58 protein-coding genes and 3 tRNA genes (2 of these 61 only partly in view) are annotated in these 57,671 nt (G+C 28.0%); 39 read left to right on the top strand and 22 right to left on the bottom strand.

What is annotated here, in order from left to right; all coding sequences use genetic code 11:
• A protein-coding gene (gene trpE / locus PB7211_RS05600) for an anthranilate synthase component I (RefSeq protein ID WP_008545520.1) crosses the window boundary here: on the bottom strand, window positions 1-875 show its 5' portion. 586 nt of this gene lie to the left of the window's left edge; 875 of the gene's 1,461 nt are visible here — the first part of the coding sequence; the start codon lies at window positions 873-875; its stop codon lies off the left edge, out of view.
• A complete protein-coding gene (locus PB7211_RS05595) occupies window positions 872-2,293 on the bottom strand; it encodes a SurA N-terminal domain-containing protein (RefSeq protein WP_034399254.1) in 1,422 nt (473 codons plus the stop codon). Before PB7211_RS05595 ends, trpE begins: the two co-directional genes overlap by 4 nt.
• 54 nt (window positions 2,294-2,347) lie before the next feature.
• Between PB7211_RS05595 and tpiA the strand changes: the two genes are divergently transcribed.
• From tpiA to PB7211_RS05555, 8 genes are all read left to right on the top strand, one after another.
• Complete coding sequence (tpiA, locus tag PB7211_RS05590; protein ID WP_034399109.1) at window positions 2,348-3,085, top strand: triose-phosphate isomerase; 738 nt, start codon at window positions 2,348-2,350, stop codon at window positions 3,083-3,085.
• 5 nt (window positions 3,086-3,090) lie between these two features.
• The gene (secG, locus tag PB7211_RS05585; protein WP_034399106.1) at window positions 3,091-3,390 is read left to right on the top strand and encodes a preprotein translocase subunit SecG; all 300 of its coding nucleotides are present in this window, start codon (window positions 3,091-3,093) and stop codon (window positions 3,388-3,390) included.
• Window positions 3,391-3,434: 44 nt separating this feature from the next.
• The gene (locus PB7211_RS05580; RefSeq protein ID WP_008545557.1) at window positions 3,435-5,051 is read left to right on the top strand and encodes a CTP synthase; all 1,617 of its coding nucleotides are present in this window, start codon (window positions 3,435-3,437) and stop codon (window positions 5,049-5,051) included.
• Window positions 5,048-5,872, top strand: coding sequence for a 3-deoxy-8-phosphooctulonate synthase (gene kdsA, locus PB7211_RS05575; RefSeq protein ID WP_008544577.1), 825 nt, complete (start codon window positions 5,048-5,050; stop codon window positions 5,870-5,872). Before PB7211_RS05580 ends, kdsA begins: the two co-directional genes overlap by 4 nt.
• Window positions 5,872-7,128 carry a phosphopyruvate hydratase gene (gene eno, locus PB7211_RS05570; RefSeq protein ID WP_008544900.1) on the top strand — a complete coding sequence of 419 codons (1,257 nt, stop codon included), beginning with the start codon at window positions 5,872-5,874 and terminating at the stop codon, window positions 7,126-7,128. The genes kdsA and eno overlap by 1 nt, the downstream gene beginning before the upstream one ends.
• A gap of 74 nt (window positions 7,129-7,202) precedes the next feature.
• Window positions 7,203-7,430, top strand: coding sequence for an FtsB family cell division protein (locus PB7211_RS05565; protein WP_008544350.1), 228 nt, complete (start codon window positions 7,203-7,205; stop codon window positions 7,428-7,430).
• A complete protein-coding gene (lipA, locus tag PB7211_RS05560) occupies window positions 7,420-8,346 on the top strand; it encodes a lipoyl synthase (protein ID WP_008544625.1) in 927 nt (308 codons plus the stop codon). Before PB7211_RS05565 ends, lipA begins: the two co-directional genes overlap by 11 nt.
• Entirely contained in the window at window positions 8,346-8,783 is a 438-nt protein-coding gene (locus PB7211_RS05555) for a type II toxin-antitoxin system RatA family toxin (protein WP_008544610.1), read from the top strand. The genes lipA and PB7211_RS05555 overlap by 1 nt, the downstream gene beginning before the upstream one ends.
• Before the next feature lie 32 nt (window positions 8,784-8,815).
• On the opposite strand, the gene PB7211_RS05550 is transcribed toward PB7211_RS05555, so the two are convergent.
• Genes PB7211_RS05550 through ispF form a run of 3 tightly spaced genes read right to left on the bottom strand, consistent with a single transcriptional unit; the run spans window position 8,816 to window position 10,876 of the window.
• Entirely contained in the window at window positions 8,816-9,274 is a 459-nt protein-coding gene (locus tag PB7211_RS05550; RefSeq protein ID WP_008546132.1) for a CinA family protein, read from the bottom strand.
• On the bottom strand, window positions 9,274-9,777 hold the full coding sequence (locus PB7211_RS05545; protein ID WP_034399097.1) for a phosphatidylglycerophosphatase A family protein: 504 nt from the start codon (window positions 9,775-9,777) through the stop codon (window positions 9,274-9,276). The genes PB7211_RS05550 and PB7211_RS05545 overlap by 1 nt, the downstream gene beginning before the upstream one ends.
• The gene (gene ispF / locus PB7211_RS05540; protein ID WP_034399095.1) at window positions 9,770-10,876 is read right to left on the bottom strand and encodes a 2-C-methyl-D-erythritol 2,4-cyclodiphosphate synthase; all 1,107 of its coding nucleotides are present in this window, start codon (window positions 10,874-10,876) and stop codon (window positions 9,770-9,772) included. The genes PB7211_RS05545 and ispF overlap by 8 nt, the downstream gene beginning before the upstream one ends.
• Before the next feature lie 25 nt (window positions 10,877-10,901).
• Between ispF and PB7211_RS05535 the strand changes: the two genes are divergently transcribed.
• The 10 genes from PB7211_RS05535 to PB7211_RS05490 all read left to right on the top strand — a co-directional run bounded on the left by PB7211_RS05535 (window position 10,902) and on the right by PB7211_RS05490 (window position 22,124).
• A complete protein-coding gene (locus PB7211_RS05535) occupies window positions 10,902-12,683 on the top strand; it encodes a sensor histidine kinase (RefSeq protein WP_008544881.1) in 1,782 nt (593 codons plus the stop codon).
• Window positions 12,683-14,038, top strand: coding sequence for a sigma-54-dependent transcriptional regulator (locus PB7211_RS05530; RefSeq protein ID WP_008544003.1), 1,356 nt, complete (start codon window positions 12,683-12,685; stop codon window positions 14,036-14,038). Before PB7211_RS05535 ends, PB7211_RS05530 begins: the two co-directional genes overlap by 1 nt.
• Before the next feature lies 1 nt (window position 14,039).
• On the top strand, window positions 14,040-15,431 hold the full coding sequence (gene trkA / locus PB7211_RS05525; RefSeq protein ID WP_008545270.1) for a Trk system potassium transporter TrkA: 1,392 nt from the start codon (window positions 14,040-14,042) through the stop codon (window positions 15,429-15,431).
• A gap of 4 nt (window positions 15,432-15,435) precedes the next feature.
• Window positions 15,436-16,842 (top strand): TrkH family potassium uptake protein, encoded by a 1,407-nt coding sequence (locus tag PB7211_RS05520; RefSeq protein ID WP_008544903.1) that lies wholly within the window; start codon window positions 15,436-15,438, stop codon window positions 16,840-16,842.
• Between the two features lie 34 nt (window positions 16,843-16,876).
• Window positions 16,877-16,953 (top strand) — tRNA-Arg (locus tag PB7211_RS05515).
• A 177-nt stretch (window positions 16,954-17,130) separates the two neighbouring features.
• Window positions 17,131-18,171, top strand: a complete 1,041-nt coding sequence (locus tag PB7211_RS05510; protein WP_008545766.1) for an amino acid ABC transporter substrate-binding protein — start codon at window positions 17,131-17,133, stop codon at window positions 18,169-18,171.
• 72 nt (window positions 18,172-18,243) lie between these two features.
• On the top strand, window positions 18,244-19,389 hold the full coding sequence (locus PB7211_RS05505; protein ID WP_034399092.1) for an amino acid ABC transporter permease: 1,146 nt from the start codon (window positions 18,244-18,246) through the stop codon (window positions 19,387-19,389).
• The gene (locus tag PB7211_RS05500; RefSeq protein ID WP_008545683.1) at window positions 19,389-20,831 is read left to right on the top strand and encodes an amino acid ABC transporter permease; all 1,443 of its coding nucleotides are present in this window, start codon (window positions 19,389-19,391) and stop codon (window positions 20,829-20,831) included. The genes PB7211_RS05505 and PB7211_RS05500 overlap by 1 nt, the downstream gene beginning before the upstream one ends.
• Window positions 20,831-21,565 (top strand): amino acid ABC transporter ATP-binding protein, encoded by a 735-nt coding sequence (locus PB7211_RS05495; RefSeq protein WP_008544180.1) that lies wholly within the window; start codon window positions 20,831-20,833, stop codon window positions 21,563-21,565. The genes PB7211_RS05500 and PB7211_RS05495 overlap by 1 nt, the downstream gene beginning before the upstream one ends.
• 187 nt (window positions 21,566-21,752) lie before the next feature.
• Entirely contained in the window at window positions 21,753-22,124 is a 372-nt protein-coding gene (locus PB7211_RS05490; protein WP_008545713.1) for a helix-turn-helix domain-containing protein, read from the top strand.
• A 91-nt stretch (window positions 22,125-22,215) separates the two neighbouring features.
• On the opposite strand, the gene PB7211_RS05485 is transcribed toward PB7211_RS05490, so the two are convergent.
• Both PB7211_RS05485 and PB7211_RS05480 read right to left on the bottom strand, forming a co-directional pair.
• Window positions 22,216-22,291: transfer RNA gene (locus PB7211_RS05485), tRNA-Asn, on the bottom strand.
• 50 nt (window positions 22,292-22,341) lie between these two features.
• A tRNA-Cys gene (locus PB7211_RS05480) sits at window positions 22,342-22,415 on the bottom strand.
• 123 nt (window positions 22,416-22,538) lie between these two features.
• Here PB7211_RS05480 and PB7211_RS05475 point away from each other — a divergent pair.
• The 3 genes from PB7211_RS05475 to PB7211_RS05465 are packed head-to-tail and all read left to right on the top strand — an operon-like array spanning window position 22,539 to window position 28,089.
• The gene (locus PB7211_RS05475; protein ID WP_008545540.1) at window positions 22,539-25,166 is read left to right on the top strand and encodes a valine--tRNA ligase; all 2,628 of its coding nucleotides are present in this window, start codon (window positions 22,539-22,541) and stop codon (window positions 25,164-25,166) included.
• Window positions 25,166-26,884: a dihydroxy-acid dehydratase gene (gene ilvD, locus PB7211_RS05470; RefSeq protein WP_008544948.1), complete on the top strand. Its 1,719-nt coding sequence runs from the start codon at window positions 25,166-25,168 to the stop codon at window positions 26,882-26,884. Before PB7211_RS05475 ends, ilvD begins: the two co-directional genes overlap by 1 nt.
• Window positions 26,884-28,089 carry a sugar phosphate nucleotidyltransferase gene (locus PB7211_RS05465; RefSeq protein WP_008544304.1) on the top strand — a complete coding sequence of 402 codons (1,206 nt, stop codon included), beginning with the start codon at window positions 26,884-26,886 and terminating at the stop codon, window positions 28,087-28,089. The genes ilvD and PB7211_RS05465 overlap by 1 nt, the downstream gene beginning before the upstream one ends.
• 173 nt (window positions 28,090-28,262) lie before the next feature.
• Here PB7211_RS05465 and PB7211_RS05460 read toward each other — a convergent pair whose 3' ends face one another.
• Both PB7211_RS05460 and PB7211_RS05455 read right to left on the bottom strand, forming a co-directional pair.
• Window positions 28,263-28,472, bottom strand: a complete 210-nt coding sequence (locus PB7211_RS05460; protein ID WP_008545900.1) for a hypothetical protein — start codon at window positions 28,470-28,472, stop codon at window positions 28,263-28,265.
• Between the two features lie 69 nt (window positions 28,473-28,541).
• Entirely contained in the window at window positions 28,542-29,432 is an 891-nt protein-coding gene (locus PB7211_RS05455) for a diacylglycerol/lipid kinase family protein (RefSeq protein ID WP_008545197.1), read from the bottom strand.
• Window positions 29,433-29,516: 84 nt separating this feature from the next.
• Here PB7211_RS05455 and PB7211_RS05450 point away from each other — a divergent pair, with 84 nt between their 5' ends.
• Window positions 29,517-30,350: a UDP-2,3-diacylglucosamine diphosphatase gene (locus PB7211_RS05450; protein WP_008545437.1), complete on the top strand. Its 834-nt coding sequence runs from the start codon at window positions 29,517-29,519 to the stop codon at window positions 30,348-30,350.
• A 2-nt stretch (window positions 30,351-30,352) separates the two neighbouring features.
• Window positions 30,353-31,357, top strand: a complete 1,005-nt coding sequence (locus PB7211_RS05445; protein ID WP_008545403.1) for a glycosyltransferase family 4 protein — start codon at window positions 30,353-30,355, stop codon at window positions 31,355-31,357.
• Here the strand turns inward: PB7211_RS05445 and PB7211_RS05440 are convergent.
• Both PB7211_RS05440 and PB7211_RS05435 read right to left on the bottom strand, forming a co-directional pair.
• The gene (locus tag PB7211_RS05440) at window positions 31,350-32,087 is read right to left on the bottom strand and encodes a 1-acyl-sn-glycerol-3-phosphate acyltransferase (protein ID WP_008545920.1); all 738 of its coding nucleotides are present in this window, start codon (window positions 32,085-32,087) and stop codon (window positions 31,350-31,352) included. The two genes, PB7211_RS05445 and PB7211_RS05440, sit on opposite strands and share 8 nt — an antisense overlap.
• Window positions 32,087-32,914: a GNAT family N-acetyltransferase gene (locus tag PB7211_RS05435; protein ID WP_008544874.1), complete on the bottom strand. Its 828-nt coding sequence runs from the start codon at window positions 32,912-32,914 to the stop codon at window positions 32,087-32,089. The genes PB7211_RS05440 and PB7211_RS05435 overlap by 1 nt, the downstream gene beginning before the upstream one ends.
• Window positions 32,915-32,985: 71 nt before the next feature.
• On the opposite strand from PB7211_RS05435, the gene PB7211_RS05430 reads away from it, so the two are divergent.
• The 8 genes from PB7211_RS05430 to phoB all read left to right on the top strand — a co-directional run bounded on the left by PB7211_RS05430 (window position 32,986) and on the right by phoB (window position 40,865).
• Window positions 32,986-34,134: a sensor histidine kinase gene (locus PB7211_RS05430; protein WP_008545596.1), complete on the top strand. Its 1,149-nt coding sequence runs from the start codon at window positions 32,986-32,988 to the stop codon at window positions 34,132-34,134.
• A gap of 145 nt (window positions 34,135-34,279) precedes the next feature.
• Window positions 34,280-34,846 carry a hypothetical protein gene (locus PB7211_RS05425; RefSeq protein ID WP_008544140.1) on the top strand — a complete coding sequence of 189 codons (567 nt, stop codon included), beginning with the start codon at window positions 34,280-34,282 and terminating at the stop codon, window positions 34,844-34,846.
• Window positions 34,847-34,952: 106 nt separating this feature from the next.
• Window positions 34,953-35,987 carry a substrate-binding domain-containing protein gene (locus tag PB7211_RS05420; RefSeq protein WP_008545740.1) on the top strand — a complete coding sequence of 345 codons (1,035 nt, stop codon included), beginning with the start codon at window positions 34,953-34,955 and terminating at the stop codon, window positions 35,985-35,987.
• Between the two features lie 75 nt (window positions 35,988-36,062).
• Window positions 36,063-37,448, top strand: a complete 1,386-nt coding sequence (gene pstC, locus PB7211_RS05415) for a phosphate ABC transporter permease subunit PstC (protein ID WP_008545001.1) — start codon at window positions 36,063-36,065, stop codon at window positions 37,446-37,448.
• A complete protein-coding gene (gene pstA, locus PB7211_RS05410; protein ID WP_008544810.1) occupies window positions 37,441-38,712 on the top strand; it encodes a phosphate ABC transporter permease PstA in 1,272 nt (423 codons plus the stop codon). Before pstC ends, pstA begins: the two co-directional genes overlap by 8 nt.
• Before the next feature lie 3 nt (window positions 38,713-38,715).
• Window positions 38,716-39,471: a phosphate ABC transporter ATP-binding protein PstB gene (gene pstB / locus PB7211_RS05405; protein ID WP_008544584.1), complete on the top strand. Its 756-nt coding sequence runs from the start codon at window positions 38,716-38,718 to the stop codon at window positions 39,469-39,471.
• Complete coding sequence (gene phoU / locus PB7211_RS05400; protein WP_008544931.1) at window positions 39,471-40,178, top strand: phosphate signaling complex protein PhoU; 708 nt, start codon at window positions 39,471-39,473, stop codon at window positions 40,176-40,178. Before pstB ends, phoU begins: the two co-directional genes overlap by 1 nt.
• A gap of 3 nt (window positions 40,179-40,181) precedes the next feature.
• Window positions 40,182-40,865, top strand: coding sequence for a phosphate regulon transcriptional regulator PhoB (phoB, locus tag PB7211_RS05395; RefSeq protein WP_008545362.1), 684 nt, complete (start codon window positions 40,182-40,184; stop codon window positions 40,863-40,865).
• Here the strand turns inward: phoB and PB7211_RS05390 are convergent.
• The gene (locus PB7211_RS05390) at window positions 40,847-41,371 is read right to left on the bottom strand and encodes a SixA phosphatase family protein (protein ID WP_008544626.1); all 525 of its coding nucleotides are present in this window, start codon (window positions 41,369-41,371) and stop codon (window positions 40,847-40,849) included. The two genes, phoB and PB7211_RS05390, sit on opposite strands and share 19 nt — an antisense overlap.
• A 13-nt stretch (window positions 41,372-41,384) precedes the next feature.
• Here PB7211_RS05390 and PB7211_RS05385 point away from each other — a divergent pair, with 13 nt between their 5' ends.
• Complete coding sequence (locus tag PB7211_RS05385; protein WP_008544182.1) at window positions 41,385-43,544, top strand: RNA degradosome polyphosphate kinase; 2,160 nt, start codon at window positions 41,385-41,387, stop codon at window positions 43,542-43,544.
• Window positions 43,525-45,033, top strand: coding sequence for a Ppx/GppA family phosphatase (locus tag PB7211_RS05380; protein ID WP_008544368.1), 1,509 nt, complete (start codon window positions 43,525-43,527; stop codon window positions 45,031-45,033). The genes PB7211_RS05385 and PB7211_RS05380 overlap by 20 nt, the downstream gene beginning before the upstream one ends.
• Before the next feature lie 104 nt (window positions 45,034-45,137).
• On the opposite strand, the gene PB7211_RS05375 is transcribed toward PB7211_RS05380, so the two are convergent.
• Both PB7211_RS05375 and PB7211_RS05370 read right to left on the bottom strand, forming a co-directional pair.
• Window positions 45,138-45,638, bottom strand: coding sequence for an NUDIX hydrolase (locus PB7211_RS05375; protein ID WP_008544701.1), 501 nt, complete (start codon window positions 45,636-45,638; stop codon window positions 45,138-45,140).
• Between the two features lie 48 nt (window positions 45,639-45,686).
• Complete coding sequence (locus tag PB7211_RS05370) at window positions 45,687-46,238, bottom strand: tetratricopeptide repeat protein (RefSeq protein ID WP_008545340.1); 552 nt, start codon at window positions 46,236-46,238, stop codon at window positions 45,687-45,689.
• 140 nt (window positions 46,239-46,378) lie between these two features.
• Here PB7211_RS05370 and phnX point away from each other — a divergent pair, with 140 nt between their 5' ends.
• Window positions 46,379-47,176: a phosphonoacetaldehyde hydrolase gene (phnX, locus tag PB7211_RS05365; RefSeq protein WP_008545602.1), complete on the top strand. Its 798-nt coding sequence runs from the start codon at window positions 46,379-46,381 to the stop codon at window positions 47,174-47,176.
• Here the strand turns inward: phnX and PB7211_RS05360 are convergent.
• Window positions 47,166-47,825: an aquaporin gene (locus PB7211_RS05360; RefSeq protein WP_034399250.1), complete on the bottom strand. Its 660-nt coding sequence runs from the start codon at window positions 47,823-47,825 to the stop codon at window positions 47,166-47,168. The two genes, phnX and PB7211_RS05360, sit on opposite strands and share 11 nt — an antisense overlap.
• Window positions 47,815-48,270, bottom strand: coding sequence for an arsenate reductase ArsC (locus tag PB7211_RS05355; RefSeq protein WP_008544852.1), 456 nt, complete (start codon window positions 48,268-48,270; stop codon window positions 47,815-47,817). The genes PB7211_RS05360 and PB7211_RS05355 overlap by 11 nt, the downstream gene beginning before the upstream one ends.
• 98 nt (window positions 48,271-48,368) lie before the next feature.
• On the opposite strand from PB7211_RS05355, the gene PB7211_RS05350 reads away from it, so the two are divergent.
• Window positions 48,369-48,920 carry an HD domain-containing protein gene (locus tag PB7211_RS05350; RefSeq protein WP_008544746.1) on the top strand — a complete coding sequence of 184 codons (552 nt, stop codon included), beginning with the start codon at window positions 48,369-48,371 and terminating at the stop codon, window positions 48,918-48,920.
• Here the strand turns inward: PB7211_RS05350 and PB7211_RS05345 are convergent.
• Window positions 48,913-50,085 (bottom strand): MFS transporter, encoded by a 1,173-nt coding sequence (locus PB7211_RS05345; RefSeq protein ID WP_083780112.1) that lies wholly within the window; start codon window positions 50,083-50,085, stop codon window positions 48,913-48,915. The two genes, PB7211_RS05350 and PB7211_RS05345, sit on opposite strands and share 8 nt — an antisense overlap.
• Before the next feature lie 54 nt (window positions 50,086-50,139).
• On the opposite strand from PB7211_RS05345, the gene PB7211_RS05340 reads away from it, so the two are divergent.
• Window positions 50,140-50,562, top strand: coding sequence for a hypothetical protein (locus PB7211_RS05340; RefSeq protein ID WP_008545222.1), 423 nt, complete (start codon window positions 50,140-50,142; stop codon window positions 50,560-50,562).
• Window positions 50,563-50,635: 73 nt separating this feature from the next.
• Here PB7211_RS05340 and phnE (PB7211_RS05335) read toward each other — a convergent pair whose 3' ends face one another.
• The 5 genes from phnE (PB7211_RS05335) to PB7211_RS05315 all read right to left on the bottom strand — a co-directional run bounded on the left by phnE (PB7211_RS05335) (window position 50,636) and on the right by PB7211_RS05315 (window position 55,614).
• On the bottom strand, window positions 50,636-52,036 hold the full coding sequence (phnE, locus tag PB7211_RS05335) for a phosphonate ABC transporter, permease protein PhnE (RefSeq protein WP_008544992.1): 1,401 nt from the start codon (window positions 52,034-52,036) through the stop codon (window positions 50,636-50,638).
• Entirely contained in the window at window positions 52,033-52,887 is an 855-nt protein-coding gene (phnE, locus tag PB7211_RS05330) for a phosphonate ABC transporter, permease protein PhnE (protein ID WP_008544335.1), read from the bottom strand. Before phnE (PB7211_RS05330) ends, phnE (PB7211_RS05335) begins: the two co-directional genes overlap by 4 nt.
• A gap of 62 nt (window positions 52,888-52,949) precedes the next feature.
• Entirely contained in the window at window positions 52,950-53,900 is a 951-nt protein-coding gene (gene phnD / locus PB7211_RS05325) for a phosphate/phosphite/phosphonate ABC transporter substrate-binding protein (RefSeq protein ID WP_008545354.1), read from the bottom strand.
• A gap of 60 nt (window positions 53,901-53,960) precedes the next feature.
• Window positions 53,961-54,785, bottom strand: coding sequence for a phosphonate ABC transporter ATP-binding protein (gene phnC, locus PB7211_RS05320; RefSeq protein WP_008544853.1), 825 nt, complete (start codon window positions 54,783-54,785; stop codon window positions 53,961-53,963).
• A 118-nt stretch (window positions 54,786-54,903) separates the two neighbouring features.
• Complete coding sequence (locus tag PB7211_RS05315; RefSeq protein WP_008544217.1) at window positions 54,904-55,614, bottom strand: GntR family transcriptional regulator; 711 nt, start codon at window positions 55,612-55,614, stop codon at window positions 54,904-54,906.
• Between the two features lie 66 nt (window positions 55,615-55,680).
• Between PB7211_RS05315 and phnG the strand changes: the two genes are divergently transcribed.
• The 3 genes in view from phnG to PB7211_RS05300 are tightly spaced (at most 3 nt apart) and all read left to right on the top strand, a layout consistent with a single transcriptional unit that may run on beyond the window.
• On the top strand, window positions 55,681-56,124 hold the full coding sequence (gene phnG / locus PB7211_RS05310) for a phosphonate C-P lyase system protein PhnG (protein WP_008545948.1): 444 nt from the start codon (window positions 55,681-55,683) through the stop codon (window positions 56,122-56,124).
• A gap of 3 nt (window positions 56,125-56,127) precedes the next feature.
• Window positions 56,128-56,682, top strand: a complete 555-nt coding sequence (gene phnH / locus PB7211_RS05305) for a phosphonate C-P lyase system protein PhnH (protein ID WP_008545180.1) — start codon at window positions 56,128-56,130, stop codon at window positions 56,680-56,682.
• A gap of 1 nt (window position 56,683) precedes the next feature.
• Window positions 56,684-57,671: the 5' portion of a carbon-phosphorus lyase complex subunit PhnI gene (locus PB7211_RS05300; protein ID WP_008544285.1), read on the top strand. 92 nt of this gene lie beyond the right edge of the window; the window shows 988 of its 1,080 coding nt (coding positions 1-988); the start codon lies at window positions 56,684-56,686; its stop codon lies off the right edge, out of view.

Here is a 57,671-nt window from a genome sequence, read left to right as displayed (position 1 = left end):
TCTGGACTAGCTCCTATTATTTGAAAATCACTAAAATTAAAAAAAAACATAAAAGGGGAAGGATTAGTAAGTCTTAATTTTTTGTATATATCTAAAGGTTTTTTAGTTAGTTTTGCTTCAAATCTTTGACTTAATACTACTTGAAAAATATCTCCTAACTTAATGTACTCTTTGGCTTTATTCACCATTTTCAGAAATTTATTTTTTGATGTATTAGATTTTACTTTGATATCTTTCAAAACATTATTTTCTAATGTTTTCAAATTTCTAATTGAAGATTGAATATTTAGTTTAAATAGTTCAAATTTAATATCATCAAACTTTTTTTGATAATTGTTAATTTTTTCGTCACTAAAAATATTTATTATAAAAAAGATTTCTTTTTTCAAATTATCATGAATTATTAGTGTTCTTGGTCTCAACAATCTAACATCTGGTAGATTAAGATCATTTTTACATTTGTTAGGAATTTTTTCAATATACCTAATAGAGTCGTAAGAAAAATACCCTGATATTAATGAACATATATTTGGTAATTTTTTTGGAGTTTCAAATTTAAATTCTTCAATAATTTTCTCAATCAGTTTGTTAGGTTTTTCTCTTAATCTGATCTTTTTTTTATTTTTAATTAGATATGAATTATTATTATTAAACTCCCAAATTTTATCAGGGTTTTTACCAAATATAGTGTATCTACCCTTAATTTTACCTTTTTCAACAGACTCAAAAATAAAGCTATTTTTTTCAGTTAAAAAATTATCAATAAGATTAAAAACTTCATCATCATTTTGAACTTTTTTTGAACTGTATATGATTTGATTTTTTTTGCTTCTGTGTCGAAACTTAAAATCTTTGAAGCTTCGATTTATTATCATTTGAAATAGTTTTTAACTCTATTAATTGTTTTTTGATTTAACTGTACTTTATATTTGTCATTAAGTAACTGATCGTATGATTTTAGTATAGCCATTCTATTGTTAGTATACTGATTACTTATAAATTTTAGATAATTTTCATCAGTTTTGCTAAATGAATTTTTAGAAGATCCAGTTATTTTTACTAAATAAATCTTATTATCTTTGTCATTAACGAGAGTGAAAGAACTTTCAGGTAATGAATAAAGTATTTTAACTGAATTTCCTTCAAAAACATCATGATCATTAATTGAGTTAATCGTTAAGTATTGAGTATTATAGCTAGCCATTTCTTTAAACTTATTATCATTAAATTCTTTTTTTTGAATTTCTTCTAAGATGCTTCTATTAAAGTCAAACTTACTTTTTTGATAAACTAATTGTCGTATTTCTTCATTTATATTTTGATCTGTTAAATCTGGATCACGATCATATTTATTAGTGATTGTATATAACAAGAAATTATCTCCATTTTCAATTATATCTAGTTCAGATGATCTTTTAGAATAGATCATATCTTCATTTAATTTTTTTGTTGTTGAAGGAGCGTATTCTTTAATTTCTAAAACATTAGCATTAATATTTTCTATAATTGCTTCAAAAGTAACACCTTGAGATATTTTATTTTCAATTTTATCTATTTCATCAAAGAAATCTTGATTAAATTCCTCTAAGCCAATTAAAATCTGTGGATTTAATGTTACATATTTAAAATCAATAAATTCCCTTTTTAACAAATCTTTATTTTCTTTTAAAAAATTTTCTATTTCTGAATTAGTTAAATCTTCTTTATTTTTATATAAGTTTTCCATCGGAAAATATTCAAGACTTAAGGATTTATTTTCTTCTTCAAACTTTTTAACAAGTAAAAATTCTGGAGTAATAGTTCCAGCACCTATAAAATCAAAAAGATGTTTTTGAAGCTCTTTGTTTTTTAATTGCAACTCATACATTGGAGCTGACATATTATTTGTTAATAAAAATTTTTCATATTTTGTTCTTTGAAAAACATTATTTTCATCAAAAAAATTTTTATTTTCTTTTATCTTCTTTAAAACTGTTAATTCTGTAATTGATAAATCTAATTCTTCTATTTCCAAACTTATCAATGTAGTTGAAATAAGACCTGATAATAATTCTTCAATTATATTATTGTCTATATTTTCTCTAATAGCTTGTTGTGAAATTCTACTTTCATTAAGATAATTCATAAAATCTTGAGTAGTTACATTTTTTTTATTTATCTTTGCTATATTATTTTGATTATTGGTACTAAATCCGCCTCCAAAACCACCAAACCCAAATGCAATTATAATTACACCAATTAAGATTAATCCACCTAATTTTTTTCCACCAAAATTTTTCAAAGTTTTAAGCATTTTCATTAATTCATTGATATGTAAAAAACAAATCTATAGATTAAAAATTCAATTATGACAAATAAATATATGTATTTTATTGCAAATTGGAAAATGTTTGGAGATTTAAGAACTCTAAATTCACTTGATAAAGTCATAAAATTTTCAAAAATTAATAAAAGAAAATCTAAATTAATTTATTGTCCTCCAAATACACTTATTAGACCTATGTCAAAAAGATTGCAAAAAACGAAAATAGAAGTTGGCGCACAAAATTGTCATGTTAGTGATAGCTACGGTGCATTTACAGGAAGTGTGAATTCAAAAATGTTAAAAAATGTTGGGGCTAAATATATTATTTTGGGTCATTCCGAAAATAGACAAGAGGGTGAAAGCGATAAATTAATTAATTTAAAGATTAGAAGTGCAATTAAATCAGGATTAAAAATAATTTTTTGTATTGGTGAAACTTTGAAAGAAAAAAGGAATAAAAGAACAAATCAAGTTCTATCAAATCAAATTAATAAAGGACTTAAATCAATTAGAAATAAGTCTGATATAATTGTTGCCTATGAACCATTTTGGTCGATAGGAACTGGAATAATTCCAAAGTCTAAAGATCTAATTAAATCAGTAAATTTTATTAAAAATAAATTTGGTTCAAAACCTCCAAAAATTTTATATGGTGGTTCTGTAAATAACCAAAATATTTCACAATTAAAAAATATCAGTGGCATTGATGGTTTTTTGATTGGTGGAGCTTCACAAGATCCAAAAAAATTTATTGATATAATTAAAAAAACGTATAATTAACGCCCATGGAAAATATATTGCTCGTAATTAACATCGTACTTGCTCTGATTTTGGTTTCTTTAATTTTGTTACAAAAATCAGAAGGTGGTGCCTTAGGTATAGGCGTTTCACAAGAAAATTTTATGTTATCAAGATCTGCAGGTAGCTTCATGACTAAAGCTACAGCAATAGTTGCAACTTTATTTATAATTTGCAGTTTAGCATTGACTATTATTTCAAGAGCAGAATTAACACCAACTAGTTCAGTTTTAGATACTGTTGAAGAGAAGGCTGAAGATACGCCCTTAATTCCAGAAAATAATTAATTTATTCTTTTCTTTTCATTTTTTATTCGTTATAAGATAATTCCATGGCGCGATATATATTTGTCACCGGCGGCGTGGTTTCTTCCTTAGGCAAAGGTCTCTCTTCAGCATCGCTAGCATTTCTATTACAATCTAGAGGATATAAAATTAGATTAAGAAAATTGGATCCATATTTAAATGTTGATCCAGGTACCATGAGTCCATTTCAACATGGGGAAGTTTACGTAACAGATGACGGTGCAGAAACCGATTTAGATCTAGGTCATTATGAAAGATTTTCAGGGGTATCAGCTAAAAAATCAGATAATATAACAACTGGTAAAATTTATAACGATGTTCTTAAAAAAGAACGAAAGGGTGAATACTTAGGTAAAACAGTTCAGGTAATTCCTCATATTACAGATCGAATAAAACAATTTATTAAAAATGACTCTTCAAAAGAAGATTTTGTTATTTGTGAAATAGGGGGAATTGTAGGGGATATTGAAAGTTTACCATTTGTTGAAGCTATAAGACAATTTGCAAATGATGTGGGTAAAAAAAATGCATTATTTATACATCTTACATTAGTACCTTATTTAAAAGCTTCCGATGAAATTAAAACAAAACCAACTCAGCATTCTGTAAAAGAGTTAAGAAGTATAGGTATTCAACCTGATATAATAATTTGTAGATCTGAACGATCAATACCTTTAGAGCACAGAAAGAAAATTTCATTATTTTGTAATGTTGATATCAAAAATGTAATCGAGACTGTTGATGTAAGGACTATTTATGAAGCTCCGATGAGTTTTTTTAGAGAAAAATTAGATCTTCAAGTATTGAATTATTTTAAATTAAAATCAAAAAAATCAGCAAATTTAAACCCGTGGAAAAAAATTACTAAAATTATTTTACAAAATAAAAGACAAGTTAATATTGCTATTATTGGTAAATATGTTGAGCTCAAAGATGCGTATAAATCATTAGATGAAGCTTTAACTCATGGTGGAATTGAAAATAAAGTCAAAGTTAATTTAGTTAGAATAGATTCTGAAAAATTAAAAGTTTCAGAAATTAAGAAAAAACTTAAAAATATTTCAGGTATATTAATACCAGGTGGATTTGGTAAAAGAGGAACAGATGGAAAAATTGAAGCTATTAAACATTCAAGATTAAATAAAATTCCATTCCTAGGAATATGTTATGGCATGCAAATGGCAATTATTGAATTTGCAAGAAATCAATTGAATATCAAAAACGCAACTTCAAGTGAATTTGATAAGAAAGGATTACCATTAGTTGGGTTAATTAACGAATGGTCCAAAGATGGCAAAATGATTAAAGGTACCGATAAAGATCTTGGTGGGACGATGAGATTAGGTTCATATGATGCAAAACTTAAAGATAATTCTTTAATTAGAAAAATTTATAAGTCAAAAATTATTAAAGAAAGACATAGACACAGATATGAAGTGAACATTGCTTATAAAGATAAATTTGAAAAAAAAGGCATGATTTTCTCAGGTTTATCACCTGACAATAAATTACCTGAGATTATAGAGTTAAAAAACCATCCTTGGTTTATAGGAGTTCAGTTTCATCCTGAATTTAAATCTAGACCTTTATCGCCTCATCCTTTATTCTCTTCATTTATCAAGGCAGCAAAAAATCATAAATGAGTAGTATTAAAGTAAATTGTAGAAACATAGAAATTTCAAACGATAATAAAATTTGTATTATTGCGGGTCCGTGTCAGCTAGAAACGGAACAGCATGCCATGGACATGGCTGGTAAAATAAAGGAAATTACAAAAAAATTTAATTTAGGATTTATTTACAAAACTTCATTTGATAAAGCCAATAGAACTAGTTTAAAGGGTGAGCGAGGTGCAGGATTAGAAGCTTCATTACCAGTATTTGATAAAATTAAAAAAGAATTAGATGTTCCAATTTTAACAGACATTCATAACGCAGAACAATGTTCAATTTTAGCAAATCATGTTGATATATTACAGATCCCTGCATTTCTCTGCAGACAAACAGATTTATTAATTTCTGCTGCGAAAACTAATAAGATTATAAATGTAAAAAAAGGTCAGTTTCTTGCACCATGGGATATGGTTAATGTTACAAAAAAAATTTCAGACTCTGGAAATGAAAATATTTTAGTTACAGAAAGAGGTGCGAGTTTTGGCTATAACACTCTTGTATCTGACATGAGATCTTTACCGATAATGGCAAAAAATGGTTACCCAGTAATTTTTGATGCAACTCATTCGGTTCAACAACCAGGAGGACAAGGAGAGTCTTCAGGTGGCCAAAGAGAATTTGTTGAATATTTAGCAAGAGCTGCAGTTGCTGTTGGTGTTGCAGGAGTATTTATTGAAACACATCATGACCCAGATAACGCTCCATCCGATGGACCTAATATGGTTCCTTTAGATAAATTAGAAAACTTATTAAAACAATTAAATGATATCGATAATTTAATAAAAAAATAGTGAGCAAGATTTTAAAAGTAAAAGCACGTCAAGTATTTGATAGTAGAGGAAATCCAACAGTTGAAGCAGAAGTTTTTATAAAAAACAATAGTGCTTCTGCTATTTGTCCATCAGGTGCATCAACTGGTACATTTGAGGCGTTTGAAAAAAGAGATACAAATAATAAAAGATATCTTGGAAAAAGTGTTTTAACTGCTGTTAATTTAGTAAATACAAAAATTTCTAAAAAATTAAAAGGTCAAAGTATTCACAATCAAGAACGAATAGATACTTTATTAATTAATTTAGACGGAACTAGACAAAAAACAAATTTGGGTGCTAATGCGATGCTAGCTGTATCGATGGCAGTAAAAAAGCTTTCAGCAAAAGCAAAAAAACTACCCCTGTATAAAACTTTTTTTAAAAAAAATAATTACCAACTACCTTATCCTTTAATGAATATTATTAACGGTGGAGCACATGCTAACAATGGACTGAGAATACAAGAATTTATGATTAGACCTGATAAAGCAAAAAGTTTCACTGAAGCTATGAGAATATGTTTTTTAGTGATTAAAAGCCTAAGTAAATTAATTAAAGATAAAGGTTTATCAACATCTGTAGGTGATGAGGGTGGTTTTGCACCTATGATTAACAGTAATAGTCAAGCTCTAGATTTAATTGTATCGGCGATTAAAAAAGCAGGATTTAAAAATGGTAGGGATATTTCAATTTGTCTTGATGTGGCTGCTAACGAATTATTTAGAAATAAAAAGTATTCAATTCATTCAAAAAATTACGTATCAGTTGAAAAATCAATTAAAGAATACCTAAAAATTATTAAAAAATATAAGATTAAATCAATAGAAGATCCATTTGCTGAAGATGACTGGTTAGCATGGAATAAGTTGATGAAATCAACTAATAATGTTCAAATTGTTGGAGATGACTTGTATGTAACAAACCTTGAAAGACTTAAAAAAGGTTTTTTAAATATTTCATCTAATTCAATTTTAATAAAACTTAATCAAATTGGAACTGTGTCTGAAACATTAGATGTAATAAAATTTGCACAAACCATAGGTTATAAAACAATAATTTCTCATAGATCGGGTGAAAGTGAAGATACATTTATTGCAGATTTAGCAGTTGGAACAAATTCAAATCAAATAAAAACTGGGTCACTAGCTAGATCTGAAAGAGTTGCAAAATATAATCAATTACTTCGTATAGAGGAAGAACTTGGAAAAACTGCAAGGATGAATAAAATCAATTAATGCTGAGGTTAATAAAACGAAATTATTTTTTATTAATATCTATATTTCTGATTTTATATTTTGGTTTTAATCTAATGTCTGGTGAAAGAGGTTATTCTTCTTATATTAAAAAAAAGGAACTTTTGTCCGACTTGAAAAAAGAGGAACTAACCTTAATTAATAATATAAGTTATTTAGATCACAAAAACTCATTATTAAGCACAAATTTAGATCTTGATTACGTTGAAACTTTAATCAGAGAGAGGTTTTTGTTTGGCAAAAAAGAGGAGACAATTTATATAATAAAAGATAATGGCAAGTAAAATTAGACACCCAGAAAAAGTTAATAAACCAATTAATCCAATCAAAAAAAAACCAGATTGGATCAGGTCAAAACTTTCTAATAGTAAAGAATTTTTTTTAACAAAAACAGTAGTCAACCAAAACAATTTAGTTACTGTTTGTCAGGAAGCAAATTGTCCAAATATAACTGAGTGCTGGAGCAAAAGACATGCAACTTTTATGATCATGGGCGACACATGCACAAGAGCATGCGCATTTTGTGATGTAAAAACTGGTAAACCAGAAAGCCTAGATCCCTTTGAGCCTTACAAAATTTCAAATGCTGTAAATAAATTAAACTTAAAACATGTAGTTATAACATCAGTAGATCGTGATGACCTTGATGATGGTGGATCAAATCATTTTTTTGATGTAATTACTGCAACTCAAAAAAAAAATCCAAACACGACAATTGAAGTATTAACACCAGATTTTCTAAGAAAAGGAGATGCATATAAAAAAATCTTAGAAACTGATTTAGATGTTTTTAATCATAATATTGAAACAGTTCCTCGTCTTTATCTGAAGGTAAGACCTGGTGCTAGATATTTTGGTTCATTAGAGTTGTTAAAAAATGTTAAGAAAATTAATAAAAAAGTTTTTACTAAATCAGGTTTAATGGTTGGTCTTGGTGAAGAAAAAGATGAGTTAATACAGGTAATGGATGATTTAAGGTCTGCAGAGGTTGATTTTTTAACTATTGGTCAATATTTACAACCTTCATCAAAACATCATCCACTTAGCAGATATTATCATCCTGATGAATTTAAAGAATTAAAAAATATTGCAAATTCAAAAGGATTTCTTTTAGTTTCATCCTCACCCCTAACAAGATCATCTTACCACGCCGATGAAGATTTTGCTAAACTTCAACAGAACAGATTGAAAAATAATTAATGCCTAAAGCCTCAGTAACCAGGCAAATAGCTAGTGAGAAACAAAAGTTAATTGATTTTGTTTTAGATATTGAAAAATATCCTGAGTTCATTCCATTTTGTATAAACTCTAAAGTTTATGAAAAAAATGATAATGAGGATCAGATAACAATTATTGCAGATCTCACCATTGGTAAAAAACCTTTTGTAGATACATATAAAAGTGCTGTCAGATATGATAAAAGAAATGACTCTATTCATGTAACTAATATTGGTGGTCCTTTAAAACATCTTGAAAATAATTGGAAATTTATACAAATGGAAAATTATACTGAAGTTCAATTTGATGTTGATTTTGAGATAAAAAATAAGTTTTTAAATTTAATTATGGAAAAATCTTTCCAATATGGTTTAAATAAAATTGCAGATGCTTTTCAAAAAAGAGCTGAAAACTTATAATAATAATAAGCTTTATATCTAAATAATTTAAATTAAATTAACGATTTTATAATTTTCAAAGTTTTAGTAACTGTAGTTTTTTGAATAGCTTTTCTATTTTTTTCTTTAAAAAAATTTTTAGAAATAAAAATTTCATTATTATTTTTTACTCCAATATATACTAGCCCAACAGGTTTTAATTTAGTTCCACCATTTGGTCCTGCGATACCTGTAATGGAAACATTTATTTGAGCTTTAGAAATTTTTGCTAAATTTTTAACCATAGCTTGACAACATTGAGGGCTAACAGCACCATATTTCTGAATAATACTTTTGTTTACTTTTAAAACACTTATTTTTGCTTGATTTGAATAGGTAACGAGACCCAGACTAAATACTTTTGATGCTCCACTTATTGCAGTTATTTTTGAAGCAAGCATCCCGCCGGTGCAGGACTCAGCAAAAGCAATTTTTAATTTTTTTTTGGTAAGTATTTTTACAAGGTTTTTCATTATAAAATGTAACTTTTTAAAACCATGAAGCAAATTAATGATAAGACAACACAAAATCCAGCACAAACATCATCCATTATTACACCAAAACTGTTCTTATATTTTTTATCAAAATAACTAACTGGAAATGGTTTGACGATGTCAAAGTATCTAAATAATATAAAACAAACTCCATAAAATATTATTGCTTCATTAGGCTCTTTAACAGTTCCATGTGATACTTCGTAAAGGAATATAGGTATAGATTGTCCAATAAATTCATCAATAACTATTTCTCCTGGATCTTTGTTTTCAATATTTTTAGTATGATTTGTGACAGCAATGAACGAATATATAAAAATTATTAATATTCCTAAAAGTATAACGTTTGAATTTAAGTTCAAAATATGAAAGCAAATGTAAAGAATTAAAACTGTAGCTAAAGATGCAAATGTTCCTGGCATAAATTTTACTTTTCCAAGACCAAGCATAGTAACAAATAAGAAATTAAATGTTTTAATCATATTTACAAATAGAAATGATTACTTCACAAGCTATTGCTTTTTCTTTTCCAATTAAACCCAATTTTTCAACTGTTTTACCTTTTAAATTAATAAGATCTTTATTTAATTTTAACAAATTCGATAATGAACTTATTATTTTTTTCCTATATTTTGATACTTTGGGTTGTTCACAAATTAAATTTATATCGAGATTATTTATATAAAAATTACCTTTATCTAAAATTTCAAGAATGGGTTTAAGCATATTTGGTGATCTAATATTTTTAAATTTATTTTTATTATCTGGAAAAAGTGAACCTATATCTTTTTTTCTGATTGCACCTAGTATTGCATCTATTATTGCATGTAAAATAACATCACCATCTGAGTGACCTTTTAAACCTGAGTGGAAGGGTATTTTCATTCCACCTAAATAAAGTTTCTTTTTCTTAATCAATCTATGGATATCAAAACCGATACCAAAATAAGTTTTAATGTTTTTAATATCTTCTTTAAATGTAATTTTATCGTTAGTGATTTCACCTTTAATAAACTTAATATTTAAATTATTATCAATAAATAATGTAGCTTCATCTTGAATTTTGTTTTTTTGTTTAATTGATAATTCGTAGATATCTTTAAATTTAAACGCTTGAGGTGTTTGTGTTAAAAAAGAATTATCTCTTTTTAAATTAAACAATTGATTTTTAACTTTATATTTTATGGAGTCTTTAGAGTTAATTATAGGTATCGATGCCTTATTCTTTTGTAATGAATTAATAAGTTTTTTTAAAAGACCAATTGAGAAATTTGGTCTTGCAGCATCATGAATTAAAACATTATTTGGTTTATATTTCTTGATATAATTTAAACCTTTCAAAGATGAGTCTGATCTTTCTTTACCACCATTAATAATTATTACATTTTTTGGAAATTTATTTTTGATTTGTTTTTTATCATTTGTAACTAAAATAATTTTTTTAAACAGTTTAGAAGTTATAGCTTTATCAACTGAATGCTCAAAAAGTGCTTTATTTTTATAAGTAATAAATTGTTTTGGCTTAGTTGAATTAAATCTTTTGCTTTGTCCTGAGGCAAGTATTATAAAATAATTGTTCATCATTTGATGTGATTATTTATTTAAAATGTACGAATTTATCAAAAAAAATATATATTTAATATTTCTCTTTATTATCACACTTTCTATCGGTTTTTTAACCTTTTTAACTTTTATTGATAAAGGCTACGTAGAGTTATCTGATAATAATTTACAATTATTATTAATTTTAAATATTTTTTTACTTTTTTTACTTTTCGTATTCATTTTCTTAGAAATCAAAAAAGCAATTAAAAATGATATTGATAAAGACGGTCTCAATTCAAATAAAAAATATATTACTTATTTTGCATTATTCACTCTTACACCTTCACTATTAATATCAATATTTTCATTATTCTTATTTTCATTTGCACTCGAAAAATATTTTGACAAAAAAGTAACTACAGTTGTTAATAATTCTTATCAATTAGCAAGAGATTATGTTGAAGAGGTACGAAATAAAATCCAATCTGAAATTGTCCTTGTAGCTTTTGATGTAAATAAAAGTAAAAAATTTTTAAATGATAATGTGAATGAATATAAAAGATTTTTAAATACTCAAAAAATTATAAGAGGTGTAGATGAAATACACATTATTGATATTGATAAAAAAATATTATTTACAACACTTGAAGATGATGAACCTTATATAGCTCCAGTTGATAAAGCTTTAAATCTTGTTCTTGATGATGATCGCCCATTAAAGATTATAAATGCACTAGAAAATCGATCTGCTGCAATAATGCGTTTACAAAATTTTGAAGATAGATTTCTATACGTTGTTAAATATTTAGATAAAGATATTTCTCGTTATTTAATTGAGTCTCAAGAAGCTATTAATTTTTATTATACAGTAGAAGAAAAAAGTACTGGAATTAAAATATCATTTGCAATTATATATATAATTGTAGTTTCACTTTTATTGTTTATTTCTATTTCTATAGCAATACGTTTTTCTTCAAGATTTTTTAGATCAATTAATAATCTTATACTAGCATCTTCATCAATTGGTGAGGGTGATTTAAATACTAAAGTTCCTGAATTAAAAACTGATAAAGATTTAGAAATTTTAAATAAGAATTTTAACCAAATGATCGATAGATTAAAAAATCAGCAAGAAAAACTAATAATTAATGAGCGGCATGAAGCTTGGGGTAATTTAGCAAGAAAGTTAGCACATGAAATTAAAAATCCACTAACCCCAATTCAATTAACTATTGATAGATTAAAAAGTAAATACACATCTCAATTAAATAAAAATGATAACGAGAATTTTAAAGAAAATCTTAAGATTATAAATAATCAAATTAAACAAATTGAAAAACTAGTTAACGAATTCTCTGATTTTGCAAGAATGCCTAAGCCTATATTTCAAAATAATGATCTAATTTCTTTGATGAATGATAATATCAAATTACTTCAAGAATTAGATAACTCTATCAATATTAAGTTTATAAATTTTGATCAAAAAATATTATTTAATTGTGATAAGGAGCAATTGAGTAGGGTTTTTTTCAATTTAATAAAAAATTCTATAGAAAGCATTCATCAAAAGTCCGAAAAAGTGACTAATTTTGAGAAGAATATTGCTATTGAACTAAATGAAATTAATGAACATATAAACCTAACTATTGATGATACTGGAGTAGGATTCAACAATTTGGATACTGATATTAAAAATATTTTAAACCCTTACTTTACAACAAAACAAAAAGGTACTGGTCTTGGATTATCAATTGTAAATAAAATAATAAATGATCATAATGGTAATATTGAATTTGTATCAAAAAATGAAGGTGCAAAAATAAAAATTAAATTCTTAAAATAATGAATACAGAAATTCTAATAGTAGATGACAATACTGATATTCGAAATATCATTAATGAATTAATAATTGATGCTGGTTATAAAACTAGAATAGCTGCAAACTTTAATCAGGCATTAACTGAAATTGATAAAAAATTACCCGACGTTGCAATACTAGATGTTAAACTAGATAAGGGTGATAATGATGGTATTGAACTTTTATCTCACATCAAAACTAAAGATAAAGATGTGCCAGTTATAATGATTTCTGGACATGCAAATATGGAAATGGCTATTAAATCTTTACATTATGGAGCTTTTGAGTTTATCGAAAAGCCTTTTGATCAGGAAAGATTATTAAACTTTGTAAGTCGTGCAGTTGAAAATTTTAATTTAAGAAAACAAAATAAAGAATATGAAACTAAATTATTTTCATCATATGATTTAATTGGAGATAGTAAAAATACGACGAATATAATTGAACAAATTAAAAAGATATCTTTAACTCAGAGTAGAGTTTTTATAAATGGTCCCTCTGGATCCGGTAAAGAATTGATAGCAAGAAAAATTCATAAAAATTCATCAAGAAATAAAAATCCATTTGTAATATTAAATGGAGCTTTACTCGACTCAAATAAATATGAGCTTGAACTCTTTGGGGAAGAGAAAGAAAATGGATCAATTTCTTATGGTGCTCTTGAAAAAGCAAATAAAGGAACTCTTCTTATTGATCAGATTTCTGAAATCCCATTAGATATTCAGTCAAAAATTTTAAGAGTTTTAACTGATCAAAAATTTAAAAGAGTAAACGGTAGCAATGACATTACTGTTGATGTAAGATTAATTTGCTCTTCTAGCAAAGATCTAAAAAAAGAAATTCAAATTGGAAATTTTAGAGAAGATTTGTTCCATAGAATTAATGTTTTTGAAATTAATATAGAACCTTTAAGTCAAAGAATTTCTGATATCCCACTTTTAATAAAGTATTTCTCAAAAAAAATTGCTCAAAATTACAATATTAAAGAGTTAAATATAGATGATAATAATAGCTATATTCTAAATCATGATTGGAAAGGAAATGTTAGAGAGTTAAGAAATCTTATTGAAAGGATTGCAATTTTACAACCAGATACAAATGAAAAAATTTCTAATATTATTAAAGAGTCATTAAAAAATGATAATTTTAAAGATAATATTTCAGAAAATAGCCTATCTGTGCCATTAAAAGAGGCTAGAGAAAAGTTTGAAAAGGAGTATTTAACTATTCAACTTAAAAAATTTAAAGGGAATATTTCAAAAACAGCAAATTTTGTTGGTATGGAAAGAAGTGCTTTGCATAGAAAATTGAAAGGCTTGGGAATAAAAGAATTTAATTAAAATGAATATAATCATTTGTGGCGCTGGAAGAGTTGGATTCACTATTGCTAAACAGCTAAGTGATCAAGGACACTCTATTACTGTTATAGATCAATCAAGTGATGATATTCAAAAAATTGACGATTCATTAGATGTAAAAGCAATTGTTGGAAAAGCAACTTATCCATCTATTCTTGAAAAAGCAGATGCAACTGAAGCTGACATGATTATTGCAGTTACACGTAATGATGAAATAAATATGCTTATATGTCAAATAGCATTTTCTATTTTCAAGATACCAAAAAAAATTGCAAGAATAAGATCTCAAGACTATTTAAATCCAAAATTTACAAGGGTTTATAATAAAGAAAATTTACCAATTGATGTCATTATTTCTCCAGAACTTGAAATAGCAAATTCAATACAAAGAAAATTAGAGGCCCCAGGAGCATTAGATAGTGTTCCTTTTGCAGAAAATAAAATTAGATTATTGGAAATTCAAATTAATGAAAATTGCAAATTAATTAATTTTCAATTAAATGAACTTACAAAAAAATATCCTGAACTAGATGCTAATATAATAGGAATTATAAGAGGAGATAAATTTTTAATACCCAAAAAAAATGATGATATTCAACAAAATGACAAAATTTATGTAATTATTAATTCTGCACAAATGTCTCAAACTTTAGAAGCATTTGGTCATAATGAAAAGATATCTAAAAAAATCTTAATTGTTGGTGGTGGGAATATTGGATTTAATCTAGCTAAAAATCTAGAGGACACTTTAGATGCTGCAAGAGTTAAGATTGTTGAGAAAAGTAAAGATCGATCCGAATTTTTAGCAAATGAACTTAATAATACAATAATAATTAATGGTGATGGGTTGGACGAAGAAGTTTTACTAGAGGCAAATTTAGAAGAAGCAGAAACCGTTCTAGCACTAACTAATGATGATGAAGATAACTTGATGGTAAGTGTTCTTGTTGAAAAATTTGCGAAAGATGACAAGAAAACCGATGAAAAGAGAACAATGGCATTAATTAACAAACCTAATTACTCATTGTTACAAAGTTCACTTAAAATTGATGATTTAATTGATCCTAGAATGAATACAGTATCAAGCATTTTAAAACATATTCATAAAGGAACTATAGAAACCGCTTATACTATTCTTAATGGCGAGTATGAAGTAATTGAAGCTGAAGTAATTGAAACTTCAGAGTTAATAAATAAAGAATTAAAGAATTCTAATTTACCAGAAGAAATCAGAATAGGTGCTGTATTACGTGATCAAAAAGTAATTATACCAAGATCGAATTTTGTTTTTCAAAAAGATGATAAAGTGGTCTTTTTAGCTAAAAAAGAGTCAATTTCAGTAGTAGAGAACATATTTAGAATTAGCTCTATTTAATCAAATGTCTTTGTTTAGAGTAAAATATTTAAGTTTTTTTTTTGGATTAATTTCTATTTTTTCTTTTTTTAATATAATTTATTCATATTATTTTAACTTATATCTTAATTTAAATACGTATTACTTCAGTTTAATTCCATCAACATTAATAGCTTTCTTATTTTATAAATTAAAAACTAATGAAAGTAAGCCAACTATATTTGAAAAAATATTAACTGTTTTTTTAGGCTATATATTAATACCAATTATTTTATCACTACCTTTTTATTTTAGTATTTATAATTTAACATTTTTAAATTCATTATTTGAGTCTGTTTCAGGATTTACATCAACAGGATTTACAATATTTGATAATATTAAACAAATTGACCAAGGTTTGATTCTATGGAGATCTTCAATTCAATGGATTGGAGGATTATATTTTTTATTTTCTATTATTTTTTTAATAGATATTTATGATGATAGTTTAAAAAAATCTCTAACTAATTTCTTATCATTTAATAGTTCTGAAGTATTAAAACAAACAATTAAAATTTTTTTACTTTATTCAGCAATTACAGTATCAATTTTTATAATATTAAATATTTTTGGTATTAGGACTTTTAATTCATTAAATTTGGCAATGACAATCATTTCATCTGGTGGTTTTTTACCTGATAATCAATTATCAACAATTCTTATTAGTGATACTCAAATAATTATTTTTTCACTTTTGATGCTTGTTTCTTTTTTTAGTATTTTTTTTATCTATAATTTAGTTTTTTTAAGAAATAAAAATCTTAATTTTTTTTATGAAGATATTCATTTATTTTTATATTTTATATTAGTAGTTACAATTTTTTTTATTTTTTTTAGTTTTGATAGTAAATTTACTTATAGCTTCTTATCGTTAGTAAGTAGTATTTCAAATATTGGTATTTCTCTTAACATAGATCAACCAGAATTAAATTTTGTATATTTGATATTAGTTATTATAGGTGGATCTTTCTTTTCAACCAGTTCAGGATTAAGATTTTTAAAGATCTACTCATTAACCAAATATTCTTTCAATCAAATTTTATCTTTTAGTAAACCTAAAAACATTTTTATGAATAAATTAATGTTTTCTAAAATCAATTTTGATTTTAAAGAAATTAATAAATATTTTCTAACTATAATAATATTCATAATTTCACTATTTTTTCTCACTTCACTTTTAAGTATTAGTGATATTAATTTCGAGAGATCTTTTAAATTGGCAATTTTGACATTAATGAATACGGTTAATTCATATGCCTATGGAATAAGTGATTTTGATTTTTACAATCTACATTTTTTAACTAAATATTTTCTGATATTTTTCATGATAATAGGAAGGGTTGAACTTTTATCTTTATTGTTGATAGCAAAAAAATTTCTTTTTAAATATTAATTAAGTATTATATATGTATCAATAATTCATTATTGCGCCCTTAGCTCAGCTGGATAGAGCATCGGTTTTCTAAACCGAGGGTCGGAGGTTCGAATCCTCCAGGGCGCGCCATTACTTCATTTTTCACTGTAATTATTTAAATATTTATGCTTGACTAGAATTAGTCTAAATAAGCTTTTACTAATTAATTTTTCTTGAAGAGTATTTTCTTACATGCTTAAATTAAAAATATTCAAAATACGTTTTGAATTATTTGTTAACAAATAAAAATAACTAAAGGGAAGAATAATGTTTAAATACCTAAAACAATTAACTTCTTTAGTAGCTATGGTTGCTGTGTTGTTTACTTTTACAACAGAGACAATGGCTGCTAAAAAATCTAAGACACTTAAAAACACTCAGAAGAAGGGTTTTGTAAGATGTGGAGTATCTCAAGGTTTACCAGGATTTTCTAATGCTGATGCTGCAGGAAATTGGACTGGTGTTGACGTTGATGTATGTAGAGCTGTAGCTGCTGCAGTATTGGGTGATGCAAACAAAGTTAAGTTTACACCACTAAGTGCTAAAGAAAGATTTACTGCTTTAACTTCTAATGAGATTGATATCTTATCAAGAAACACAACTTGGACTCTTTCTAGGGATGCTGACATCGGACTTACTTTCGTAGGAGTAAATTTCTACGATGGTCAAGGTTTTATGGTTAGAAAAAATTCTGGATATTCATCTGTGAATGATTTCAAAAACGGCATTTCTGCATGTACAAACTTAGGAACAACGACTGAGCTTAATATGAGAGACTTCTTTAACTCAAAAGGAATTTCTTATGAGCCAGTAACTTTTGAAAAAGCTGACGAGGTTGTTGCTGCTTATGATGCTGGAAGATGTGATACATACACAACTGATAAATCTGGTTTAGCTGCTCAAAGAATTAAATTGAGTTCTCCAGATGATCACGTAGTTTTACCTGAAACTATTTCAAAAGAGCCATTAGGCCCTGTTGTTAGACAAGGTGATTCTGTATGGGAAGATATCGTAAGATGGTCTCTAAACGTAATGATCGAAGCTGAAGAGTATGGTGTTAATTCTGCTAATGCAGATTCAATGAAAACTTCAGATAATCCTGCTGTAAAAAGATTAGTAGGTGCTGAAGGTGAATTAGGAGCTGCTTTAGGTCTAGATAATGATTGGAGTTTAAGAATTATCAAGCAAGTTGGTAACTACGGTGAAAGCTATAAAAGAAATATTGCTGACACTGGAATTCTACCTGACAGAGGTCCAAATGAATTATGGACTAAAGGTGGAATACTTTATGTACCACCAGCAAGATAATTTATATCTTTAAATAAAACTTAAAAAGGGCTAGATTTTTCTAGCCCTTTTTTTTATAAGTCTTGAATTATTGTGAATATAAAAAAATTATTACCCCAATTACTTACACTTCTAGTTGTAATTCTAATATTTGGATTTTTTTCTTATAATGCTCAAGTAAATATGGAAAATAGAGGCATAACTTTTGGTTATGGTTTTTTATCGCAAGAATCCTCTTTTGATGTACAATTTTCATTAATTGAATTTGATGGTTCACATTCATATTTTAGAGCATATCTAGTTGGTTTATTAAATACTATTTTAGTTTCAGTTATAGGAATTATATTTGCAACTATAATTGGTATTGTTGTAGGAATTGCTAGATTATCAAATAATTATTTAATTGAAAGAACTGCTGCAGTTTACGTTGAATTTTTTAGAAATATACCTTTGTTGTTACAAATATTTTTTTGGTATTTTGCAGCATTAAGAGCACTTCCATTACCTCAAGATGCAGAACCTATGTTTGGAGTTTTTTTTCTTACTATAAAGGGTTTCTTTGTTCCTGCTTTTGTTTGGAATAACTTAGATATTTTTATTTATTCAGTAATTGCTGCATTAATTTCAATTATTTTCATTAGAATTTATGCAAGAAAAAAACAAGAAAAAGATGGTGTTCAAACACCAGTTTTATCAATTTCAATAGGATTATTGTTAATTTTACCTATTTTAAGTTTTTTATTTGGTGGTGTTGATACGTCTATTGAAGTTCCTGTTATAAAACAATTATCTCAATCTGGTTTCACTTATGAAGGTGGAATAAAATTACCACCTGAATTAATATCTCTAGCATTAGCTTTATCTTTATATACAGCTACTTTTATTGCTGAATGTGTTAGAGCAGGTGTTCAAGGAGTTAGTAAAGGTCAAAAAGAGGCAGCAGCCTCAATAGGACTAACCCCAAATCAAGTGTTAAAACTAGTTGTAATGCCACAAGCATTAAGAATAATAATACCTCCAACTACTAATCAGTATTTGAATTTAACAAAAAATTCATCCCTTGCAGCAGCGATCGCCTATCCAGATTTAGTTCTTGTATTTGCGGGTACTGCATTAATGCAGACAGGAAGAGCAATCGAAATTGTTTCGATTACAATGCTAACTTATTTATCGCTAAGTATATCAATTTCAATATTTATGAATTGGTATAATAAAAAAATAGCTATTAAAGAAAAATAATGAATAAACTAAATTTTTTACAACCAGATAAAAATAACATTTATACATATTTGTATACAGGAATAATTTTAGTTTCACTAAGTATCTTTATTGTTTTTTTGAACTCTTTTTTTAGTAGAGATTTAACTTCATTTTTACCTGGAACAATTAGTTTTCTTTTGCCATTAATCTTAGGCTTTGTGGGATTACATTTAATTAGAATTGAATATTCAGGTATAAAATTTTTAGATGTAGTTAATAAAAATATTAATACCAATAGTTTTAATGCTTTTTTATCATTATTAATTGTATTTGTTGTTATTAAATCACTTCCACCATTGTTAAGTTGGTTTATTTTAGATGCAAGTATTGCTGGAGACTCAAAAGACGTATGTACAGGTACTGGAGCTTGTTGGACCTATATTAAAATTTGGTTTAACAGATTTATGTATGGAATGTATCCTAATGCTGAACAGTGGCGTATCAACCTATCATTTATAGCTTTAGCTTTTCTCGGAACTATAGGTTTTTTTGCTACAGAAAAATTTAAAAAGTATTTAACACTTTATTATGTAGTCGTTTACCCTGTTATTGCTTTTTTCTTTATTTTCTTTTTTATATCTGGTGGTCCAATATTTTTTGATTTCTCATATGGAATTATTGCATCTGTTCTTTCAATTATAATAGGATTTTTTATTCCTCCAAAATTTAAAATGTACTATTTCATAATAGTTCCGATCACACTCTACATATTATTAAAATATGTATTTTTTTATGAAGAGCTTATAGAACTTGGTAAATTAGAGGCATTGGAGTGGGTAGAGACGGGTGCTTGGGGAGGCTTATCCTTAACTTTTATAGTCTCATTTTTTTGTTTGATTTTCTGTTTTCCTATAGGCTTATTTCTATCTCTTGGAAGAAGATCAGATTTTCCAATAATAAAATATATTTCAATAGGTATGATTGAATTTTGGAGAGGTGTTCCACTGATCACAGTATTGTTTATGTCCTCAGTAATGTTCCCAATGTTTTTACCTGAGGATATGTTTATTGATAAATTAGTAAGAGTAATTATTGCAATTTCACTATTTGAAGCTGCTTATGTGGCTGAAGTTATAAGAGGTGGTTTGCAAGCATTGCCTAGAGGCCAATATGATGCTGCAAAATCTTTGGGAATGGGTTATTGGAAAATGCATATTCTAGTAATTTTACCTCAAGCATTAAAACTTGTTATACCAGGCATTGCTAATACTTTTTTGGCTCTTGTAAAAGACACTCCTTTAATATTTGTAGTAGGACTTTTAGAAATAGTAGGAATGCTTAATCTTGCCAAAACTAATCCAGAGTGGCTAGGTTTTGCAATGGAAGGTTATGTGTTTGCTTCAGTGTTATTTTTTATTATTTGCTATGCAATGAGTAAATATAGTTATAATTTAGAACAAAAATATAAAACAGAAAGATAATGTCAGATAAAATAATACAGATTGCAGAAATGAATAAATGGTTTGGTGATTTCCAAGTTTTAAAAGATATTAACTTAGAAGTTGAAAAAAACAAAAAAATTGTAGTATGTGGCCCATCTGGTTCTGGTAAATCGACATTAATAAGATGTATAAACAGACTAGAGGAGCATCAAAAGGGTTCTATTATAGTTGATGGAAACGAATTAACGGAAGACACTAAAGATATAGAAAAAATAAGGGCTGAGGTTGGAATGGTATTTCAGCAATTTAATTTATTCCCACATCTTTCTATTTTAGATAATTGTACCTTAGCTCCAATTTGGGTAAAGAAAATGCCAAAAAAAGATGCTGAAGAATTAGCAATTCAACATCTAGAGAAGGTGCAAATTGCAGATCAAGCTAACAAATATCCCGGACAATTATCAGGTGGCCAACAACAGAGATGTGCTATTGCTAGAGCATTATGTATGGAACCAAAAATAATGTTATTTGACGAACCAACATCAGCGTTAGACCCTGAGATGATTAAAGAGGTCTTAGATGCAATGGTTAATTTAGCAAAAGCAGGAATGACAATGATAGTAGTAACACACGAGATGGGATTTGCTAAAGAAGTAGCTGACGAGGTTATATTTATGGATGAAGGAATGATAGTTGAAAGAGCAGAAACCAAAGAGTTCTTTGCTAATCCAAAGAGTGACAGAACCAAGCTATTTTTAAGTCAAATATTATAATTTTTTTAAAATTTCTGACCATATTATAAGGGTTTTTAGTAACCTAAATTGAGTTATTTTCTAAGAACTTATGCTTGACATGATTTGAGTTTTTATAATTTTTTTAAAAAATAAAAAATTTTTTTATTGCAGTAGCTATAATAAGTTTGTTCAATGAGCTTTTAAAATTTAATTAAGAGGGGTCTTAATGGAAGATAATTTCAATAAACACTTAGGTAATAAACTTAAGCTAAGAAGATTAGCACTTGGCTTAACTCAAACTAAAGTGGCAAAAGCAATTAACGTAACATTTCAACAAATTCAAAAGTACGAAAAAGGAACCAATGGAGTAAGTTCTATAAGATTACTTCAATTATCAAATTATTTAAAAGTTCCAATTAACTATTTCTTTGAAGATTTTTCAGAATACTTAATTAATTTAGAAAAATCTCAAGAAGGTCATATGAATGTTAATTATAATTTTTTAACAAAATTATATTCAGAACTTAACACAGATCAGAAATTAAAATTTAATAAATCTTTACAAATTTCTGGGGCAGGAATTTCAAAAGTAGGATAATTTTTATTTTTTAAGACCCAAAAAAATTAATTTTAGAACTTTTACTCTGACAAAAGTCAAAAAATAAAAAAATAATTTGTGAAAATTCTTTTGGCTCCTCGGGCAGGACTCGAACCTGCGACCAATTGATTAACAGTCAACTGCTCTACCAACTGAGCTACCGAGGAATGTAAAAATCTCAACTTACTTTTTTTTAGAACTAAAACAAGATTTTTTTTGGAGGCAACGCCCGGAATCGAACCGGGATACAAGGATTTGCAATCCTCTGCGTAACCATTCCGCCACGTTGCCATCTTGTTTTGACTAATAGCTTCAGATGCCTTTTTATATTAAATATTTCTGATTAGTCTATTAAATAACGATCTAAATTCATTATTGTTAATTTAGATTATTAAATTATAAACTTTAGCATACATGAGTAGCGATAAATATATACATTCTGATGTTGAAGATAAAATTTATTCTTATTGGGAAAAAAATGAACTTTTTAAACCTCAAAATAATTCAAAAAAGTTTTCGATTGTTATACCACCACCCAATGTAACTGGCAGTCTTCATATGGGACATGCTTTGAATAATTCTATTCAAGATCTATTGGTTAGATATCATCGAATGAATAATTATGAAACTCTATGGCAACCAGGTACTGATCATGCTGGTATCGCAACTCAAGCTTTAGTTGAAAGAAAACTTACAACAGAAAAGATAGATAAAAATGAAATTGGAAGAGAAAAATTTATTGAAAAGGTTTGGGAATGGAAAGAGCAATATGGCGACATTATTATCAATCAGTTAAAGAAACTTGGATGTTCTTGTGACTGGTCACGAAATGCTTTTACAATGGATGAGAACCTTTCAAAATCTGTTATTAAAGTTTTTGTAGATCTTTATAATAAAGACTTAATTTATAAGGATAAAAAACTTATAAATTGGGACACAGTATTAAAAACAGCAATTTCTGATCTTGAAGTAGATCAAAGAGAAGTTAACTCCAAAATTTACTATATTAGATATCCTATTGATGGAACTGATGAATTTATAACTATTGCAACAACCCGGCCTGAGACAATGTTGGGTGATACAGCTATTGCTGTTAACCCAAAAGATGAAAGATTCAAATCTTTTATTGGTAAAATTGTTACAATACCAATTGTTGGAAGAAAGATTAAAATTATAGAAGATGATTACGCAGATCCAGAGCAGGGAACTGGAGCTTTAAAGATCACACCAGCACATGATTTTAATGATTATGATGTTGGTCAGAGAAACAATCTTGAGATTATTAATATATTTACAGAAGCTGGAAAAATTAATGAAAACGCTCCAAAAGATTATATTGGATTAGATAGATTTGAGGCAAGAAAGAGAATTTTAAAAGAACTTAAAGAGAATGATTTTTTTGTTAAAGAAGAAAATATTAAAAATAAAGTTCCATATGGTGATAGATCAAATTCTATAATTGAACCTTTTTTAACAGAGCAATGGTTTGTGGATGCTGAAAAATTATCAGTTAAAGCAAAAGAAGTTGTTAATTCTAAAAAGACAAATTTCTTTCCTGAAAATTGGTCTAAAACATATTTTCAGTGGATGAACAATATAGAACCATGGTGTATTTCAAGACAGCTTTGGTGGGGTCATCAAATACCTGCTTGGTATGGTCCTGATAAGAAAATCTTTGTTGCTAACAATCAAGAAGAAGTAAAAGAACTTGCTAATAAACATTATGGTAAAGATGTTGAATTAATCAGAGATCCAGATGTTTTAGATACTTGGTTTTCATCTGGTCTTTGGCCTTTTGCAACATTAGGTTGGCCAGATAACAAAGATTATGTTGAAAAATTTTATCCAACTTCAGTTTTGGTTACAGGTTTTGATATTATATTTTTTTGGGTTGCTAGAATGATTATGTTTGGGACAGAATTTTTAAACAAAGAGCCTTTTAAAGATATTTATGTTCATGCTTTAGTAAGAGATGAAAAAGGTCAGAAAATGTCTAAATCTAAAGGAAATGTTATTGATCCTTTAGATCTAATAGAAAAATATAGCGCTGATGCATTAAGATTTACTCTTCTTTCAATGGCATCACCTGGTACTGATGTAAAACTTTCTGAAGATAGAGTTAAAGGATATAGAAATTTTCTAAACAAATTATGGAATGCTAATAATTTTTTAATCACAAATGAATGTGATTTTACTAATATTGATAAAATTTCAAATTTATCAATTAATATTAATAAATGGATTTATGCAGAATTAATTGATGCAAAATCAAAGATTGAAAAAAATTTAGAAGATTACAGATTTGATGAAGCTGCTAAAAATGCTTATCAGTTTGCATGGCATTCTTATTGTGATTGGTATTTAGAATTATCAAAAACTATACTTTTTTCAGATAATGAAGAGGCTAAATCAGAGGTAAAAAAGGTTTCAAGTTATATATTCAAGCAAATTTTAATTCTACTACACCCATTTATTCCTTTTGTTACTGAAGAAATTTGGCTCAAAAACAAATTTGATAATTCAAGTAAAGATTTTTTAATGTTCGCTAATTGGCCGACAGGTGAAATTAATAAGGATACTAGTACAGAACAAGTTGAAAATATCATAAGCATTATCTCAGAAATTAGATCTTTTAAGAACGAATTAAACGTAGGTCCTGGTTCATTTATAGACATGTCTATTAAAAGTATTAATGATAACCAAAAAAAATTCATCAATAACAATGAAATTATTCTAAAAAAATTAGGAAGAATAAATAATATTGTTAATGATGATATAGATAAACCAGCTGCAACAATGGTTGTCTCAGGTGATTTGTTTAAGATTTATTTTGATAAAGATGTTGATTTAAAACTTATTAAAGAAAATTTGACTAATAAACAAAATAGAATTCAAGAAGAAATGAATAAGATATCTCAAAGATTAAAAAACAAAAGTTTTGTAGATAGAGCCCCAAAAGAGATTGTTGAACAAGAAAAAACTAATTATAATAATTTAAAGAATGATATTGATAAAATATCAGTAACAATAAAAGGTATATAATGGCAAAATTTAACAAGAAGAAACTTCCAAGTAGACATACATCGTTAGGAGCAGATAGAGCTCCTCATAGATCGTTTTATTATGCAATGGGCGAAACTGAAAAAGATGTGGCAAAACCGTTTGTAGGTGTTGTATCAACTTGGAATGAAGCTGCTCCTTGTAATATTGCTCTTATGAGGCAGGCTCAATCTGTTAAAAAAGGAGTGAGAGCTAATGGAGGAACTCCAAGAGAATTTTGTACAATTACAGTAACAGATGGTATTGCAATGGGTCATGAAGGAATGAAATCTTCTTTAATTTCCAGAGAAGTGATCGCAGACTCTGCTGAACTCACTGTAAGAGGACACTGTTATGATGCTCTAGTCGGTATTGCTGGATGTGATAAATCATTACCAGGATTAATGATGTCTATGGTTAGATTAAACGTTCCAAGTGTTTTTATTTATGGAGGATCAATTCTTCCAGGGAGATATAAAGGTAAAGATGTAACTGTTGTTGATGTATTTGAAGCTGTAGGAAAGCATTCATCAGGTCAAATGTCTGCAGTTGAACTTAGAAAACTAGAATTAGTTGCTTGTCCAAGTGCTGGTGCTTGTGGTGGTCAATTTACAGCAAACACTATGGCATGTGTATCTGAAGCAATTGGTTTAGCACTTCCTTATTCTGCAGGAACACCAGCTCCTTATGAGGAAAGAGATAAATACGCAAAAGAAAGTGGTAAGACAGTTATGAACTTACTTCAAAAAGGAATTAAACCAAGAGACATTGTAACCAAAAAAGCATTAGAGAATGCTGCTACAATAGTTGCTGCAACTGGTGGATCTACTAATGCAGGATTACATTTGCCTGCTATTGCAAATGAAGCAGGAATTAAATTTGATTTAATGGATGTTGCTAAAATTTTTAAAAGAACTCCTTATCTTGCAGATTTAAAACCAGGTGGAAAATATGTTGCAAAAGATATGTGGTTAGCAGGTGGTGTGCCAATGCTTTTAAAAACTTTATATGAAGGTGGTTTTATTCATGGAGATTGCATGACTGTTACTGGTAAAACCATGAAAGAAAATTTAAAAAATATTAAATTTAATCCAAAACAAAAAGTGATGAGATCTTACAAAGATCCTTTATCACCTACAGGGGGAGTTGTTGGCTTAAAAGGTAATTTAGCTCCCGAAGGTGCAATTGTTAAAGTTGCAGGATTAAAAAAATTACAATTTACTGGTAAAGCAAGATGCTTTGATAATGAAGAAAGTGCAATGAAAGCAGTTCAAAGCAAAAAATATAATGATGGTGATGTGATCATAATTAGATATGAGGGTCCAGTAGGTGGTCCTGGTATGAGGGAAATGCTATCAACAACAGGTGCAATCTACGGACAGGGAAAAGGGGAGAAAGTAGCTCTTATTACAGATGGTAGGTTCTCTGGTGCTACAAGAGGCTTCTGTGTTGGTCACGTAGGCCCTGAGGCCGCTCTAGGGGGTCCTATAGGCCTATTACGTACTGGTGATATCATTGATATCGATGCCAAAAAAGGAACTATCGATGTAAGACTATCTAAAAAAGAATTGGCTTCAAGAAAGAGAAATTGGAAGGCTAGAAAATCAGACTTTGGATCTGGCACATTGTGGAAATATGCACAAACTGTTGGTCCAGCTTATTTAGGAGCACCAACTCATCCAGGTAAGAAAAAAGAAGTCAAGGATTATTCAGAAATTTAATGAAAATTCGTCCAGTAATTTTATGTGGAGGTGCTGGAACTCGACTTTGGCCTAATTCTAAAAATCATCAAGCAAAACAATTTATTGATTTTGGTAAATGGACTTTATTAGACAAAACTTTAGAAAGAACAAAAGCATCAATTTATGATGCACCGATTATAAGTACTAATAAAAAATATCTAAAACAAGTTCAACAACACCTTAAGAAAAATAAGATTAAAAATTATAAAATTGTTTTAGAACCTTTAAAAAGAAATACAGCACCAGCTATTTTAAGTACTGCTTTAATAAAAGATATTCCAAATGAACAACCACTAATGTTTTTTTCAGCAGATCATTTAATTGAAAAAATGAGTGTATTTAATAAAGCAATAAATAAAAATAAATCAAAATTAACGGATCAAAATATCTTTATCTTTGGTATTAAACCAACAGCACCCTCAAGTGAATATGGGTATTTTGTAACTAAAAAAGTTAAAGGAAACATAAATAAAGTAATTAAATTTATTGAAAAACCAAAAGAAGCTAAAGCTAGACAAGTAATTAAACAAAAAGGTTATTGGAATTCAGGAATGTTTTTCATTAGAAAAGACTCAATAATTAATAATTTTAAAAATCTTCAGCCAACAATTTATGGAAATTGTGTTAACGCAGTTAAAAAAGCTAAATTAAAATCTAATATTTATTATCTTAACAAAGCATCATTTATAAAAGCTACTGCAAAATCATTCGATTATGCAATTCTAGAAAAGACAAAACAAATCAATGCAATTAAATTAGATATCCCTTGGTCAGATCTTGGTAGTTGGAAAGAAATCTTAAAAATGTATGGAATGAACAAAAATAAATATATTAAGAAAAAGAATGTTTTTTATAGACCATGGGGCAGATACACTAACTTATTTGAAGGAAAAGAATTTTTAATTAAAGAATTAATTGTAAAACCAAAAGGTATTTTAAGTTTACAAAAGCATCATCATAGAGCTGAACATTGGTTGGTTACTCAAGGAAACCCAAAGATTACTCTAAATAAAGATAATTTTATTAAAAAACCTAATGAACATATTTTTATACCGCTAGGATCAATACATAGAATTCAAAATCCTGGGAAAAAACCTGTAAAAATTATGGAAGCTCAAATAGGATCAATTCTCAAGGAAACAGATATTGTTAGATATCAAGATGTTTATGGAAGAGTTCGTTAAATTAACTGAATTGTAATATTAGATAAATATTTTTGTAATTAAATTTACTTAAGAGTTGTTCACAAAATTTATATTTTAATAACCAATTATTCTTCTCTCAATTTTATAAATTTTGTTAATTAACTACTTTCTCTCTTTTCATAATTGAGAAGAGAGAAAGACAAATTTAGATATTAATTATTTACAGATGCTGGGCTTTCACTAGCTTTTTTCCTAGCTATTTTTTTTGCTTTTTTTTCAGCAACTTTTTTTTCTAAACTTGCAATTTTTATATTAATTTTAGATAATTTTTTTTCTTTTAAATTTATCTTATTTTTGAACTTATTAATTGATTTACTAATTTTTTGTTTCTTTTTTGCAAAGTTTTTAAGTTTTTTTTTCATCTCAACCTCCAATTGTATGAGTTTAATAATATATTATTGCAAAATATCAAAATTAAGTAAATGAAATATTTAAGCTGCTTTTAGGATATTAAATACTTGTTTTGAAGACGAAATAATTATTTTTTTGTGCTCACCAAAATTATCACCATCAATTTGTACAGGTATATTATTTCCCAAACCGTCAAATTTAATTTCATCTACATTTACAGTAATCACAGATTTAGATTTATTCAAATTTCCATATACAGCTATTAAATAAATATAATAAAGTAATTTATATCTTTTGAGATCCTTAAAAATATAGGTAGTAAATTTTTTATCAAATATATGTGTATCAGTAATTTTATGGTGCCCAGCATAGTATTTGCTATTTGAGCAAAGCACCCAATCAGCAAATATATCTTCTTTATCTATCGACACTTTAATTTTTTTATTATTCATTGATAAAAATTTTTGGAAACCTTTTATACCAAAAATAACTTTTCCTAGAATTTTCTTTAAATAAGAGTCAATCGAATTTACAATTTGAGCGTCCCATCCAATACCTGCCATTAAAATAAAATGCTTGTCATTAATTTTAACCAAACATGTTTTGTCATAATTATCTGAAGTAAGCGTATTAGCTATATGTTTTACATTTTTGGTCATACCTAATTCTGCTTGCAAAATATTAGCTGTACCAGCTGGAATATATCCAATTGCAAAATTTTCAGGGAGATTAAAATTATTTTTTATTAATTCATTAATTGCAAAAGAAACAGAACCATCTCCACCTGCAACTAACAATCTATCGTATTTATTTATCTCAAAGTTTTTTATAATTTCAGAGGCTTCAGACTCACTTGATGTTTCAAACAAATCAACTTTGTGGTGATTCGATATTTCTTCAAGTACTTTTTTGATAAATTTTGACTTTCTTCCACCTGCTGATTTCTTATTATATATTAGGCAAAATTTCATATTTAATAAAATTGTAACATAAAGATGTAGAATTAAAATTAATGATTCTAGTTATAATAGAATTGCTTATTTAAACAAGAAAATATGGAATCAAAAAAATCTTTAATAACTTACAAAAGTTTATTTATATCCGATGTCCATCTAGGCACTAAAGGGTGTCAAGCTGATAAATTGCTAGAGTTTTTTAAATTTTCAAGGTCAGAAAATTTATATCTTGTAGGAGATATTATTGATGTGTGGGCTATGCAGAAAACGTTTTATTGGCCTCAACCACACAATGACGTAATCCAAAAAATTTTAAGAAAAGCAAGACACGGTACTAAAGTATTTTATATAGTTGGAAATCACGACGAGGTTTTTAGAAAATTTATACCAATGCATTTTGGAGATATTAATATTGTTAACAGGGTTATTCACGAAACTCAGCTTGGAAAAAAATATCTTGTAGTCCATGGTGATGCTTGGGATGGTGTAATGAAATATGCAAAATGGTTATCTAAGTTAGGATCAATTGCATACGAACTATTACTTAGATTAAATATTGTTATAAATTTCTTCAGAAAATTAAGAGGAAAAAGTTACTGGTCTCTAGCAAAATTTTTAAAATATAAAGTTAAAAATGCAGTTAAATATATAGGTGAATATGAAAGAACAGTATCAGATTATGCAAAAAGAAAAAAATATGATGGTATAATTTGTGGACATATTCATCATGCGGAAGATCAAAATTTTGATGGAATTAATTATTTAAACTGTGGAGACTGGGTAGAGTCCTGCACTGCTTTAGCAGAGAAATATGATGGAACATTTGAAATTATTTATTGGGATAATGTTAGGAAAGAATTCGTAACAGATGATAAAGAGAAAAAGGAAATAATTAAAAAAGATAACGTAGAAGATTTAAAGCGAGCTTCTTAAGCGTGAAAATTTTAATCGTAACAGATGCATATTATCCACAAGTGAATGGTGTAGTTCGAACTCTCCATGAAACTGGTGAAATTCTTAAATCTCAAGGTCACACAATTGAATATATTACTCCTCAACAATTTCTTACTGTGCCTATGCCTAAATATAATGAAATTAGATTATCATTAAATGTTTGGCCACGTGTAAGTAATTTAATTAATTCAATTAAACCTGATGCAATACATATTGCAACAGAGGGACCTCTTGGTTTTATGGCAAGAAGGCATTGTATTAAAAAGGGCTTAAAGTTTACAACAAGTTTTCATACAAGATTTGATAAATACATTAAACTTTATATGCCTATCATTCCAGCAAAATGGTCAGAAAAATTTTTATGTAACTTCCACAATAAAGCTGAAAGAATTTTAGTAACAACAGAATCTATGCGAGAAGAGCTAATTGCATTAGGTGTTGATAATAATAAAATGGTTACATGGACTAGGGGAGGTAATCATGGTGCATTTAAAAATCCAGTTAAAAGAGATTTACCTTATAAAAGACCCATATGGATATACGTCGGTAGAGTTGCAGTTGAAAAAAATATTAAAGCATTTTTAGATCTAGATCTCGAAGGCACTAAAGTTATAATTGGAAAAGGTCCTAACTTAAATAAATTGAAAAAAAAATATCCAAATGATTATTTTTTAGGTGAAAAAACTAATGGAGAATTAGCATCTCATTTTGCATCATCAGACGTTTTTGTATTCCCTAGCAAAACCGATACTTTTGGTATTGTGGTTTTGGAGTCTTTAAGTTGTGGAACACCTGTTGCAGCTTATCCAGTTCCTGGTCCTAAAGATATATTAGGTGGTTCTAAAATAGATACATTAGATCAAGACCTTAAAACCTCCGCACTTAAGGCACTAAAAGTAAATCGAGAAGATTGTCTAGAATTTGCTAAAAAATATAGTTGGGAAGAAACAGCAAGGATATTTTATAACAATATATCACCTAATTAATATTTAATACAATTGATCTAAGTTTCCCAACTATTTGCCTGTTACTTAGTTTTTCTTTTTGAAGCAAAGTAATTCTTTTTCCAATACTTAGGTTAAATTTTTTATTTTTTTTATTAAAAAGCTCCCTAATAAATAAAACTTTTCTTAAATTATTGTTTATAAAACCCATTGTGTGAAAAAATAAACTATTCTTACCAAAAAAACGAACAGGAATAATATCTGCTTTTGTTTTGTTAATTATAGAGCCTATTAAAGGCTTCCATTCTCTTTCATTGGCCTCATTAAAAATTAATGAAGAAGTAGCAACTTCACCCGAAGGAAAAGTAATTAAAATTCCATTTGAATTTAAATGTTCAATTGCTTTTTTTTTAGTAATTATGTTTTTTTTAATATCTGCTGTAACTGTAGAAAATTTTATTGGTAACAAATATTCTCTTATTTGATCAATTTGTGATACCTCTTCATTAATTAAAATTTTATAATCTTTTCTGATATCACAAATTATAGAACAAATTATTAATCCATCTAATAATCCAAAAGGATGGTTAGCAACAACTATTGCCGAACCTGTTTTTGGAATATTGGTTATATGTTCTGCGTAGTAATCTATATTTAAGATATCTAATGTTTTTTTCCAAAAATTCGATGACTTTTTTAAATCTTCATAATTATTTTTATACAAAGATTTGATTTCATCGACTTTGGATATTTTATTAATAATTTTTTCCATTAGTCTATAATTTTATTAACATAATCTTTGTTAATTTCTTCAATAGGTAAAAAAACAAATACATCGGTTGTTTTAAACTTTTTGTCAACAACTGCACCTTCTCCAATTGATGCATTAAATTTTAAATAAGCTTTAATTAGGGTTGGCAGCTTTGAAACCAATTTAAGATTTATGTCAATTTGTTTTTTATAATCAACTTTGACTTTATAATTTGCTAATGCATTTACTTTAATATTATCTGACATTTTGTGGTTATTATTTAGATAAATTAATTGATCCTCAATCTTATTAATATTGGTGTCTAAAAAACTAGCTGTACCAAATAAAGCATCTATATTATTTTTATTAATATACCGATATATTTCATTCCACATTAATTTTAGCACATTTTTGTTTCTAAATTTTTGAGATATACATGACCGACTTAATTCAAGCATGTTGTTATAAATTTTTGAATTTAATAGATTGTCTAGATTAAATTCATCGCAACTGTAAAAACCTGATTTTTTTTCTGCTACAGATTGTTTTAGTAAACGATAGGTGCCAATTACTTTAGTTTTTGAAAATTTATTTTTTCTAAATTTAACAATTATATGATCTGCATAATTATCAAATTTATCAGAATCCCTCCTAAAATTTCCAATATTTAATATAGGATTGTGTATCCTTTCTGAAAAAAAAACTTTGTATCTAAGTTTTTGAGCAAGTTTGATCTCACTTCTGCTTTCAGCTAGCTTAACATCAAAAACAGGTTTAAAAAAATCATGAGTATTAATATTAAACTTTTTAGTAATATTATTTTTTCTTAATATATTGTTTATTGTCATGAAACTTTGATAAAAGATTCACATGTATTTAAAGTTAAAAAATTATTTCAAATTTGTTACATTAAAATAGTATGGATTTTATTATTTATTTTCTGTTAATTATAATAATCGTACTATTTTACCTCTTAATTAAAAAAAATATTAAACCAATAAATACTGCTCCCACTATCAATAAAACAAACAAAGACGATTTAGGTAAACGTGTAATAATTGAGGAATTGGAAGATCAATTTTTTGCTTTAGATAAATATAATTTAATCAAATATTTAAACAAAAGTGCAAAACAACGTTTTGGTGAAAATTTAATTGATAAAAATATATCAAGTGTAATAAGAGATACAAAATTATTAGAAACAATTGATGAAGCTATTAAAGATCAGGTAACAAAATATGTGAATGTTGAAATTAATTTACCATCATATCAATTGTACAAAATTTATATTATTCCTGGTCCTACTCATTTATTTCCAGAGACAGATTCTGTTGTTTTATTTCTTAAAGATTTTACAGAAATAACTAAAGCACAAAAATTAAAAACTGATTTTGTTGCTAATGTTAGTCACGAGCTAAGAACTCCTTTGGTTTCAATTAAAGGTTCTTTAGAAACTATTCTAGGACCAGCCTCAGATGATAAAGTTGCACAAAAAAAGTTTATGAAGATTATGTCTGATCAGGTTTTTAGAATGGAAAACCTTATTAATGATTTATTGATTTTAAGTAGAATAGAATTAGAGGAACATATTAAGCCAAATAAAATTGTGAACTTAAATGATATTTTTACAAATATTAAGAGCAACTTTGAATTAATTCTAAAAAAAAAGAAAATTAATTTACATATTGAGCTTATGGAACCAACTTTAGTGTTTGGTGATTATGATAAATTGTTAACTGTTTTTTCAAATTTAATAGATAATGCAATTAAATACTCTAATGATGGAAAAAATATTTATGTCAAAAGTCAAAATAGTGAAGGTAAATTAATTGAAAAAAATATGTTAATTAATATTAAAGATGAAGGCATAGGTATTCCTCAAGATTTAATTTCAAGGATAACTGAAAGATTTTTTAGGGTTGACACAGAAAAAAGTAAAAAAGTTGGTGGTACAGGATTAGGTTTAGCTATAATGAAACATATAATTGCTCAACATAGGGGAGATTATGAGATTCTAAGTAAAATTAATGATGGCACTGAAATTAAAATTTATCTTCCAACAAAATAACTAATTAAAAAAGTTGTTTAAAATTAACCTTTATTGACCAAATATTTAACAAATCTTTTATTGAATAAAACTACAGTTTATTTAAATTTTTATTATGGTTAAGATATTAAATTACATTTCCATTATTATATTTTCTTTGATGTCGATGATTACTAAAAGTATATCATCAGATATTTCCACAATTTTAAGAAATCAGCAATTAACTGTATTTGATATTGGTATTTTTAGATTACAAGAGGATATGAAATCAACGATACCACAAGTTCAAAAGCATTTTCCTGATAAAGAAATTGAAATTTCTGATGTTTATACTGATGTGGTTTCATCACTTTGGAGAAATACAATTGATTTAATTGTGTCTGTACCAATGAGCGAAACATTAACAAAAACAAACTATTTTTCAGATATGTACAGATGTAAGAATATTTTTTTTTCTGTAAGAGATCATCTTTTAAGAAATCAAAACGAGAGCAATTATAATTTTTCAAGAGCCTCGTCTTATGTAGTTTCAACATTTTCTACACCAACAAGTTGGCCTTCTTGGAAATATGAACAAAAAAAAATCAAAGAATTAGTTTCCATGATACAACTAGAAGTGACTTTAAGACCATCTAACGAACTCGCCTTTAGAGAAGGTGTTAGTCCAATACATTGTAAAGGTAGTTTAGCTGACGAATTTGACGCCATTGTTGTCACTAAAAATTTCAACTAAAAAGTTAGGTTTTTAACAAAACTGTAACATATTTGTAATATTAATATCCACATTCAAATCTAATAACCGACTCGTTGATTAAATTTAATTACGAAAGGAAATATCAATGAAAAAACTAACTATTATCCTTGCTTCGTTTTTAGTGCTAACATTAAGCACTGTTACATCGCAAGCAAGAGATCAAATTACAATCGTTGGTTCTTCAACTGTATTCCCATATGCAACAGTAGTTGCTGAAAGATTCGGTAAAAAAGGATTTAAAACTCCTATCATCGAGTCAACTGGAACAGGTGGTGGAGCTAAATTATTTTGCGCAGGTGTAGGTGAAGCTCACCCAGATATCACTAACGCTTCAAGAGCTATGAAAGATAAAGAAAAAGCTCTTTGTGCAAAAAATGGTATTACTGATATTGTAGAAATTATTATTGGTAATGACGGTATAACATTAGCTTACAGTTTAGATGCAGAGCCAGTTAACTTTACAAAAGAACATTTATATTTAGCACTTGCTAAACATACAGTTGTTGATGGTAAATTAGTTGATAACATTTACAAAAACTGGAATGAGATCGATTCAAGCTTACCAAATAAGCCAATTAAAGTAATGATTCCTCCAGGAACTTCTGGAACAAGAGATGCTTGGAACTCTTTAGTAATGAAAAAAGGTATGACTAAAGAAGCAAAGGCTCTTTACAAAGCTGGTTATGCAGCAGGAAACAAAAAATATAAAAAACCTCAAAAACTATACAGAGAAGACGGTTTAGCAATTGAAGTTGGAGAAAATGATAGCTTAATCATTCAAAAACTTGTTGAAGACAAAGATATGTTTGGTTTCTTTGGTTTCAGTTACTACTTAGCGGCAAAAGATAAACTACAAGCAGCTAGTATTGATGGTGGACAACCTTCATTAGAATCTATTCAAGATTATAGCTATGCAGTAGCAAGACCTTTATTCTTCTATGTGAAAAAAGCTCACGTAGGTGTAATTCCAGGTTTACATGAATTTGTAAAAGAATTTACAAAAACTGGAACAATTGGAAAAAGAGGTTACTTAGCTGACATTGGTTTAGTACCATTGGATAAAGCAATGTACAGAACTACAAGAGATAACGCTATGGATCTTGTAGCAATGAGCGAGTAATTTTGATTTGTTAACAAATTTAAAAAGGCCCTTTTATTAGGGCCTTTTTTTTAATACAAGATTAAATCTACATAAATGAACTCGATAATTTTTTTAACAATTGTTCTCTTAGCATTATCGAGTTATTTTTTTGGTCGTAAAAAAGCATTAGCTATAAGATCTACAAATACAAGACTTACAGCGTTACCGAGATTTTATGGTTATTATTTAGCAATATGGTGTGCAGCTCCTGCATTTATTATTTTTGCTTTGTGGTCTATTTTTGAACCAACCGTAGTAAAATATATAGTTTTACAATCTTTTAGTGATCAAGGATTATTAGAAGGAGAATTAAATCTTATATTTGAAAAAGCTAAGTCACTTTCAAGAGGACAATTTAGTGGTGAAATAACTACAGCATTACAGGTAGCAGCAGACAAGTATGCATCTTTAAGAAGCACAGCCTCAGCCTCTAAAGCAGTAATTGTGTTATGTTTGGTGATTTCTTCGATTGCATATGCTTATAATAAATTATCTAAAAATTCACGAACAAGAGAACCTGTAGAAATTTTTTTACAATGGCTATTTTTCTTTGCATCATTAGGTGCAATTTTAACCACTGTTGGAATTGTTTTTTCACTTTTATTTCAGACAATTGAATTTTTTAAAATTATTCCATTTTTTGATTATTTATTTGGAATGCATTGGTATCCAGCAAAAGCATTTGTTAGAGACTCGAGTGAAGCTTTAGATCCATCAATGTATAGTGATACATTTGGTGCGGTACCAGTTTTTGCTGGTACTTTTTTTATAGCATTTATTGCCATGTGTGTTGCAATACCTATAGGATTATTAAGCGGAATTTATCTTGCTGAGTATGCTTCAAATAAATTTAGACAATTTGCAAAACCAATTATTGAAATATTAGCAGGGATACCAACGGTAGTTTATGGTTTTTTTGCAGCTTTAACAGTTGGACCATTTTTAAAAGATATTGGTAATGCCGTTGGATTAGATGTATCTGCAGAAAGTGCACTTGCAGCTGGAGCTGTAATGGGAGTGATGATCATACCATTTGTGTCAAGTCTGAGTGATGATGTAATTAATAGTGTGCCTCAAAGTTTAAGAGATGGCAGTTATGCAATGGGTGCAACAAAATCTGAAACTATCAAAAGAGTAATTTTTCCTGCAGCATTACCGGGTATAGTTGGTGCAATTCTTTTAGCAGTATCAAGAGCGATAGGTGAAACCATGATTGTTGTTATGGCATCAGGTTTGGCTGCAAACTTAACTTTAAACCCTTTAGAATCCACATCAACTATAACTGCACAAATTGTTGTTATACTAATTGGAGATCAACAATTTGAAGATCCTAAAACACAAGCGGCTTTTGCATTAGGACTTACATTATTCGTTGTTACATTAATTTTAAATGTAATAGCTTTATCAGTTGTTAAAAAATATAGAGAAAAATATGATTAATAGAGAAGAATTTCTAAACAAAAGATACAAATCAGAAAAGCGATTTCAATTTTACGGTAAATCAGCAATAGTTTTGGCTTTATTGTTTTTAGCTATATTTCTGTTTAAAATTTTTTCTACTGGCTATACAGCATTTCAAAAAACTTGGATAACTATACCTATAAATTACGATCCTGAATTCATGTATTTAGATGCAGATCAAAAACCCTCAATTCAAGATCTTGAAGACTCTGAGTACTTTGATGTCGGTATTGAAAGTTTTGCTGCATTAGATCAAAACGCTAATGAAGATCAAATTACAGATATCAAAAGAATGTTTGCTTTTATATTTGAAGAAGAAATAAAATATCACATTCTTTCAAATCCAGATGATTTTGGAAAAATAGTTGAAGTTAAGTTGACAGCATCTGATGATTTGGATCAAGTCTTTAAGGGAAATTATCCAAGAGAATTACCGGAGGAACGAAGAAGAGTTACTGATTATCAATTAAAAATTTTTGATAAATTAAGTGCTGAAGGTAAAGTTAAAAGTAATTTTAATTTTAGCTTTTTTACCAATGCAGACTCAAGAGAAGCGGAATTGGCTGGTATAGCAAGTTCATTTATGGGTTCATTGTTTAGTATATTAGTTTGCTTAGCTGTATCATTTCCAGTGGCCCTTTTAGCAGCAATTTATTTAGAAGAATTTGCACCTAAAAATAGGCTTACAGATTTTATTGAAGTTAATATTAATAATTTAGCAGCAGTACCATCAATAGTATTTGGATTACTTGGTCTTGGCGTATTACTTGCGGTATTTGGTTTACCAAGATCCACGCCTTTGGTTGGTGGAATAACGTTGTCCTTAATGACCTTACCGACGATCATTATTGCGGCTAGAGCATCATTGAAAGCTGTACCACCAAGTATAAGAGAAGCCGCCCTTGCAATGGGCGCTAGCCGAATGCAAACAACTCTTCACCATACAGTTCCATTATCTTTACCAGGCACATTATCTGGAACAATAATTGGTCTTGCTCAAGCTTTAGGTGAAACTGCACCTTTGATTTTAATTGGAATGGTTGCATTTGTTAATACTATTCCAGGCTCTCCCATGGATCCAGCTGCCTCTTTACCAGTTCAAATTTATATTTGGGCTGAAAGTGCTGAAAGAGGTTTTGTTGAAAAAGTATCAGCTTGTATAATGGTCTTGTTGATATTTTTAGTATTAATGAACTTAGTAGCACAAATGGTACGACATAAATTTGAAAAGAAATGGAACTAAAATATGAATAAAATAGAAGCAAAAAATGTAAATGTTTTTTATGGAGAAAAACAAGCTCTCTTTGATATCAATATGGATATTCAAGAAAAACAAGTGACAGCTTTAATTGGTCCATCTGGTTGCGGTAAATCTACTTTTTTAAGATGTTTAAATAGAATGAACGACGTTATTGATATCTGCAAAGTTGAAGGAGAAATCAAAATAAACGATTACAATATCAATCAAAAAGCTACTGATGTTGTTAGATTGAGAGAAAAAATTGGAATGGTTTTTCAAAAACCTAATCCATTTCCTAAAACTTTATATGAAAATATTTCTTATGGACCTGAAATCCATGGTATGGCTCAGTCAAAGGATGAGCTTGATCAAATCGTAGAAGATAGTTTAAAAAAGGCAGCTCTTTGGAACGAAGTTAAAGATCGACTTAATGAACCTGGAACAGGTTTATCAGGTGGTCAGCAACAAAGACTATGTATAGCTAGAGCTATTTCAGTAAAACCTGAGGTAATTTTAATGGATGAACCATGTTCAGCATTAGACCCTATTGCAACAGCACAAATAGAGGAATTAATTGATGAATTGAAAAAAGAACATACCATTGTTATTGTAACTCACTCAATGTCACAAGCGGCACGTGTATCACAACAAACAGGGTTTTTTCACTTAGGTAAATTGATTGAGGTTGGTTCTACTGATAAGATATTTAAGAATCCTGACCAAAAACAAACTCAGGATTATATAACAGGGAGGTTTGGATAATGACTGAAGCACCGCACACAGTTAAGTCTTACGAAGAAGAACTTAAAAATTTAAACAGCAATATAATTAAAATGGGTGGATTTTGTGAAGAGGCTCTAGGTAAAGCTATTCAAGCTATTACTACAAGAAATAGTGATAATGCCGAGAGTGTTATTCAAGAGGATGAAAAAATTGATAAATTTGAAACATTGATAGAACAACAAGTAGTAAATCTAATCGCCTTAAGACAACCAATGGCGATAGACCTTCGTGAAACAGTTACTGCCTTAAAAATTTCTTCTGACCTTGAGAGGATAGGAGACCTAGCAAAAAATATTTCTAAGAGAACTCTTTTATTAAATGAAAATTTGCCAAAAAATCTAGTTGATTCGCTTATTAGAGTATCAACAAATGTTCAAAAACAACTAAAAGCAGTTCTAGATTCATATTTAGAAAGATCAGCTGCTGTGGCAATAAATGTTTGGGAAAGTGATGAGCAAATTGATGATCTAACTAACTTATGTATGAATGAAGTAATTAGTTATTTAAAAGATAACGAAAAAAATTTAGAAGACGGCACCCATTTACTTTTTGTAACTAAAAATATTGAAAGAATTGGTGATCATACTACCAATGTTGCAGAACAAGTTTATTTTTTAGTTACTGGTGAATATTTAGAAGGCGATCGTCCAAAAGGAACAGAGTCAATAGTAACAGGAGAAAAGTAATAAATGTCAGCTCATGTTTTTATAGCTGAAGATGAAACCTCTATAGTTACTCTTTTAAAATATAACTTAGAAAAAGAAGGTCATAAAGTTAGCTTCTGTGAAAATGGAGAGGAAGCGCTCAAACAAATTAAAGACAAGCAACCTGATCTAATTTTAATGGACTGGATGCTTCCAGACTTATCAGGTGTTGATATATGTAAAAATTTAAAAAAAGATAAAAAGTTTAATGACATCCCAATAATAATGCTTACAGCAAAAGGTGAAGAGGAAGATAAATTAAAAGCATTCGATACAGGTGCGGATGATTATGTAACCAAACCATTTAGTCAAAAAGAATTGAATGCAAGAATAAAATCACTTCTTAGAAGATCAAAACCACAGTCCTCAGTTGATGTTGTAGAGTTTACAGATTTAAAAATAGATAGAATTACTAAACGTGTATACAGAAATAATACTGAAATTTCATTAGGACCTACAGAATTTAAACTACTTGATTTTTTTATTAAAAATCCAAAAAGAGTTTATTCGCGTGAGCAGCTCCTGAATAATGTTTGGGGAGAAAATATTTATGTAGAGTCAAGAACTGTTGATGTTCATATAAGAAGACTTAGACAAGCAATAAATATTGAAAATACTAAGCCATTAATTAGAACAGTTAGATCAGCTGGTTATTCTTTAGAATCTTGAAGGTCTTTGGGTCTGATAAACTCTTTAATCAATCCTTTTTTATCTATGTGATTCCAACTATTAAAATTAAAATTAATTTTTGCAAATGCAGCAGTAGGAAATTTATTATTCAATAATTTAAAATGATTACTGTTTTGATTTTTACTTACAAGCCTGACAAGATTTCTTACAGTAGGCTCGTGGTTTATTAGCAGAACTGATTTAAATTTTTTAGGTATTTTTTTTATAATATTGATAATTTTATCTTCACTTGTTAGATATAGTTTTTTTGTTGAAATAATTTTTTTAGGTTTATCAATTTTTTTTAACAAGATTTTTAATGTTTTCACTGTTCTTTTTGAGGATGAAACCAGTATGTAGTCAAAATAATATTTTTTTTTAACAAAAAATTCACAAATCATTTTAGCATTTTTCTTTCCACGCTTATTTAAAGGTCGCTTGTAGTCTTCTAAATTTATATCTTCCCAACTAGATTTTGCATGTCGCATGACGTATAATTCGAGCATAAGGTGTAAATATATGACTGCATTAAAAAAACAAGATAAAGAGGAGTTAAAATCTAAATATATTAACAGAGAACTATCTTGGCTTAAATTTAATGAAAGAGTGCTTTTAGAGGCCCAAAACATAGAAAACCCTCTTTATGAAAGAGTAAAATTTTTATCAATAGCTGGTTCAAATTTAGACGAATTTTTCATGGTTCGTGTTGCAGGACTATATAGCCAAATAAAACAAGAAGTAGAATCTCTAAGCTCTGATGGTTTAACTCCAGATGAGCAAATGAATGAAGTTGTGATAGAAACAAAAAATTTACTTAATAAGCAAAACAAAATTTATAAGGATCTAATATCTCAATTACAAAAAGTAAATATACGTTTGATAAAACCTGAAAATCTTAAAAAAGCAGATAAAAAAAAACTGTTACAAATTTTTAATGAAGAGATATACCCATTACTAACACCATCAGCAATAGATCCTGCTCATCCATTTCCTTTCATTGTAAATCAAGGTAGAGCCCTCGTCATGAAATTAAAAAAGAAGAATAAAAAAAGAGTTTTAAATTCTATAATTGTTATTCCTAAAGCTTTACCTAGATTTATTGAAATTGACACTGGTAAAAATTTTAAAAAGTTTGTCATTATTGATGATGTCATAAATTTTTTTGCATCAGAAATATTCCCTGATCATGACTTAGAAATGAAAATGTTATTTAGAGTTATCAGGGATAGTGATGTTGAAATTCAAGAAGAAGCTGAAGATTTGGTAAGATCTTTTGAATTAGCACTTAAAAGAAGAAGAACAGGTGATATTGTTAGGTTGGAAATTTTAAGAAACAGTAATAAAGAATTAGTTAATTTTATTACAAGCAAACTACTTGTTAATTCTGATTACATATATGAAATAGAAGGACTTGTAGGAATTCAAGATATTGATCAAATTTGCAAAATTAAAAATCCAAAATTAAGATTTAAACATTTTAATCCAAGAGAAGTTGAAAGATTAAAAGAATTTAATAATAATTTTTTTGATACTATTAAAAAAAAAGATTTAATTGTTCACCATCCATTTGAGACTTTTGATGCTGTAATCGAGTTTTTGAATCAAGCTGCTCATGATAATAAAGTAATCGCTATAAAACAGACTTTGTATAGAACCACCTTAGACTCTCCAATTGTTAAAGCTTTAATATCAGCAGCTGAAAATGGAAAAACTGTAACTGCTTTAATAGAAATTAAAGCAAGATTTGATGAGGAAGCAAACATACAGCTTTCAAGAAGTTTAGAAAAGGCAGGTGTCCAAATTGTCTATGGATTTGCAAAATATAAAACACATGCAAAATCATCTTTAATATTAAGAAGGGAACATGGAAAAATTCAAACTTATATTCATTTAGGTACAGGGAATTATCACCCTATTAATGCAAAAATTTATACTGATTTATCATTGTTTAGTTCAGATAAAAAATTAGCTTCTGATGTTGAAAAATTTTTTAATTATGTAACTGGATATGCGAAACCTCGAAATCTTAATAAGATATCTATATCTCCTGTTAATCTTAGAGATACCTTAAACAATTGTATTGATCAGGAGATTTCTAACGCTAAAAAAGGTAAAGATGCTGCAATATGGGCCAAAATGAATTCTTTAGTTGATCCAAATATAATTGATAAATTCTATGAAGCCTCAAATGCTGGTGTAAAAATATTTTTATTTGTTAGAGGAGTTTGTTGTTTGAGGCCTGGAATTAAAAACAGATCAGAAAATATAATTGTTAAAAGTATTATTGGAAGATTTTTGGAGCACTCAAGAATTTATTGTTTTGCAAATGGAAATACTATGCCAAGCAGAGATGCCAAAGTTTATATTTCATCAGCTGACTTAATGCCAAGAAATTTAAACCGAAGAGTTGAACTTCTAGTTCCAATTGAAAATCAAACTGTTCATGAGCAAGTTCTTGATCAAATTATGCTAGCTAATTATTTAGATCAGAGTCAAAGCTGGATGCTTGATATGAATGGAAATTATAAAAAAATTAAATATAGTGGAAATGATTCTTTTTCAGCTCATGATTATTTTATGAATAATCCTAGTTTATCTGGAAGAGGAAAGGCTAAATTAAATTTAAAACCAAAAAAATTAAATTTGAGATTAATTAAAAGTGGAAATAAAAGTATTTAAAAACAAGCAGAATTTAAAATTAAAACAAGCTAAACTTGCTGTAATTGATATTGGTTCTAATTCAATAAGAATGTTAATTTATGATGATTTTAGTTCATCAAGAGTGCCTTTTTTTAATGAAAAAGCGGTCTGTGAATTAGGAAAAAATTTAGATAAATCACGTAAGCTCCACAAATCTGGTGTCGAATATGCTTATCGTGTTTTAAAAAGATTTTCTGAAATATTAAATGTTTCAAAGATTTCCAATGTAAAAATTATTGCTACAGCTGTATTAAGGGAAGCTACTGATGCTCAACCCTTTGTTGAAAATATAGAAACATTATTTAAAAAAAAAATTGAAATATTAAGTGGTGAAGAAGAAGCCTTATGTTCAGCTGAAGGAGTTAAAATTGGATTTGACAATGTAGATGGATTAGTAGCAGATTTAGGTGGTGGTAGTTTAGAATTAGCTAGAGTAGAAAATGGAGATATTACAAATAAAACCTCTTTACCTCTAGGTGTTTTAAGATTGCTTAATAACCCTATTGTAAAGAAAAGAAATCTTTCTAAGTATATTAAAAAATTGTTAAGAGATGAAAAATGGTTATCAAAAAAGAAATTTGAAAATTTGTATTTAGTTGGTGGAACTTGGAGAGCACTTTTTAAATTACATTTATTTCAAAATGAATATCCGGTTCATATTATTCATCAGTATTCTGTTAATTACGACACGATATCAAAATTTGTAGAAAAAATATCCTCTTTTAATAAAGCAAAACTTAAAACAGTTGAATATATATCTAAATCAAGAACACCATATTTGCCTTACAGTTCAATAATTTTAGCTGAGATCATGAATGTAACAAATCCCAAAAATGTAATATGTTCTATCAGTGGCATTAGAGAGGGATCGTTAGCAAAAGATCATTTTAAAAATGTTGATGATACTCAGGTTTTTGAAAAATCATTAGAGTTTATTGCTAAGAAACGAGGTGATCTAGGATTAACTTTTAAAAAGTATTATGATTTTATAAAACCAGTTTTTGATGGAAATGAACATTTCAATGAAAAATTACTTAATCTAGCCTGCGTATTAAGTCATATGGATTGGGGCTTAGGTGCTTTTCAAAAAGCAGAATTAGTTTTCCAAGAAACATTAAACACACCTTTATTAAGACTGTCCCACAAAGAAAGAATACAGATAGCATTATCTTGTTATTGGAGATATTGCAGTATTAAATATAATCCTAAAATTGAATATTTAAGTTTTTTAAATAACAACGAAATTTACTCAAGTAAACAGGTAGGTTCTGCATTAAGATTTGCCCATTCTTTAACTTCTATTTCTACAATATTCCTTGAAGAATTTAAACTATACCGAAGAGGAAATTCTGTTTTTTTAAAAATTCCATCCCAACATCAAGAAATAATCTCCAAGCAAGTAACTAAAAAATTCAAAGCACTAGCGAGAGAATTATTTTTAGAGCCTCGAGTTATTTATTCAAATTAATTTAATATTTATTTAATTTAGATTTAATATTTTCATTACTAAAAGACAATATTTAACTCTTAAATTAATTTATAGTTTTTTATTTCTCTCTTATTAAAAGGTGCTTACTTTGTAGGCACCTTAATAACTTTTAAAAATGATGCGATATGAGATGCATTACAAAACTTTTTTTGAAAAATTAATTTATTTATTTTGTCTTTAGAAACTAAATAAGTCTTTATGCCTTTCTCTGATTTTTTTAATTTAGTTATTTTTTTTGTATAATAGCAGTGAATTTTGGTTGTTAATCTTCCTGGTTCGCAGTTTATAGTGAATATTTTTCTTGGTTTATCTAATATTTTGTAACCAGTTTCTTCATAAAATTCTCTGCATGCAGCATCGATAGATTTTTCACTTTTATCAATTATTCCAGATGGAAATTCATATGTGATTTTTTTTACTGGAATTCTTTTTTGACTAACTACAACAAAAACATTTTTCTTAATTTCCGCAACCATCAAAGATAAATCAGATGTTTTTAAGAAATGATAATATTCTTTTTTTTTGAAGGGCTTATTAATTAAAGTTATATTATTTGTAAGCTTAATATTTTTTAAAAAATCCATAGCTTATTATATTTTAATAATATTAAAGATATTTTACAGATAAAATTATTATATTGTTTTTTCTTTAATTAATTTAGAGACTTTGTTTATTTGATATATTGTGTCCGTATTCATTGGGTTTATATATGAAGATTCTAAATAACTATTATAGGCTTTTTCGTACTCTTTCATTTCCATGTATACTTGTCCTTTTCCAATTAGAGCTCCAAAATGTCTGCTTTCAAGTTTTAAGACCATATCAATATCGTTAAGTGATTTTTTATACTTACCCATAAAATATAAAGATGTTGCACGTCTATTCCAAGCTTCAGCCCAATTAGGATCTTTTTCTATAATTTTACTAAAAATTCCATATGCTTTTATATAATTTCCATTTTGAACTAGTCTTGAGCCTTCTTTTAAATCAATAGTTAATTGAAAATTAGACGAATGTGTTTCCCAAAATTTCCATATGATTTTTTCTAAAATTTTTGCTTCACTTTGTGAATTACAATCTTTTAACTTATTTAAAAGTTTGTTTAAATTTAACTCATCTGTTTTTGCTGTTGAGGTTAAACATACCGTTGCAATTATCAATAAGAAATTTAGTATTTTTTTCATCTGTAATAAATTTGTAATATTTTTGTAACATTAATAAAAAAAGATAAAATCTAAATAAATTGCAATAAAATCAGTGTTTTTACTCAATTAAAGTTATAATTAAGTTTAATTATTAAATTCAAATCAAAGATTCGAAAAATATGAAAAATTCCAAAGTAGAAGCAATAGTATTTGATTTAGCAGGTACATTAATAGATTTTGGAAGCCTCGCACCTTCTCAAGTTCTTATTGAAATATTTGACAGGTTTGGAATTAAAATTACACGAAAACAAGCCATAGGACCAATGGGTATCGAAAAACGAGCTCATATAAAAGCATTACTAACAACAAGAATAATTAATTTACAGTGGAAAAAAAAATTTAAATCAAAACCAACAGATAAAGATATTGATAAATTGTTTAAACTTTTTAATCCAGAATTAAAAAAAATAATTAAGAAACATTCAAAATTTATATCAGGAAGTAAAAATACTATAGATTTTATAAAAAAAAAAAAAATAAAAATAGGAGTCAATACTGGATATTCAGAAGAAATTCTAAAAGTTATATTGCCGGAATTAAAAAAACAAAGATTTATACCCGATGTATCATATAGTTCTTCTTACACAAAAATTGGAAGACCCTCTGCAGAAATAATTTATAGGATCTTTTCTAATTTAAATATAACCAGGGGATCAAATTGTATTAAAGTAGATGATACTATTCCTGGTTTACAAGAAGGATTAAATGCTGGAATGTGGGTAATAGGAGTAATATTTTCTGGAAATGAATTTGGCAAAAATGAATATGAATTTAATAAATTAACCGACAAAGAAAAATTAAAAATTAGAAAAAAAATCTCTCATAAGTTTAAGAAAATAGGCGCACATTACGTAATTGATACAATTAAGGATTTACCGAAAATAATTGAACAGATTGAAAATAAAATTATTTCGTAAAAAGCATTTTTTTTATTACAAATATTGCTAGCATTGCTCCTAATAGTTCTGCAATTATAAAGAAAGGTGTATTTAAATAATTTATTCCGGTGAATGTATCTGTAAAAGTTCTAGCTATTGCAACAGCAGGATTTGCAAAAGAAGTTGATGAAGTAAACCAATATCCAGCTGTAATATAAAAACCAACACATGCAGCAGTTACAACTTTTCCACTTTTCATTGATCCAAATATAATTAAAATTAATCCAAAAGTTGCGACTATTTCTGCAACAAATATATAAACCCCATCTCTTGTTTTAGATGACAACTCATAAATAGGTAGTTCAAAAAAAAAATTAGCCAAACCTACACCAGCTAAACATCCCAATATTTGTGATAAAATATAAATATGAATTAACTTTGATTTTAATCTTCCAGTAAAATACATACTTAGTGTAACAAATGGATTGAAGTGAGCTCCAGATATATCAGAAAAAACTGTAATAAGCACAAATAGACCTGCACCAGTAGCTATAGTGTTTGCTAATAGCATGATGGCTACGTCAGTTGTAAGATTTTGAGCCATAATACCAGATCCAACAACTATCATTACCAGGAAGCAACTACCTATAAATTCACTGTAGATTATTTTTTTTTTGCTATTTTTCATAATTTTTAATCCAATCATTAATTCTTGTTTCTAAATTGGAATAAGTTTTATGTATTTCTATTGAAATTAGTTCCTCTCTATTAGGTTTATCACTTTTTTCTAAATCATTAATTACATAAACGGGATCCTCAATGTCCCAATGAACTATTTTTTCAGGAGATGGCCAGACTGGACAAACTTCATCACTAGCATTGTTGCATACAGTAAATACCTGGTCAAATATTGTTTTATCATCCAAAAATTTATTAAAGTTTTTAGAAGATAGATTTTTTGTATCAAAATTATTTTCATTTAGATATTTAATGACATATTTATTAATTATTCCAGATGGTTTGCTACCCGCACTGTAACCAATAAATTTATCTTTATGATATTTATTAACTACACTTTCAGCCAATATGCTTCTATGAGAATTGCCAGTACAAACAAATAAAAGTTTTTTCATTTTTAACTTTTATTACTATATATTATTTTTTCTATACTTAATGAGCACTAAATCTTAATTGTAATAAAACTGAAACATTGTTAATTTAAAAGAGTAAAATGGACATTAAATCAAATATTGTCAATTTATTTAAAATTATAGAGGAAATTGGATCAAACAAACAATATGGAAATGAAAAAGTTTCACAACTAGAACATGCAATTCAATGTGCATTGTTGGCAAAAAAAAACAATGAAAACCATTTTTTCATTACTGCAGCTCTATTCCATGATATTGGTCACTTAATTAATAATGACAAAGAAGCCATAAAAAAAGGAATAGATAAAAAGCATGAAAATTCAGGATCTTTTTTTCTTTCTAGATTTTTTCCAGAAGATGTTACAAGATTAATTAAAGGACATGTGCCAGCTAAAAGATATTTGGTTTATTGTGAAAAAGGTTATTATGATACTTTATCTATTGCTTCAAAACAGAGTTTAGATGTTCAAGGTGGAAGTTTTTCTACAGATGAAGCAAATGATTTTATTAAACAACCTTTTATGCAAGATGCAGTTAGATTAAGAAAATACGATGACCTTGCTAAAGTCAAAAATTTGGAAATTCCAAACATACATTATTTTTATAAATATGTAGAAAGAAGTTTTAAATAAACTTTTTTTTGTTTAGAAAAATAGCTGTTACGTTCCCAATAATTGCTAAAATCAAAAATACCAATATAAGTAAGTCGTATCCTCCGATATTCCAAACTAATGAACCAATCCAAGGACCTAAAATACTACCAATCATATATTGCAAAGCTAAAATACCATGAATATTGCCAAAGTTTTTTTGGCCGAAAGTATCATTTTGAACCAAAGGTTTTAAAATAGCCATACTGCCATATGCTGAACTATTAAATAAAACAAATAAAAATGCTAAGTAATGATTAATATTTATAAAGTATAAAAATATCATTCCAACTACCATCGAGTAAAAACAAATTACAAATAATTTTAAATTTGATTTATTTCCTCCAAATATCATTACCAAAATTCTTCCAATTACTTGACCAGGTCCAAACATTGATGCCGTCAGTACAGCTAGGGACAGACTCATTCCTTTTTCCTGTAACATTGGAATTACATGAGTTGTAATAGCACCAATATTAAATCCAATAACAAACAATGAAAAACTAAATAACCAAAACCTATAGTCTTTAAGTATTATTTTAAGCTTTGAATTTTGATTGTTTTGTTTTTCAAAATTTTTAAATTCTTTTCGAATTATATTTTTAAAACCAAAATAATTAGCTGGTGAACTGATCAGTATATTTATTATTCCAAAAATAAATACAGTAAACCTCCAGTCATATTGTTCTGTTAAATAAGTTGCAGTAGGAAATGTATATGTGCTTGCAAATCCCGCAAACAAAGTAATAATTGCAATAGATGTCTTAGCCTTTGATTTTAAATTAATAGTAATGACGCTAAAAAGTATCGTGTAAAGACAACCACCAGAGGTTGCACTAACAAGTATCCAAGCAACTAAAAATCCACCATATGTATCTACTAATGAAAGATAAATTACACTTAGTCCTAACAGTATAGGACTGATCCACATCATTGGAAAACTTAGATTTCTATCTACAATCTTACCAAGAAAAGGTAAAAGTAAACTATGCACAACCAAGCCTAGAGAATAAATAAAAGTTAAGTTGCTTCTTGAAATACCAAGTTCATTTTCCCAAGTTAACAATAGTGCTGAAAATAAGTACATGCAGCTGCTGTAACAAAAGGTAACCGATATACCTATTAGGAATGCTGGTAAATATTTCATAAAATTTTTTATTTCTTTAACATTTTTTTAACAAAAGTAAGTTAATAGATTATTATGAAAAAAATCTTAATCTCATTTATATTAACTTTATCCACAATCTCTATTACTCAAGCTGACAACCATGTCAAAATAACAGAACAACAAGCTGGTAGTAGTTATTCACAAAACACTGAGGACACATTTAAAAATGAAATAGGGAATTGTGAAGACTCTGGCGTACTTATGTTAAGAGCCACTGTTAAAAACGATATTTCAAGATCTAGTCCCGAAAAAGCATCTGAGGCAGAAGCATTAATGAAAGAGGGTATGAAATTGTGTAATGAAAATAGAGTTTTTGAGGCAAAACTAAAATTAGAAGACGCTAAAACAACTGCTAGAGCAGGATTAGTAGATGGAGAGGATCCATCTATAACTAAAGTTGTTGTTGACAATAATGAGATAACAAAGGATGAAAAACCTTGGTGGAAATTCTGGTAAAATAGATTTTTATCTTTTTAAATTCTTAGATTAAAATTTTTAGAAAAAATATTTGATAAAGATTTTTTTTTATTTACCTTACAATTAATTGATCTGATCCAATTAATATTCTTCTAAGCCAAGCAGATAATCTATCCATAAATATTACAACTGCTAAAACTAATATTGCCATGTAGGCAACATTTTCAAAATCATTTCCAGTACCTAGTGCACCTAAAAATTGTAACCCAATTCCTCCAGCACCCATTGCTCCAATAATTACAGCACCTCTAGTATTTGACTCTAAATAGTATAAGGATTGTGATACAAAAATAGGAAGTATTTGAGGAATTATACCAAATCTATGTTGTAGAAATTTACTAGCCCCCGTTGATTGAACTCCTTCTTGTTGTTTCTTCTCGGTATTTTCAATTGCTTCAGAATACAATTTACCTAAAGTACCTGTATCGGTAAAACCAATTGCAAAAATTCCAGTAAAGGGTCCTGGACCAAAGGCTCTTAAAAATATTAAACTCCAAATTAAAAAATCTATTCCTCTTAAAGTGTCAAATAATCTCCTCAACGTAAATCTTAGAGCTTTAATGGGTGTAACGTTGTACGCCGCAAGAAAGGATAGGGGTAGAGCCATCACTGTAGCAAACATTGTTCCTAGCACAGCCATAACTATGGTTTCGAGCATTGCCCACCAAACTCTACCGTGCATGAATGCTTCATTGTCTTTAATTTCTGTAAAGAAAAGTTTTAAATTAGACATTTCAGGAACAACTCTTTCTTTAGAAAAAGTCAAACCTAATGCTTCGAAAAAGCTATATGGTTCTAACGGACTTGAGAAATCAAACCAAAAATATTTCCATCCGATACTGTAACGATGAATTTCAACTTTTCTTGGATATACTTGAATTCTCTCATACAAAGTTGGTCTAAATTCAACCCTGTTTTCTGTAATTCTAAAACCCTTTAAATCGTCTTCAGCTAAATCTTCTGAACCAACAAGGTAAGGTTTACCATTAGTATTTAATTTTATAGTAAAATCTCTTTCATATTTAGGAAAATTTACAATCTCTACTCTATCTTTGTATAATATTGCTTTACCTTTATTATTAAATTCAACTACATTGCCAACATTATCAGAATTTTTGTAAAACCAATCTGGAATTGATTTATCTAGATTGTCTCTTCCATAAACACTTCTATAGTTACCTTCAAAAGCTATCTTAATATCATCATGATTTTCCCATTTCATTGTTACATGATCTTTGTGCGCATATGTATCTAAAGCAAACATAGCGGCATTTTGTGGTTTCCATTTTTTTGGAATATCAACAACGTCTAGAGTAAAAAAACCTACTATTAAATATAACATAATAAGAAAAAAAATTATTTGGCCTTTTAATCTACTCTTCCTGGCCTGTTTAAATGTGTCAGGAAATAATTTTCGAATATTATCTCTTTCAATTGCTAAACTAGAACTCATTGATTTACCCCAATTAATTTATGTCTCCAATATGCAGACAAATAATCTAATGCAATTATTGTACCAACCAGTAAGAACATACAAGCCAAAACATCAGCTCCATAATTCCACTGAATTAAAGCTGCTAACATTTCTCCAATTCCTCCTGCACCAACAAAACCTAATATAGTAGATTCTCTGACATTTATTTCTAACCTCAATATTCCATAACTTAGAAAAAGAGGGAGCACTTGTGGAAGAACTGAGAATCTTATCTTTTGTGTCCAAGTTGCACCAACAGAACTTAAACCTTCAATAGGTTTTCCATCACAATTTTCTATAGCTTCCGTGAATAATTTACCAAGTGCTCCTGCAGTATGTATTGTTATGGCAATCACTGCTGGTAAAGATGATTTACCCATTAAATATAAAAACACCATTGCTATTATTAATGTTGGAAATGATCTTGTCACATCCATAAAAAATTTTGTAAATTGAATAACCCTTTTATTTCTTATTAAATTTCTACTTGAGAAGATTGCAAAAATAACTGCCAAAACAAATCCGATCGAAGTTGAAAATAAAGCAATATTTAAAGTTATAATTAATTCAGGAATGTATTTAATAACTCTTGGCCAATATTTCCATCCCATCTCAAAAGTGTCTACAAATAAATCTCTAGGATAATTAAAAAAATTAGCTATACCTCTTCCAAAAGATCCTGCATTTGCCTCTAATGATACCAAGGTACCACCAAAAAAAACTAATATTAGAATTGCAATTCCAAGTAACGAGGACCTAGTTCTTTGATTTGTTAATTTTTTTAAATTAACTTCAATTTGTTCTAGGTTTGCAGGTAATGCTTTTGACATAATTTTAAAAAAAAAATTAGAGGCAAAGATTTTAAGTCTTTGCCTCTAAATGGGGTACTTGATTAATTATTTTTTTGTGCTTCAATTTTAGCTTTTCTTGCTGCTACAACTGATTCATAGAAAGAGTGATCTACAGCTACCCATTTTTTAACGATACCGTTTGCAACGTTTTCACTGCACTTTGGATCGTTTTCGTGTATCCATTGCTTTAAACCAATCATTACTTGGTGTGCTCTAACAGGTAAAAAAGTAGGCATTACAATTGGTCCATTAGGAATTAATTTTGAAGACCAAATTTGAACAATGTCGTCCATATTTAAAATCCCTTTATCAACCATTTTTCTTAAATTCCCTGATGAATATCCTTCTTCCCAGCTACCAACACCAGATACCCATGTTACAGCAGCATCAACATCTCCATTCATTAATGCTAATACATTGTTTTCATGTCCTCCAGAAAACTGTGTTTTTGAAAAATATGTATCTGGATCCATACCCATAGCTTTTAATTCAATTGATGGAATTAAAAAACCTGATGTAGAGTTAGGGTCAGCCCAACCAAATGATTTACCTTTTAGGTCTTCCATTGATTTAATACCAGATTTTTTAGTTGCTACTGCTACTGAGTAATAACCCATGTCTCCAGTTGGTTGCATTCTAGTTAGAACTGGCACTACAGCAGTTGGATCTTTAAGATACATACCTGCATATCCAGAAGAACCAAACCATGTATAATCTAGATTTCCACCTAGCATCGACTCCATTGTTCCAGCGTAGTCTTTAAATGTAAAAAATTTTGCTGGTACACCATAAGCTGCTTCGATATATGGCATGAAACATTCATTTCTAGCGATAATATCTTGAGCTGCTTCGTCACCTAAAAAACCAACTCTAAATTCTGGTTGGTATTTACTTAAGTCCATTTTTGGACCTGTGTAAGTTACTGCATTAGCCTGAGTTGCAAACATTATCATAGCCAAAAGTGCAATAACTCTTGTTAGTTTATTAAACATAATTATCTCCTTTTTTTAATTTTAGTCTAACGACCTATTTGTACCGATGAGTTATTGACCTCATGCAGTTGCAAATTCTTTTTTCAACATCTCTTTTAAATTATTTTTTGTTTTAAGCTCAGTTGATGTTACTTGTGGTTCAAAAGCTTCATCTGCTTCTGCTCCATAAATTTCTCTTGCAAGTTTATCTGACAATTTTTCTGGTAAATCATCAAAGACAACTGCACCATCTTTCATGCCAATAATTCTGTCACAGTAAGTTTTTGCTGTATCTAGAGTATGAAGGTTTGAAATGACGGTTAAATTTTTTTCATCATGAATTTTTCTTAATGACTCCATAACCATCCTAGCATTCATTGGGTCTAAAGATGCTATAGGTTCATCTGCCAAAATCATTTTAGGATTTTGCATTAATGCTCTGCATATAGCCACACGTTGTTGTTGACCCCCAGATAATGTTTCTGCTCTTTGAAGAGCAGTATTGGCCATACCTAAGCTGTTAAGTAAAATCAAAGCATCAGCTCTTTCATCACGAGAAAACATTTTTAAAGATGCCCTAAATGAACCTTGATAATTTAATCTACCTAAAATGACATTTGTTAATACATCAAGTCTTGGCACTAAGTTAAATTGTTGAAAAATCATTGCACAATTTCTCTGCCAAGATCTTTTTTCTTTGCTTTTAAGTTCTAATATATTTTGACCATCGACTTCTATTTTTCCATCTGTTGCATCTGTTAGTCGATTAATGATTCTTAGAAGAGTAGATTTACCTGCACCTGATCTTCCAATAATTCCTATCATTTGTGGTTTATTAACCTTAAATGAGACATTTTTTACGGCATGGTTATTGCCAAAATATTTATTTACATTACTTATAAGCATGCAATTTTATGCACCTCAATTCTTTAGGAAATGTTAAAACTTTATTAATAAAATTTATAAGTTTTGTTTAATTATTGTTAAAAATAAACTACAGGTAGAAAATACAGTATTTATTACTCTAAACTTTAACAAGTATCTGAATTTTAGACCCATCAAAATAACTTTCACTTAGCTCTATTGGGGTTTTATTAAAGTCAACATTAATAGATGTCGTTTTTATTAAAGGTTTTCCAACATCAATATTTAAAAGATTTGATTTTATTTTGTCTGAAATTTCAGCGCTTATTAACGTTTTAGATCTTATTATTTTTTTAACATTTAATAAATTAAAGGCTTTAGTTACAGACTGTTTTTTAACAAAATGATTAATAAATTTTGGAAATCTATCATGGGGTATTGATCTAAATGTTATTACAGAAGGAGAATTATTTATATATCCTATACTATTTATTCTAGTGACTTTTTCTTTTTTATTTAAATTCAATTCTTTTTTCTCAAATAGATTACATTCTGCAATATCAAAACTTTTGATTTCAATTCGCACTGATTTGTTCTCTTCAAGAATATTTTCAGTAAAACGAACATTTTTGCTTATTGAATAATTAATTTTTGATGTTTTTACAAAAACACCTAAACCTCTTTTTGAATATATTAAATTATCATTTTTAAGTTCTTTAAAAGCTCTTCTTATAGTGTGTCTATTAACATTGAACTGTTTTGCATACTCACCCTCGGAATCTAATTTTTTATTAATTTTGTACTTATTTAAAACAATTTCTCTTTTAATTGAATTGTATATTTCTTTCCAAAGCAAATCCTTTGATGTCATAAAATTTTAATAAATAATCTATTGAAATATTTTCCAATTTTGTTACTTGTCTAGTTGTATAGTATTATGTTAAATGAATCAAGAAAACAATGGTTAAGTTATTTAGCAACCGCTGATGAAGATTATCTCATTTTGCTTTGGGATAATTTAAATATGAAAATAAAATATAATTGGTTAAGAGAACCTGAGATTGGTAGTGTAATGGTTCAAGGAAAAGCAGGAGCCACAGGTGATAATTTTAATGTTGGAGAGGTAACTATAACTAGATGTTCAGTTAATTTAGATAAAAAAATTCAAGGTCATGGTTATGTTCAAGGTAGAAATAAATATAAATCTAAAATTGCAGCTTTGTGTGATGCGTTAATGCAAACTGAAAAAAAAGAAATTATAAAAAAAAATATACTGGATAAATTAGTTAAATACAAAAATAATAAAAGAAACGAAATATTATCTAAAACAGAAGCTACTAAAGTTGATTTTTTTACCTTGGTAAGAGGTGAGGATAAATAATTTATGGAAGTTGTTTTTAAAAAAAATAATTCTCAAACGAGTGCTGATTATTTTAGAAGTATTTTGTTTGCAACCTCATATCCTGGTTCAATTGAGACGTTAAATAATACAGATCCCCCTTCGAATATGTTTTCAGCTAGTTGTTCAATTATAAAAACTTTTTGTGATAGTTATTCAAATATTTTTTTAAGTGGTGATGTTAACAATCCAGAAACTATAGAATGGATTAAATTTAATACAGGTGCAAACATAACTGATAAAAAAAATGCAAATTTTGCAATTGGTTTTTGGAATGATCTCATTCCATTTGAAGATTTTAAAATTGGTGACGAGCAAAATCCTGATCAATCCTGCACTATAATTTGTCAGTCTCAATTTAAAAAACCAAATGCCAAAATTACTGGTCCTGGTATTAAAAGTTCTAAAAGTATATTTTTACCCGATAAAGAGATTATAAAAAAAAATAACCAGCAATTTCCTTTAGGGCTTGATTTTTATTTTGTTGATGATGAAAAATTTTATTCAATACCAAGATCATTAAAAATAGGAGAGCTATAAAATGTATGTATCAGTAAAAGGAGGAGAAAAGGCAATAAATAACGCACATTCCTGGTTATCTGAAATAAGAAGAGGTGATGTAAATATAGCAGAATTAAATATTAAACAAATTAGTGAACAACTAACATTAAGTGTCGACAGAGTTATGTCTGAGGGATCTTTGTATGATAAAGACTTGTCGGCTTTAGCAATCAAACAGTCTAGAGGTGACTTGATTGAAGCAATTTTTCTAATTAGAGCCTATAGAACTACTTTACCTAGAATTGGTTCTAGCAAACCTATCGAAACTGGCAAAATGTTATGTCTTAGAAGAATATCTGCAACATTTAAAGATATACCGGGTAAACAAAAATTAGGTCCAACATTTGATTACACACACCGTTTACTTGACTTTAAACTTCTTGCTGATGGTGAGTATGATAAAGCTAAGATTGAAAAATATGATGACAAAGAAATCCCTCATGTTTTAAGCTTTTTAAATAAAGAAGGATTAATTCAGAAAGAAATACCTAGTGGCAAAACATCTAAAGATATTACAAGAAATCCAATTAATTTTCCTTTAACAAGATCTGAACGACTGCAATCTCTTTCGAGAGGAGATGAAGGTTTTCTTCTTGGTTTAGCTTATTCAACACAGAGAGGGTATGCTAGAAACCATGCATTTGTTGGTGAATTAAGAACTGGTTATGTTGAAGTTAAATTTGAAATTCCTGAACTAGGGATAGAAATAAATATTGCTGATGTCATGTTTACTGAGTGTGAGTCAGTAAACCAATTTAAAGGTAGTAAAAAAATACCTGCTCAATTTACCCGTGGATATGGATTAGTTTTTGGTCAATTAGAGAGAAAAGCAATTTCTATGGCTTTGGTTGATAGATCAATGAGATGGAAAGAATTTGGAGAGGAATATTTAGGCGTTGCTGCTCAAGATGAAGAATTTATTATATCTCATTGTGATAATATTCAAGCTACTGGTTTTTTAGAACATA

The organism is Candidatus Pelagibacter sp. HTCC7211 (genome assembly GCF_000155895.1).
Lineage (GTDB): Bacteria > Pseudomonadota > Alphaproteobacteria > Pelagibacterales > Pelagibacteraceae > Pelagibacter.
This window is presented reverse-complemented; position numbering and strand designations above follow the sequence as displayed.

Bases quoted from the DNA above. Each gene is read 5' to 3' on its own strand.
- PB7211_RS05495 (WP_008544180.1), top strand. From the start codon at position 20,831: ATGTCAGATAAAATAATACAGATTGCAGAAATGAATAAATGGTTTGGT.
- PB7211_RS05530 (WP_008544003.1), top strand. From the start codon at position 12,683: ATGAATACAGAAATTCTAATAGTAGATGACAATACTGATATTCGAAAT.
- pstB (WP_008544584.1), top strand. From the start codon at position 38,716: ATGAATAAAATAGAAGCAAAAAATGTAAATGTTTTTTATGGAGAAAAA.
- phoB (WP_008545362.1), top strand. From the start codon at position 40,182: ATGTCAGCTCATGTTTTTATAGCTGAAGATGAAACCTCTATAGTTACT.
- PB7211_RS05440 (WP_008545920.1), bottom strand. From the start codon at position 32,087: ATGGAAAAAATTATTAATAAAATATCCAAAGTCGATGAAATCAAATCT.
- tpiA (WP_034399109.1), top strand. From the start codon at position 2,348: ATGACAAATAAATATATGTATTTTATTGCAAATTGGAAAATGTTTGGA.
- pstC (WP_008545001.1), top strand. From the start codon at position 36,063: ATGAACTCGATAATTTTTTTAACAATTGTTCTCTTAGCATTATCGAGT.
- pstA (WP_008544810.1), top strand. From the start codon at position 37,441: ATGATTAATAGAGAAGAATTTCTAAACAAAAGATACAAATCAGAAAAG.
- phnX (WP_008545602.1), top strand. From the start codon at position 46,379: ATGAAAAATTCCAAAGTAGAAGCAATAGTATTTGATTTAGCAGGTACA.
- PB7211_RS05420 (WP_008545740.1), top strand. From the start codon at position 34,953: ATGAAAAAACTAACTATTATCCTTGCTTCGTTTTTAGTGCTAACATTA.
- phnE (WP_008544992.1), bottom strand. From the start codon at position 52,036: ATGAGTTCTAGTTTAGCAATTGAAAGAGATAATATTCGAAAATTATTT.
- PB7211_RS05455 (WP_008545197.1), bottom strand. From the start codon at position 29,432: ATGAAATTTTGCCTAATATATAATAAGAAATCAGCAGGTGGAAGAAAG.
- PB7211_RS05475 (WP_008545540.1), top strand. From the start codon at position 22,539: ATGAGTAGCGATAAATATATACATTCTGATGTTGAAGATAAAATTTAT.
- trkA (WP_008545270.1), top strand. From the start codon at position 14,040: ATGAATATAATCATTTGTGGCGCTGGAAGAGTTGGATTCACTATTGCT.
- PB7211_RS05340 (WP_008545222.1), top strand. From the start codon at position 50,140: ATGAAAAAAATCTTAATCTCATTTATATTAACTTTATCCACAATCTCT.
- PB7211_RS05350 (WP_008544746.1), top strand. From the start codon at position 48,369: ATGGACATTAAATCAAATATTGTCAATTTATTTAAAATTATAGAGGAA.
- PB7211_RS05370 (WP_008545340.1), bottom strand. From the start codon at position 46,238: ATGAAAAAAATACTAAATTTCTTATTGATAATTGCAACGGTATGTTTA.
- PB7211_RS05465 (WP_008544304.1), top strand. From the start codon at position 26,884: ATGAAAATTCGTCCAGTAATTTTATGTGGAGGTGCTGGAACTCGACTT.
- PB7211_RS05430 (WP_008545596.1), top strand. From the start codon at position 32,986: ATGGATTTTATTATTTATTTTCTGTTAATTATAATAATCGTACTATTT.
- PB7211_RS05520 (WP_008544903.1), top strand. From the start codon at position 15,436: ATGTCTTTGTTTAGAGTAAAATATTTAAGTTTTTTTTTTGGATTAATT.
- PB7211_RS05490 (WP_008545713.1), top strand. From the start codon at position 21,753: ATGGAAGATAATTTCAATAAACACTTAGGTAATAAACTTAAGCTAAGA.
- PB7211_RS05550 (WP_008546132.1), bottom strand. From the start codon at position 9,274: ATGAAAAACCTTGTAAAAATACTTACCAAAAAAAAATTAAAAATTGCT.
- PB7211_RS05360 (WP_034399250.1), bottom strand. From the start codon at position 47,825: ATGAAAAATAGCAAAAAAAAAATAATCTACAGTGAATTTATAGGTAGT.
- PB7211_RS05580 (WP_008545557.1), top strand. From the start codon at position 3,435: ATGGCGCGATATATATTTGTCACCGGCGGCGTGGTTTCTTCCTTAGGC.
- PB7211_RS05460 (WP_008545900.1), bottom strand. From the start codon at position 28,472: ATGAAAAAAAAACTTAAAAACTTTGCAAAAAAGAAACAAAAAATTAGT.
- PB7211_RS05435 (WP_008544874.1), bottom strand. From the start codon at position 32,914: ATGACAATAAACAATATATTAAGAAAAAATAATATTACTAAAAAGTTT.
- phnE (WP_008544335.1), bottom strand. From the start codon at position 52,887: ATGTCAAAAGCATTACCTGCAAACCTAGAACAAATTGAAGTTAATTTA.
- phnH (WP_008545180.1), top strand. From the start codon at position 56,128: ATGGAAGTTGTTTTTAAAAAAAATAATTCTCAAACGAGTGCTGATTAT.
- phnG (WP_008545948.1), top strand. From the start codon at position 55,681: ATGTTAAATGAATCAAGAAAACAATGGTTAAGTTATTTAGCAACCGCT.
- PB7211_RS05510 (WP_008545766.1), top strand. From the start codon at position 17,131: ATGTTTAAATACCTAAAACAATTAACTTCTTTAGTAGCTATGGTTGCT.
- PB7211_RS05355 (WP_008544852.1), bottom strand. From the start codon at position 48,270: ATGAAAAAACTTTTATTTGTTTGTACTGGCAATTCTCATAGAAGCATA.
- phnC (WP_008544853.1), bottom strand. From the start codon at position 54,785: ATGCTTATAAGTAATGTAAATAAATATTTTGGCAATAACCATGCCGTA.
- ispF (WP_034399095.1), bottom strand. From the start codon at position 10,876: ATGAACAATTATTTTATAATACTTGCCTCAGGACAAAGCAAAAGATTT.
- PB7211_RS05535 (WP_008544881.1), top strand. From the start codon at position 10,902: ATGTACGAATTTATCAAAAAAAATATATATTTAATATTTCTCTTTATT.
- PB7211_RS05385 (WP_008544182.1), top strand. From the start codon at position 41,385: ATGACTGCATTAAAAAAACAAGATAAAGAGGAGTTAAAATCTAAATAT.
- ilvD (WP_008544948.1), top strand. From the start codon at position 25,166: ATGGCAAAATTTAACAAGAAGAAACTTCCAAGTAGACATACATCGTTA.
- PB7211_RS05425 (WP_008544140.1), top strand. From the start codon at position 34,280: ATGATTACTAAAAGTATATCATCAGATATTTCCACAATTTTAAGAAAT.
- kdsA (WP_008544577.1), top strand. From the start codon at position 5,048: ATGAGTAGTATTAAAGTAAATTGTAGAAACATAGAAATTTCAAACGAT.
- PB7211_RS05315 (WP_008544217.1), bottom strand. From the start codon at position 55,614: ATGACATCAAAGGATTTGCTTTGGAAAGAAATATACAATTCAATTAAA.
- PB7211_RS05345 (WP_083780112.1), bottom strand. From the start codon at position 50,085: ATGAAATATTTACCAGCATTCCTAATAGGTATATCGGTTACCTTTTGT.
- PB7211_RS05450 (WP_008545437.1), top strand. From the start codon at position 29,517: ATGGAATCAAAAAAATCTTTAATAACTTACAAAAGTTTATTTATATCC.
- PB7211_RS05500 (WP_008545683.1), top strand. From the start codon at position 19,389: ATGAATAAACTAAATTTTTTACAACCAGATAAAAATAACATTTATACA.
- PB7211_RS05545 (WP_034399097.1), bottom strand. From the start codon at position 9,777: ATGATTAAAACATTTAATTTCTTATTTGTTACTATGCTTGGTCTTGGA.
- PB7211_RS05555 (WP_008544610.1), top strand. From the start codon at position 8,346: ATGCCTAAAGCCTCAGTAACCAGGCAAATAGCTAGTGAGAAACAAAAG.
- PB7211_RS05375 (WP_008544701.1), bottom strand. From the start codon at position 45,638: ATGGATTTTTTAAAAAATATTAAGCTTACAAATAATATAACTTTAATT.
- phoU (WP_008544931.1), top strand. From the start codon at position 39,471: ATGACTGAAGCACCGCACACAGTTAAGTCTTACGAAGAAGAACTTAAA.
- phnD (WP_008545354.1), bottom strand. From the start codon at position 53,900: ATGTTTAATAAACTAACAAGAGTTATTGCACTTTTGGCTATGATAATG.
- lipA (WP_008544625.1), top strand. From the start codon at position 7,420: ATGGCAAGTAAAATTAGACACCCAGAAAAAGTTAATAAACCAATTAAT.
- secG (WP_034399106.1), top strand. From the start codon at position 3,091: ATGGAAAATATATTGCTCGTAATTAACATCGTACTTGCTCTGATTTTG.
- PB7211_RS05390 (WP_008544626.1), bottom strand. From the start codon at position 41,371: ATGCTCGAATTATACGTCATGCGACATGCAAAATCTAGTTGGGAAGAT.
- PB7211_RS05595 (WP_034399254.1), bottom strand. From the start codon at position 2,293: ATGCTTAAAACTTTGAAAAATTTTGGTGGAAAAAAATTAGGTGGATTA.
- PB7211_RS05565 (WP_008544350.1), top strand. From the start codon at position 7,203: ATGTCTGGTGAAAGAGGTTATTCTTCTTATATTAAAAAAAAGGAACTT.